The 57,671-nt window shown below is 59.1% G+C and carries 45 protein-coding genes and 1 pseudogene (1 of these 46 cut by a window edge); 24 read left to right on the top strand and 22 right to left on the bottom strand.

Translation table 11 applies throughout. The features are described 5' to 3' along the window. From ACVWZ4_RS03465 to ACVWZ4_RS03490, 6 genes are all read left to right on the top strand, one after another. Positions 1–77: the final stretch of a hypothetical protein gene (locus tag ACVWZ4_RS03465; protein WP_456789974.1), read on the top strand. The gene continues 241 nt to the left of window position 1, outside the view; the window shows 77 of its 318 coding nt (coding positions 242–318); the start codon falls outside the window, past its left edge; its stop codon occupies positions 75–77. A gap of 238 nt (positions 78–315) precedes the next feature. After that, positions 316–1,782 carry a site-specific DNA-methyltransferase gene (locus ACVWZ4_RS03470; RefSeq protein ID WP_456789975.1) on the top strand — a complete coding sequence of 489 codons (1,467 nt, stop codon included), beginning with the start codon at positions 316–318 and terminating at the stop codon, positions 1,780–1,782. Further along, positions 1,779–2,210 carry a DUF5681 domain-containing protein gene (locus tag ACVWZ4_RS03475; protein WP_456789976.1) on the top strand — a complete coding sequence of 144 codons (432 nt, stop codon included), beginning with the start codon at positions 1,779–1,781 and terminating at the stop codon, positions 2,208–2,210. The genes ACVWZ4_RS03470 and ACVWZ4_RS03475 overlap by 4 nt, the downstream gene beginning before the upstream one ends. Further along, on the top strand, positions 2,197–3,597 hold the full coding sequence (terL, locus tag ACVWZ4_RS03480) for a phage terminase large subunit (protein WP_456789977.1): 1,401 nt from the start codon (positions 2,197–2,199) through the stop codon (positions 3,595–3,597). The genes ACVWZ4_RS03475 and terL overlap by 14 nt, the downstream gene beginning before the upstream one ends. A gap of 878 nt (positions 3,598–4,475) precedes the next feature. Continuing rightward, positions 4,476–5,354: a 2OG-Fe(II) oxygenase gene (locus tag ACVWZ4_RS03485; protein WP_456789978.1), complete on the top strand. Its 879-nt coding sequence runs from the start codon at positions 4,476–4,478 to the stop codon at positions 5,352–5,354. Positions 5,355–5,635: 281 nt separating this feature from the next. After that, positions 5,636–5,803, top strand: coding sequence for a hypothetical protein (locus tag ACVWZ4_RS03490; protein WP_456789979.1), 168 nt, complete (start codon positions 5,636–5,638; stop codon positions 5,801–5,803). 86 nt (positions 5,804–5,889) lie between these two features. Here the strand turns inward: ACVWZ4_RS03490 and ACVWZ4_RS03495 are convergent, their stop codons facing one another. Then, positions 5,890–6,288, bottom strand: coding sequence for a hypothetical protein (locus ACVWZ4_RS03495; protein ID WP_456789980.1), 399 nt, complete (start codon positions 6,286–6,288; stop codon positions 5,890–5,892). A 238-nt stretch (positions 6,289–6,526) separates the two neighbouring features. Here ACVWZ4_RS03495 and ACVWZ4_RS03500 point away from each other — a divergent pair, with 238 nt between their 5' ends. The 6 genes from ACVWZ4_RS03500 to ACVWZ4_RS03525 all read left to right on the top strand — a co-directional run bounded on the left by ACVWZ4_RS03500 (position 6,527) and on the right by ACVWZ4_RS03525 (position 15,215). Next, complete coding sequence (locus ACVWZ4_RS03500; RefSeq protein ID WP_456789981.1) at positions 6,527–7,387, top strand: YqaJ viral recombinase family protein; 861 nt, start codon at positions 6,527–6,529, stop codon at positions 7,385–7,387. Next, on the top strand, positions 7,371–8,558 hold the full coding sequence (locus tag ACVWZ4_RS03505; protein ID WP_456789982.1) for an ERF family protein: 1,188 nt from the start codon (positions 7,371–7,373) through the stop codon (positions 8,556–8,558). The genes ACVWZ4_RS03500 and ACVWZ4_RS03505 overlap by 17 nt, the downstream gene beginning before the upstream one ends. Then, positions 8,558–9,127 (top strand): hypothetical protein, encoded by a 570-nt coding sequence (locus tag ACVWZ4_RS03510; RefSeq protein WP_456789983.1) that lies wholly within the window; start codon positions 8,558–8,560, stop codon positions 9,125–9,127. Before ACVWZ4_RS03505 ends, ACVWZ4_RS03510 begins: the two co-directional genes overlap by 1 nt. Positions 9,128–9,330: 203 nt before the next feature. Beyond that, on the top strand, positions 9,331–9,501 hold the full coding sequence (locus ACVWZ4_RS03515) for a hypothetical protein (protein ID WP_456789984.1): 171 nt from the start codon (positions 9,331–9,333) through the stop codon (positions 9,499–9,501). A 1,291-nt stretch (positions 9,502–10,792) separates the two neighbouring features. Continuing rightward, positions 10,793–11,404 carry a transglutaminase-like cysteine peptidase gene (locus ACVWZ4_RS03520; protein WP_456789985.1) on the top strand — a complete coding sequence of 204 codons (612 nt, stop codon included), beginning with the start codon at positions 10,793–10,795 and terminating at the stop codon, positions 11,402–11,404. A gap of 1,546 nt (positions 11,405–12,950) precedes the next feature. After that, positions 12,951–15,215 carry a hypothetical protein gene (locus tag ACVWZ4_RS03525; RefSeq protein WP_456789986.1) on the top strand — a complete coding sequence of 755 codons (2,265 nt, stop codon included), beginning with the start codon at positions 12,951–12,953 and terminating at the stop codon, positions 15,213–15,215. 1,209 nt (positions 15,216–16,424) lie between these two features. Here ACVWZ4_RS03525 and ACVWZ4_RS03530 read toward each other — a convergent pair. The 3 genes and pseudogenes from ACVWZ4_RS03530 to ACVWZ4_RS03540 all read right to left on the bottom strand — a co-directional run bounded on the left by ACVWZ4_RS03530 (position 16,425) and on the right by ACVWZ4_RS03540 (position 19,282). Beyond that, positions 16,425–16,727, bottom strand: a complete 303-nt coding sequence (locus ACVWZ4_RS03530; RefSeq protein WP_456789987.1) for a hypothetical protein — start codon at positions 16,725–16,727, stop codon at positions 16,425–16,427. Between the two features lie 540 nt (positions 16,728–17,267). Next, positions 17,268–18,575, bottom strand: a pseudogene (locus tag ACVWZ4_RS03535) (UDP-glucose dehydrogenase family protein). Positions 18,576–18,862: 287 nt separating this feature from the next. After that, positions 18,863–19,282, bottom strand: a complete 420-nt coding sequence (locus ACVWZ4_RS03540) for a hypothetical protein (protein WP_456789988.1) — start codon at positions 19,280–19,282, stop codon at positions 18,863–18,865. 461 nt (positions 19,283–19,743) lie between these two features. On the opposite strand from ACVWZ4_RS03540, the gene ACVWZ4_RS03545 reads away from it, so the two are divergent. Next, the gene (locus ACVWZ4_RS03545) at positions 19,744–22,929 is read left to right on the top strand and encodes a hypothetical protein (RefSeq protein WP_456789989.1); all 3,186 of its coding nucleotides are present in this window, start codon (positions 19,744–19,746) and stop codon (positions 22,927–22,929) included. A 143-nt stretch (positions 22,930–23,072) separates the two neighbouring features. Continuing rightward, positions 23,073–23,330 carry a hypothetical protein gene (locus ACVWZ4_RS03550; protein ID WP_456789990.1) on the top strand — a complete coding sequence of 86 codons (258 nt, stop codon included), beginning with the start codon at positions 23,073–23,075 and terminating at the stop codon, positions 23,328–23,330. A 34-nt stretch (positions 23,331–23,364) separates the two neighbouring features. Here ACVWZ4_RS03550 and ACVWZ4_RS03555 read toward each other — a convergent pair whose 3' ends face one another. Then, positions 23,365–23,619, bottom strand: coding sequence for a hypothetical protein (locus ACVWZ4_RS03555; protein ID WP_456789991.1), 255 nt, complete (start codon positions 23,617–23,619; stop codon positions 23,365–23,367). A 131-nt stretch (positions 23,620–23,750) separates the two neighbouring features. On the opposite strand from ACVWZ4_RS03555, the gene ACVWZ4_RS03560 reads away from it, so the two are divergent. Then, entirely contained in the window at positions 23,751–24,887 is a 1,137-nt protein-coding gene (locus tag ACVWZ4_RS03560; RefSeq protein WP_456789992.1) for a hypothetical protein, read from the top strand. A gap of 82 nt (positions 24,888–24,969) precedes the next feature. Beyond that, entirely contained in the window at positions 24,970–25,203 is a 234-nt protein-coding gene (locus tag ACVWZ4_RS03565) for a hypothetical protein (RefSeq protein ID WP_456789993.1), read from the top strand. 24 nt (positions 25,204–25,227) lie between these two features. Here ACVWZ4_RS03565 and ACVWZ4_RS03570 read toward each other — a convergent pair whose 3' ends face one another. Together ACVWZ4_RS03570 and ACVWZ4_RS03575 are read right to left on the bottom strand one after the other, a co-directional pair. Beyond that, on the bottom strand, positions 25,228–25,659 hold the full coding sequence (locus tag ACVWZ4_RS03570; RefSeq protein ID WP_456789994.1) for a hypothetical protein: 432 nt from the start codon (positions 25,657–25,659) through the stop codon (positions 25,228–25,230). A 15-nt stretch (positions 25,660–25,674) separates the two neighbouring features. Beyond that, positions 25,675–26,697 (bottom strand): NAD-dependent epimerase, encoded by a 1,023-nt coding sequence (locus tag ACVWZ4_RS03575; protein WP_456789995.1) that lies wholly within the window; start codon positions 26,695–26,697, stop codon positions 25,675–25,677. A gap of 423 nt (positions 26,698–27,120) precedes the next feature. Between ACVWZ4_RS03575 and ACVWZ4_RS03580 the strand changes: the two genes are divergently transcribed. Continuing rightward, positions 27,121–27,822: a class I SAM-dependent methyltransferase gene (locus ACVWZ4_RS03580; RefSeq protein WP_456789996.1), complete on the top strand. Its 702-nt coding sequence runs from the start codon at positions 27,121–27,123 to the stop codon at positions 27,820–27,822. A gap of 29 nt (positions 27,823–27,851) precedes the next feature. Here the strand turns inward: ACVWZ4_RS03580 and ACVWZ4_RS03585 are convergent, their stop codons facing one another. Further along, positions 27,852–28,916 carry an acyltransferase family protein gene (locus ACVWZ4_RS03585; RefSeq protein ID WP_456789997.1) on the bottom strand — a complete coding sequence of 355 codons (1,065 nt, stop codon included), beginning with the start codon at positions 28,914–28,916 and terminating at the stop codon, positions 27,852–27,854. A gap of 941 nt (positions 28,917–29,857) precedes the next feature. Between ACVWZ4_RS03585 and ACVWZ4_RS03590 the strand changes: the two genes are divergently transcribed. From ACVWZ4_RS03590 to ACVWZ4_RS03600, 3 genes are all read left to right on the top strand, one after another. After that, positions 29,858–31,189 carry a hypothetical protein gene (locus ACVWZ4_RS03590; RefSeq protein WP_456789998.1) on the top strand — a complete coding sequence of 444 codons (1,332 nt, stop codon included), beginning with the start codon at positions 29,858–29,860 and terminating at the stop codon, positions 31,187–31,189. 119 nt (positions 31,190–31,308) lie between these two features. Continuing rightward, on the top strand, positions 31,309–32,481 hold the full coding sequence (locus ACVWZ4_RS03595; RefSeq protein WP_456789999.1) for an acyltransferase family protein: 1,173 nt from the start codon (positions 31,309–31,311) through the stop codon (positions 32,479–32,481). Between the two features lie 25 nt (positions 32,482–32,506). Continuing rightward, positions 32,507–33,646 (top strand): acyltransferase family protein, encoded by a 1,140-nt coding sequence (locus tag ACVWZ4_RS03600; protein WP_456790000.1) that lies wholly within the window; start codon positions 32,507–32,509, stop codon positions 33,644–33,646. A gap of 9 nt (positions 33,647–33,655) precedes the next feature. On the opposite strand, the gene ACVWZ4_RS03605 is transcribed toward ACVWZ4_RS03600, so the two are convergent. From ACVWZ4_RS03605 to ACVWZ4_RS03615, 3 genes are all read right to left on the bottom strand, one after another. Beyond that, positions 33,656–34,840: an acyltransferase family protein gene (locus ACVWZ4_RS03605; RefSeq protein ID WP_456790001.1), complete on the bottom strand. Its 1,185-nt coding sequence runs from the start codon at positions 34,838–34,840 to the stop codon at positions 33,656–33,658. A gap of 104 nt (positions 34,841–34,944) precedes the next feature. Then, positions 34,945–36,096: a glycosyltransferase family 4 protein gene (locus ACVWZ4_RS03610; RefSeq protein ID WP_456790002.1), complete on the bottom strand. Its 1,152-nt coding sequence runs from the start codon at positions 36,094–36,096 to the stop codon at positions 34,945–34,947. An 11-nt stretch (positions 36,097–36,107) separates the two neighbouring features. Next, positions 36,108–37,250: a glycosyltransferase family 4 protein gene (locus ACVWZ4_RS03615; protein WP_456790003.1), complete on the bottom strand. Its 1,143-nt coding sequence runs from the start codon at positions 37,248–37,250 to the stop codon at positions 36,108–36,110. Between the two features lie 150 nt (positions 37,251–37,400). Here ACVWZ4_RS03615 and ACVWZ4_RS03620 point away from each other — a divergent pair, with 150 nt between their 5' ends. Both ACVWZ4_RS03620 and ACVWZ4_RS03625 read left to right on the top strand, forming a co-directional pair. Next, on the top strand, positions 37,401–38,588 hold the full coding sequence (locus tag ACVWZ4_RS03620; RefSeq protein ID WP_456790004.1) for a glycosyltransferase family 4 protein: 1,188 nt from the start codon (positions 37,401–37,403) through the stop codon (positions 38,586–38,588). Between the two features lie 28 nt (positions 38,589–38,616). Continuing rightward, entirely contained in the window at positions 38,617–39,843 is a 1,227-nt protein-coding gene (locus tag ACVWZ4_RS03625; RefSeq protein WP_456790005.1) for a glycosyltransferase family 4 protein, read from the top strand. 37 nt (positions 39,844–39,880) lie between these two features. Here the strand turns inward: ACVWZ4_RS03625 and glf are convergent, their stop codons facing one another. From glf to rfaE1, 5 genes are all read right to left on the bottom strand, one after another. Further along, on the bottom strand, positions 39,881–41,062 hold the full coding sequence (gene glf, locus ACVWZ4_RS03630) for a UDP-galactopyranose mutase (protein WP_456790006.1): 1,182 nt from the start codon (positions 41,060–41,062) through the stop codon (positions 39,881–39,883). Positions 41,063–41,084: 22 nt separating this feature from the next. Next, the gene (locus tag ACVWZ4_RS03635; protein WP_456790007.1) at positions 41,085–42,059 is read right to left on the bottom strand and encodes a glycosyltransferase; all 975 of its coding nucleotides are present in this window, start codon (positions 42,057–42,059) and stop codon (positions 41,085–41,087) included. Next, entirely contained in the window at positions 42,059–43,510 is a 1,452-nt protein-coding gene (locus ACVWZ4_RS03640; protein ID WP_456790008.1) for a lipopolysaccharide biosynthesis protein, read from the bottom strand. The genes ACVWZ4_RS03635 and ACVWZ4_RS03640 overlap by 1 nt, the downstream gene beginning before the upstream one ends. 34 nt (positions 43,511–43,544) lie before the next feature. After that, complete coding sequence (locus ACVWZ4_RS03645) at positions 43,545–44,843, bottom strand: hypothetical protein (RefSeq protein WP_456790009.1); 1,299 nt, start codon at positions 44,841–44,843, stop codon at positions 43,545–43,547. A gap of 92 nt (positions 44,844–44,935) precedes the next feature. Next, positions 44,936–46,408, bottom strand: coding sequence for a D-glycero-beta-D-manno-heptose-7-phosphate kinase (rfaE1, locus tag ACVWZ4_RS03650; RefSeq protein WP_456790010.1), 1,473 nt, complete (start codon positions 46,406–46,408; stop codon positions 44,936–44,938). Positions 46,409–47,014: 606 nt separating this feature from the next. Here rfaE1 and ACVWZ4_RS03655 point away from each other — a divergent pair. Beyond that, complete coding sequence (locus ACVWZ4_RS03655) at positions 47,015–47,596, top strand: D-sedoheptulose 7-phosphate isomerase (protein WP_456790495.1); 582 nt, start codon at positions 47,015–47,017, stop codon at positions 47,594–47,596. 123 nt (positions 47,597–47,719) lie between these two features. Here ACVWZ4_RS03655 and ACVWZ4_RS03660 read toward each other — a convergent pair whose 3' ends face one another. Continuing rightward, positions 47,720–48,844 (bottom strand): glycosyltransferase family 9 protein, encoded by a 1,125-nt coding sequence (locus tag ACVWZ4_RS03660; RefSeq protein WP_456790011.1) that lies wholly within the window; start codon positions 48,842–48,844, stop codon positions 47,720–47,722. A gap of 750 nt (positions 48,845–49,594) precedes the next feature. Between ACVWZ4_RS03660 and ACVWZ4_RS03665 the strand changes: the two genes are divergently transcribed. Further along, complete coding sequence (locus tag ACVWZ4_RS03665) at positions 49,595–50,509, top strand: ABC transporter substrate-binding protein (RefSeq protein ID WP_456790012.1); 915 nt, start codon at positions 49,595–49,597, stop codon at positions 50,507–50,509. A 392-nt stretch (positions 50,510–50,901) separates the two neighbouring features. On the opposite strand, the gene ACVWZ4_RS03670 is transcribed toward ACVWZ4_RS03665, so the two are convergent. The 5 genes from ACVWZ4_RS03670 to ACVWZ4_RS03690 all read right to left on the bottom strand — a co-directional run bounded on the left by ACVWZ4_RS03670 (position 50,902) and on the right by ACVWZ4_RS03690 (position 57,522). After that, positions 50,902–51,666 (bottom strand): hypothetical protein, encoded by a 765-nt coding sequence (locus ACVWZ4_RS03670; RefSeq protein ID WP_456790013.1) that lies wholly within the window; start codon positions 51,664–51,666, stop codon positions 50,902–50,904. A 6-nt stretch (positions 51,667–51,672) separates the two neighbouring features. Next, positions 51,673–54,081, bottom strand: coding sequence for a polysaccharide biosynthesis tyrosine autokinase (locus ACVWZ4_RS03675; RefSeq protein ID WP_456790014.1), 2,409 nt, complete (start codon positions 54,079–54,081; stop codon positions 51,673–51,675). Positions 54,082–54,167: 86 nt separating this feature from the next. After that, entirely contained in the window at positions 54,168–54,839 is a 672-nt protein-coding gene (locus ACVWZ4_RS03680) for a hypothetical protein (protein WP_456790015.1), read from the bottom strand. A 134-nt stretch (positions 54,840–54,973) separates the two neighbouring features. Continuing rightward, the gene (locus ACVWZ4_RS03685; protein ID WP_456790016.1) at positions 54,974–56,305 is read right to left on the bottom strand and encodes an O-antigen ligase family protein; all 1,332 of its coding nucleotides are present in this window, start codon (positions 56,303–56,305) and stop codon (positions 54,974–54,976) included. 80 nt (positions 56,306–56,385) lie between these two features. Beyond that, a complete protein-coding gene (locus tag ACVWZ4_RS03690; protein WP_456790017.1) occupies positions 56,386–57,522 on the bottom strand; it encodes a polysaccharide biosynthesis/export family protein in 1,137 nt (378 codons plus the stop codon). Positions 57,523–57,671 lie beyond the last annotated feature (149 nt).

Consider the following 57,671-nt stretch of genomic DNA (forward strand, 5'->3'; position numbering starts at 1 on the left):
TTTCGCTGGATACGCTTCGCAAAGGCCTCATTACTCTCGGCTTCCGGAAGCCCAAATGGCGGAAAGCTGCCAGATAGCGTCGTACGTATGAATTCATTCTTTTGGCGCGGCGGTCCTCCAGCATTCACCCGGAGCACGCCAATGATGGCCGACCGCGCAGCCAAAGCGACCATTCACAAACACCTGTGAATCAGTTCTTTCTGCAAGCGGACCATGTTTCTAACCAGTTGAATATTATGTGCTTTTTTAACTATTTACCCGAAGCCACTGCCATGGTGCATATGAGTTGCTCCTTCAACAAAAAGGAGCACCGACATGACGCTCGGTCGAACCGCCGCCAACAAGTCACGGCTTAAAAAACGTACCGCGTTTTCCCATCCTCGTAAGCCAACTAAGCACGTCGAATGTCCCATCGAAGACCATTTGAAGGTCGCCAAGACAAGCACTCGCTTGGCGCCAGCTGTTCAGCGCGACGTACTGCTTCTGCCGCTCGGAGAGCTCAAGCGAGCTACCAAGAACGCGCGAACGCACTCCAAGAAGCAGATCCAACAAGTCGCAAACTCGATCCTGCGCTATGGGTGGACCTATCCCATCCTGGCCGACGAGGATCGGCGCATCATCGCCGGGCACGCCCGCTGGGACGCGGCTAAGCAGCTTTCCCTCAAGGACGTCCCCGTCCTGGTGATGCGCGGCCTCAGCGAGGCCGAAAAGCGAGCGCTGGCGCTTGCCGACAACAAGATTCCGGCGAATGCAGGCTGGGATCGCAAGCTGCTCGCCGAAGAACTAGGTGAGCTCGCCTCTCTGCTCCCCGAGTGCAACCTCAGCCTCGAGATTACCGGTTTTGAGCCGGCCGAAATCGACGGGCTGATGGCCGATTTCGGCGAGACGGAGCAGGATTCAGCCGACGCATCCTGCACGCTCGGCGAGCAGCCCGTCAGCCGCAGGGGCGAGCTGTGGCAGGCTGGTTCGCATCGCCTGCTGTGTGGCGATGCCGGCGATCCAAGCGATTGGTTGACCCTCATGGGATCTGAGCGGGCCAGCATGCTGATCGCCGATCCCCCGTACAATCTGCAAATTTCCGCGACGCTAGGTCGCGGCAACATCAAGCATCGCGAGTTTGCGGTCGCGTCCGGTGAACTGTCGCCGGCCGCGTTCACCGCTTTTCTCACCGGTTGGATGCGGTGCGCCGTCCAATTCTCCAAGGACGCGTCATTGCACTACATCTTCATGGATTGGCGACACCTTGGCGAGATGCACGACGCCGGGCACGCCGTCTTTGGCCCGCTGCAGAATTTGGTGGTCTGGAACAAAACGAATGGCGGCCAGGGCAGCTTCTATCGCTCCCAGCATGAGCTGATCTTCGTCTATAAGAACGGCGATGCCCCCCATCGCAACAACATCGAGCTTGGCCGCCATGGCCGCAACCGCTCGAATGTCTGGACCTATGCCGGGGTCAACGCCTTCCGCCAAGGCCGCCTCGACGAACTCGCAATTCATCCCACCGTCAAACCGGTCGCCTTGATCGCCGACGCGATCAAGGACTGCACGCAGCGCGGCGATCTCGTCCTTGATCCGTTTTTGGGCTCGGGCACCACCCTGCTGGCGGCGGAGCGCGTCGGCCGCCGCGCCTATGGCATGGAGATCGATCCGCTCTATGTCGATGCCGCGCTACGCCGCTGGCAAAATATTACCAAGCGAGATGCCACCCTGGTCGCGACTGGTCAGACCTTCGATGAGGTCACCGCACAGCGCACGACGACGTCGTCGGAGCGCCGCGCGTGAGCCGCTCACAACACGGACCGGATCGCGCGCGCAGAAAACGAAGCGACGTCGGTTACGGCCGCCCGCCCCCCGAGCATCAGTTCAAGCCGGGTCAATCCGGCAACAAGCGCGGTCGGCCCAAAGGCTCGAAGAACGAGGCGACCGTCCTCGACGAACTTTTCAATCGGAAAGTCGATGTCCGCCAGGGCGGGAGACTGCGAAAACTCTCCTTGCTGGAAGCCATCTGCTTGCGATGTGCCGAAGATGCGCTGAAGGGGAATCTCAAAGCGACCGCCTTCCTGCTCAACCGCGCCAGCAACTCGGCTTATCATCCGAGCAGCCAGCCAGCGACGTCATCGATATGGATGATCGCAAAGTCCTGGAATCTTATGTCCAACAGCTGCACGAGGAATTCAACAAACGAGGAGAGTCGGAGTGACCAACCATGACAACGCAATCATCGATGCTATTCTACGCATTGACTTTGTCAGCTTTCTCTATCGCTGCTTTCTTCACCTCAATCCCGGCACGACGTTCTTGCCGAATTGGCATATTCGAGCGATCGCCTACCAACTTGAGCGGATTCGACGCGGCGAGATCACCCGCTTGATCATCAACATGCCGCCGCGTTATCTCAAATCCATCACCGCGTCGGTGGCGTTTCCCCTCTTCCTACTCGGCCATGAGCCCTGGCGACGCATCATCACAATCAGCTATGCCGACGACCTCTCTGCCAAGCATGCAAGTGACTTTCGATCTATTGCGCACGCCCGGTTTTACCAGCGCGCGTTTCCGCGCATGCGTATTGCGCGTAGCACGGAAGGAGAGGTTCTCACGACCAAGCGCGGCTTCCGCAAGGCGACCTCGGTGTCAGGAACGCTGACCGGATTGGGAGGTGACCTCATCATCATCGATGATCCGCAGAAGCCCATCGACGCCCAATCGGAGACGCGCAGGAACACCGTCAACCAATGGGTGACCAATACGTTGATGTCCCGGCTCGACAACAAGCAGACCGGTGCGGTGATCCTGGTGATGCAGCGCGTTCATCTCGACGATCTGTCCGGCTTTCTGGCCAGCTCATCCGACGAGTGGGAGGTGCTCAGTCTGCCCGCCATCGCCGAGACCGACGCCGCGGTCTCGATCGGTCCCAATCAATTCCATTTCAGAACCTCAGGCGAGGCGCTGCATCCGGCTCATGAATCGCTTGAGACCCTGCACAAGCTGCGGCAGACGCTCGGGCCCGATGTATTCTCGGCGCAATATCAACAAGCTCCGGTGCCGGTCGGCGGCGCAATGATCAAGCGCGATTGGTTACGTTATTATGACGCAGCGCCGCCTTTTGAATTTGGAAGCAGGATCATTCAGAGCTGGGATACTGCGGCCAAGAACGGCGCGCAAAATGACTGGTCGGTGTGTACGACGTGGCAGGTCGCGGACGGGAATTATTACCTGCTGGATCTGGTGCGCGGTCGGTTCGAGTATCCCATCCTCCGCGACACCGCACTCGAACTCGCGAAGCGCTTCAGGCCGCATGAGATCCTGATCGAAGACGCCTCAACCGGAATTGCTTTGGCACAGGAGCTCAGCAATGAGACTGATTGCTTCGTCAATCCCGTCAAGATCGAGCACGACAAGATCGGCCGCCTCTATGTCCAGCAGGGCAAATTTGCCGCCGGACGCGTCTGGTTTCCAAGGAAGGCCCCTTTCCTCGCCGAGCTCGAGATGGAGCTGTTGACCTTTCCGCAAGGCCGTCACGATGATCAGGTCGACAGCATCAGTCAGGCGCTTGGGTATGACGACAATGGTTACGATCACACCCTGAGTTGGCTCTGATGGGCAGCGATCGCATCGCTCGCTTCTGTTGCGTGAGAGCGGCCCGCTCGTAGCGCACCTTCGTCGACCCCCAGGCACCTGTTCCGCGACATCGCTGCACACGGCCGGGCCATATCAGCCGCGTTAGCATCGGCAGAAGACCCGCGCAAGCGAGTGCTCAGCGGCTGTCAGAGTCTACTCGGGTTGGGTCCCGAGGGCGCACTACTCCGAAAGATCTTGGAGCTCACCGAAAGGGCCAATTGTGAAGCTGCAGAAATTGTAGCGCATTGCCATCATGAAGCAACGGCCCGTCCATCTTCGGAGTGTAAAAAAGAGTACTAGCGAGCACTCCACGCCGTGGGAGCCATCTCTAACTCGCGGATGCTTGGTCGGAGTGCCGATCGGCCTCATGCTGTGGGCTCTCATTTTGTGGCCTTTCTTGCGATAAGCGACCACTCGTGACCCGCCACAAAGAGCTACGCATTCTCTCCTCAGGAGCTGCAAAGGCCTTGTAACGTCCCGGCGCGAGCCGCTGATTGCGCCTTTGTATAATCCGAAAAATATTGGCTCCCACGCCTGCAAATGCGATCGCTACAACGAAATCGTCAGCTGGCCGACGATCATCTTTCCGGCCGCTCGCTCGTCGGTCATATCAGGCATTTCGTCCCTACCTCGAGCACGGACACAGCCGGTCACGGTAGCCGGCGACAATCGTCTCTCTAACGGCCCGCGCAAGTCGCTGGTCGCGCCTTAAGGTTAAATCGAAATCTCACTTGATGGATGATTGGTTTTAGCTCGTTCTATCAAAGCTGAAATGCCCGTATACTTAGCCAGTTCGTGTGCAGCGCGGCTGGCCCAAGATCGATTTTTTTCAGATCTAGAAAGGCACAGGGCGTGTCATGAGCTGTTGCGCAAGCGATTTTCAAGCTGATAAAGCCACGGGCGATTATGTGGTTTGCCATGGCGTTCGGATAAATCTCAACGAGATTCTCAACGAAGACATGCTGTCGACGGCGGGTATCAAGGCGATGCGGCAGCAATTCCTGACCAATACGCCATTCCCCCACCTCGTGATCGAACGTTTGTTCTCGCTGAAATTGCTCAAGCTGATGTACGCCGAATTCGACCATATGAAGTGGAATGATTGGCGTGTCGCGACGACGGCGGCAGAAATCAAGCGCGGTTCGCTGCCCAACGCGACGTTTGGCCCGGCTGCGCAGATCTATTTCCAAACGATTGCTTCCGGGCGGTTCATCGACATCCTGGAGCAGATTACCCGGATCGACGGTCTGGTTTGCGATACTGAGCTGTACAATGGCGGCTTGCACGAAATCCCGGACGGAGGTCATTTTCACGTCCATACCGATTTTACCCACCATCCGGTCACCAATCTGGACAACCGGTTGGTCTTGATTACCTACCTTAACGAAGGCTGGATCGAGGATGACGGCGGGTTGCTGCAACTATGGGACAAGGAGGCAAATGCCTGCGCCAGGAAAATTGTGCCCCTGATAGGACGCACCATCCTGTTATACCAGTCGGCGCTCAGTCTGCATGGCGTTAGTCCGACCACGAAAGCGCGCGGCGCCAAGCCGCGGCGTTCGGCCGCCTGCTACTATTATTCCAACGGTCGCGAAGACGGAAGCGAACACGCCAGCAATACGGGATATTTCCAGTCGAAGAATGACAACTTCCGTCTTAAGCAAAATGTGAACATGTTTATTCCGCCGATTCTGCTCGAACTAGTTCGGAGCTTTCGGGGACGTTTCTTCTCCTGATGCGACGTATGCCTTCCCAGTTATTTGTACGCTGCGCTTGAGCCCGGTCTTGTGGATTACGGAAAACCTCCGGGCGATCGATGCTTCAAAACCCGGTCAGTCCGGCAGCCGCGCGGTAGGCCGAAAAAATGTCCTTCTTTGCTCGAGCTTTTTGCGCACGAATTGAAGCGGACGCGAACCATTGTCGAAGACGGACAACGATTGCGTATTCAGACGGATATCATGCTGATCAAGCGGATAATCGATCTCGCGCCCTCAAGGGCAATTTGAGAGCCTTGAGGATGACGGTGGCGCTGGTCGAGCAAGTTCGTGAAATCGAAGGTGCAAAACTCCAACGCGATTATGACGCGATGTCGAGTGAGGAATTGATGGCCTATTACGCGCGACTTCGCGAAATCAGGCCAGCAAACCGCAATCGCATCAAGCAGGTAGAGAGTTCTTTTCCGTAGCCCAGAGATGGAGATCGCGCTTCATAACTGTCGAAGCCGGCTCCTGCGCAACGGAAATTCCGGAACGAAGCCAATTGGCTCCCGCGTCAACCTCGCTCAGTACGCAGGAATCGAAGCGCGCGCTTCTGCCTGGCCAAAGCAACGCGCTCATAGCGCTCGAGGCCGGCGAGATCTGTCGCGCGAACCTGGGCCGGTCGTTGCAGAAGCGCGGCCAAGATTCGGTGACGGATCGTGCGAATGCGTAACAGATCCAGTTTACAACGCGCGACGTCGACCACCTTGTCCGATGCGCCGTGCTGCCGAAGACCAGAGCCGATCGCGCCGCTCAGGCGCGCGATCTCCGCGTCATCGCTATCGCTGCGGGCGCGCGCCAGCCCATGGCGCAAGGCGTTGCGACGGGACCTTGCTTTTCCGCGCACCGTTTTCGGACCAGTACTGTGCATGGCGTTCGCTCGATTGGCTTCGATTTGTCGGATTGATGCCATTCCCGCAGCTCCGAGCTTGCGGCCTTCTGTCCGCTCCCAAGCTGGCTCCAAAGTGCCGTTGGATCAAGGGTTTACGGCCAAAATAGCAAGAATCTTGCTGCAGAAAGCACTGGCATTCCGCTGCAAAAGGAGCGTTACTGAATGGACCGGGCGCGACCGATCGCCCCGGTATCTCCCCTCGCCGTCGCGAGGCTTTTGGTGGTGCGGCCTGAGGCCGCGTCAGACCAAGGAGATACTGATGGCTACGATATCAGTCGATGGTGCCGAGGCGCCACATCGCAACCTCAAATTCAACCCCATTGACCGGCGGGCCTTTGTCGGCGGCTCGGACGCGCGCATCATCATGGGCGATGACCAGGACGACCTCATTCGCCTGTGGCGTGAAAAGCGGGGCGAAATCGCGCCGCAAGATTTGTCGGAAAATCTGGTGGTGCAGCTCGGCACCGTCACCGAGGAGCTGAACCGGACCTGGTACCAGCGCTGCACCGGCCAGGCCGTCATCGACGTTCAGAAGCGAGTGCGGCATCCCGTGCACAGCTGGATGGCGGCAACGCTGGACGGCGTGGTCGCGCAGACCGGTGCGGTGTTCGAGGCCAAGTTCATGCTGCCCTGGGCCTTTAGCGAAGAAGCCGCGGCCGACAAGCACATGGCGCAGCTGCAACACAACATGTGGGTGGTCGCGTCACGTTCCGCCGCGCTTTCCATCATCACCGGCGGTGGCAAATGGGTCGAGATCACCGTGCATGCCGACCCGCTGTACCAGCACCTGCTGCTGACCGCCGAAAAGAAGTTCTGGCGCTGCGTGCAGAGCGGCGAGCCGCCGACCCTGTTTGGCATTGAGACGCCGCGACCACGATTGACCGCCGTCACGGTGGTCGACATGACCTGCTCCAATCTTTGGGCCGACTATGCCGCCACCTATTTGCGCACCCGCGCTGCCCATGGCGAGCACGAGCTCGTCAAGCTCGAGCTCAAAAAGCTGATGCCCGAAGACGCCAAGGAAGCGATCGGCCACGGCGTTCGCGCCAAGCGCGCCAAATCCGGCGCGATCAGCTTTGATCCGGTCGAGATGGAGCACGTCCATGCACCAGGCCAGTGAACACATCGGTGCGATCGCAGCCGCGCTGGCGCGCGCGCAGGCCGAATTGACCAACCCGGAAAAGACCCTCACCGCTCAGATCCGCTCGCCGTTCCTGCGCGACGACGACCGGACCTTCCACTACGCCTCGTTGGCCTCCGGCCTCGACATCGTGCGCAAAACGTTGAGCCGGCACGAGATCGCCATCATCCAGACCACCCGGACCGACGTGATGACGGGCACCATCCACCTCACCACCCTGCTCGCCCATGCCTCCGGCGAATGGATCTCCTCGGATTGGCCGGTCTGTGCCAGCAAGGATGTCGAGGCGCCGCACCGCATGGGCGCCGCGCTGACCTATGCCCGGCGCTATGCCCTGTTCGCGCTGGTCGGGATTGCCGGCGAGGATGACATCGACGCGCCGGACGCGCTGGCCGGCCCGCCGTCCGCGGAGTCGCAAGCGCCGCCGAGCGCGAAGCCCAAGCCGGCCAAAGGCGTCTTGCATCACCCGCCGGTGCTGGGGCCGCTGCAATCCGCGGAGCTTCGGGATCAGCTGCTGCGCCAGCTCGTAGCGCTGCCTAGCGGCAGCGAGCTGCTCGTTTGGGCCAAGGCCGCCATTCCGCGCAAGAATACGCTGCTGGAGCCGGACGCCCGGATCGTCGAGGCCGCCTATCAGAACAAGCTGGGAGACGCCGCTCGTGCCACAGCCCACCCCTCCGATTCAAAGGCCGGCTTGGAACGAGCGCAAAACAACACGCCTGAGCCGCTCGGGGCAGCTCCTGCAAGCACCGAGGCCGCACTGCAGGCATCCCAGCCGCCCGCACATCAGCCTGAGCTCGCTTATCCCAAGGATCCACCCCGCAAGCGCAGCAAGGCCCACCTGTTGTTCGTGCGGGAGCAGCGCTGCCTTGTTTGCCAGCGCACCCCCTGCGATCCGCACCACCTCAAATTCGCTCAACCCAGGACCCTCGGCCGCAAGGTCAGCGACGAGTTCACGGTTCCATTGTGCCGCGCTCATCATCACGAGTTGCACCGGAAAGGCAACGAGCGCGCGTGGTGGGCCAATCTGCAGATCTCTCCCCTAGCCATCGCCCAGGAGCTGTGGGCGGCAAGTCCCGTCCACAATCCAACCGACGCCGGAATCGCCAGCGCGGCTCTGCCCACACATGTTAGTTCGGAGGCCTCGCCGTGATGAACAGGCCATTCCCGACCTCGCACCAGTTCACCGCGCTGCCGGTTGAGTTCGAGGCCTTGGCACCGCCGCCTTTGCTACTGCCAGGTGAGAGCCTCGAACATTACGAGCTGCTGCGACATGCGATCTTTGCCGACCTCGCGCCGCGATCGGCGATCGAATGGCTGCTCGCCATCGACGTCGCCGAACTCTCCTGGGAGATTCAACGGTACCGCGTGTTGCGCCATAAACTGCTTGAAACCTATCGCCAAAAGGCAATTGAGGCGGCCTTACGACGGATCGACTTGGCTGGAATCGTCTCCGAATGCCAAGAGGAGGCCGAGTACTACACGCTTCAAAACGCTCTGAGCTGGCGGATTGATCCAATTGCGACAACCGAAATCGAGACGCGTCTTGCTACTTACGGCTTCGATCAACACGCCATCACCACGGAAGTTTACGTCCAGGCGCGCGAGATGTTCGTGCTGTTCGAAGGTCTGCTAAACGCCGCACAAACAAAACGCGTGCTGTTGCTTCGCGAAATTCGAAACACGCGCCTCGCAACTCGATCGATTGATTTACGGCGCTGAAAGATCAAACGGGCGTTCCTGGCCCGACTGGAACCCCGGAATGATGGCGTTTCCTCTATCTGGAGCGATATGCGTCAAACCCGGCTTGTCGGTATCGATCGGAACCAAAGAATTTTTCCGCCGATTAACCCATGTTAATTTAACGATCGTCAATCTGCTGCTTTTTCCCGGCAATACCATGGCCCCGTTGGGAGGGTAGAGTCATGTCGAAAATGACGCAGTTGCTTATATCCGATCACGACATCGAACATCGCCGAATTGCCGACCGTGTGTTCGAATGTGTGCTGATATTTGACTTGCTGAGTACGACCGGGCTGTGGATGTATTTTCTTGGACGGGAGCTCTGGACGCTCGCCAGTTGGTATGTCGGATAATTCTCGCGACCGACGGTGTGGCACCCGACCCTATTGCATGTTGATCTATCGTGTAGAACGCCCGGCACCATCGCCCTTGGGCTCGTCAAGGCGAGGGCGCTCGACCGCCTTGTCGGCAAGGTGACTGGCGGGTCGGCAAAAGACAAAGAGACTGAAGGCGGATCTTGCCGTTCTTGTCGTGGTGCCTAGCCGCGGAGCCTCTGCCGAGCGTCCAAGCGGTGCGGGATTCATGCTGATGTTAGTGGGCCCGCCCGCTACGGAGGCGCGCCTCAAATCCTAGAGGCGCTTTCCGCACCCGCACTCGAACATATGATTGATGCGTCCGGTCTCAGAGTGTGACCCGTCGTGGGCCATACGATCCTTTCTAATGCGCCTCTGGTTAGAAAGTAATACCGGATCGATCTCGGGGCTAATATAACTCTGTGCAAAATGGTGGGTTGTTGGGCATCATCGAACAGAACAGTGATGCGGTGCGAGGGCTTTCGGCGACGATCATACCGGCCTTGTCACCGTGTTTCGGGCAACGAATTCTTACCAGGGTCGCGGCCTGCGGCCTCGATCAGCACGCCACCAGCACCGAAGTATCTACGTCCAGGCGCGCAAGATGCTCATGCTGTTCGAATTGCCATGACTTTCTCAGGCAGGGCCCCGGTGCCATCCGTAGCTCAATATGCCAGCTGAACCGATGTTGTATGCGATCGAAAATGACGGCGTCGGTGCCGAACATGATTTGCGGCAGAGTAAGCAACTTGCCTAACGGGCTCGGATCCGGCTGCGAGCAGGAGCCCACCCAGCGCGTCGCTCTCTTCGGCCCGCCAGCCTGAAGCGGTCAGTCGAACGCGGCATGGCCGCCGATAGATCCCGGCACTGTCTCGTTGCCGGTGTTAGCGATTGTGGGCGAAAGATCGAGGCCGGTATCATTCGATCGTAAAGGAGCACCTGCGACTTGCGCCTTGATGGTCGCGGTGAGCCCGCCGAAACGGCTTGTGCGAGTGTCGTCAGTCATGACCGGCGCAGAAGGTGGCTTGCGGCACATAAATTGCGGCAGATTTGGTAGTTACCGCTGCGCCTTCTTCTCCCACCAGACCACCGAGGCCTGCAACGAGCGCATCGCGCGATCGCACGAACACTTGGCGAGCCAATCGGCTGAGTTGTCGCATGTCACCATGGATTACTCCATCTCGTTTTGGCCAGTACCCCATGATCGCCGTGTCGTCCGACGCCGATCAATCCACCAGGATTCAGGAACGCTCCTCCGAGTTTGCGCCGCGACCGAAATTTAGAGTGAAGTATGCGCAGTACGCCGGTTTCGGCCGCGATTGCAGCCACGGCGATCGTGACCGCCTCGCCGTCAGCCCACGCCGGATTGTTGGGCGCGCCGATCGGCCTGCTGTCGGCGATCCAGCGCATCAAGTTTGAGGCGCCGGCGCTTGCTCCGATGGCACACACCATGTTTTGCCTGCGTTACAAGGACGAATGCCGCCCTCGTCCGCTGTTCCGCGGCGGCCCGATCCTCCTCACCGAAGCGCGATGGGCCGATCTGAAAAACGTCAATCTGGCCGTGAACCGCGCCATCATTCCAGAACGGAATGAGCTTGGCATGGCGGGGGAGACCTGGCTCATTGATCCGGAGCGCGGCGACTGCAACGACTACGCGGTCACCAAGCGCCACAGGCTTCTGACGCGCGGCTGGCCCGCGCGGACGCTGCTGCTCGGCGAGGTCGAGATCCCTTCGGGCGAGCATCATCTGGTTCTGCTGGTACGGACCAAGAGCGGGGATTTAGTGCTAGATAATTTGAGCCCGCAGATCAGGCCATGGTCGCTCGCGCCCTATCGCTGGGTCCGAGTACAGTCGCCGGGCAATCCGCGATATTGGACCACCGTCGCACAGCGCGGGCTGTAGAGCTTGTCGCTTGTTACCCTCCCGGCCGATCATGACGCGGAGGTAACTGCTCCAGCACCATCTGCACGTTGACTAATCATAGCGCTCAGGCGATTTGGAAACTTGAATTCGCGGATCGCCGCGGCACCCCACTCATCAGGGATACTCGGCGGTCTGATGGCAAGGACTCCGTGAGCGTCTGGTATTCCAGGTGAGCGGCAGGACCGGACCCTTATGGCGGTTTTATGCCCACCTTGCTCGGCTGCCTTTGCGGAGCGCTCAGTCCTCCCAGAGGCGCTTTCCGCACCCGCACTCGAATATGTGAGTGATGCCTCCGCTCTCTGAATCCACCACTGCCCGTAGAAGCTTCATTTTCTTACCGCAGATCCGGCAGGTTCGGCTTGAGTTGTCCTCGACGATGCAAATCTTCTCCGCGCGAAATATCTCCATGGATCCGTCCCTGTCCAAAGTGACCGTCGTGAAAATTACAAAGCTTTTGAAGCAGGGAAGATGGAAGAACTGCGTACGAAGGTACGAAAAATTTGCGACCGTCCACAGAATAAATAATGGCACGTCAGGCAGCCTTACGACCCTTTTATTAATTAGGTACCTCGTTGGGGGTAATACCTTATCAGATCTAGGGGCTACTATAATCCCTGTGCAAAACAGTTGGTCGTTGGGCCCCCATCGAACATAACAGTGATGCCGCTTGTGCGAGCGCTTTCGGCGACGACGCCAGCCTTGTCAGCGAGGTCCGGGCAACGACTCCTTCCGAGTTCGCTGATCTTCGCGTCCCGACTGCAATCCTGTCTATCATAGAATCCATGGTTACGCCTCGCGCAAAGAGAGCAGATCATCATAGTGGTAGGTAGCAAGTAGCAATTTTACTTATATCTACCACTGATTGCGCAAGCCCGCACTGACTATTAAAGCCGCGCCGCTGCTCGTCAGCTGGAATAGGTTTTCGCAGGCGGGTTCGCCAAGCCTTGCACCCTAATCGAGCACCGAATAGCTGCTACGATCGATGTCCCCGGGGAATCCAAAGCTACCGAGTCTTGCGCCGAACCTTCCGGGTATCAGCAATAGGCGACTGAGGCGGCGTATCGACATGCTCATACCAACTACACTGGCGCGCATCATCAAACCTGAATTACCTGGATCCGTCTGCCCCCGTAGGACTACGGAGCCCCCTGCATTAGCAATATCCCATCGAATTTGAACGTCGCGATCGTTCCACAGCAACTGTGCGGCCGGAGCTCAGACGCGATGCTAAACGCACGTCACGTCACGTCACGTCACGTCACGTCACGTCAGATGAGCAGCATAACTTTGCCGCAATGCAAATCAAAATCCTTTTCTTTACAAGCCTTGCCGGCAACAAGCGATCGTCGCGGCGTCGGGTTGTCGACCTTTCCGCGATGCTGCGCGCAAGCATGCTGAAATGCCGGCACCCTGACTGCTCTTTTGATCGCTCGCACACGATGCCGTTCATGAAAAAGAACTCCGGTCGACGAACGATCGCCTGTAACAATACACTCCAGCAACCCAATTATTCATCCGAGGTGTCATGTCGTCTCAATCCACTCCGCAGTTCGTCACCAAGACTGCGACTTCCGCATCAGCGTTCATCGACTCGATCGGTGTCAACACACACCTCGCTTTCGACAGCTCACCTTATTCCAATATCAGCGAGGTCTCGGCCTCGCTGAATTATCTTGGTGTCCACAACGTCCGAGACAATCTTTACACTACGACGCTCGCCTCGAGCGGCTTCGCTACACTTGCCGCGCGAGGCTACAAATTCGATTTTGCCGCGGCTTTGTCGAGTAACCGGACGATCGATATGTCCAAGTTCATCTCGGCTCTCGACAGCTACGCGAGCCAGTATCCTGGCAGCGTTCGGGCGATCGAAGGTCTGAACGAAGTCAATAACTGGACGCCAACCTATAAGGGCGTGACCTCAATTGCCTCGGGCGCGGAGATCCAGAAGCAGATCTTCGCAGCCGTTAACGCCGACCCGCTGCTGAAGGACATTGCGGTCTACAACGTGTCGATCGGGTCCACCGATACCAACCAGTTCAACCAGCTCGGCAATCTCTCGAACTACACAGACTACGCGAACGAACATGCCTACGTCATGTCGACGACCAACATTTCCAGTGGCCTCGACTATCTGCTGTCGTTCGCGCAAATCAGCGCGCCGGGCAAGCCGACCGTCATCACGGAAGCCGGCTACACCACTCTGTCGAGCTCTTGGTACGACGGCGTCGATGAGGCAGTTCAGGCGAAATACACACTCAACACGCTGATGGACGCCTATCGGAAGGGCGTCTCCAAGACATACCTATACGAGCTTTTGGACGAGTCGAATCTGGGCGCCAGCAATCGGCAAAGCCATTTCGGTCTATTCCGCGCCAATGGCACGCCGAAGCCGGTTGCGACCGGAATTCACAATCTGACGCAGATCCTTCAGGACACGGGACGGTCCGCTAGCGCCGCCTCGAACAGCCTGACCTATGCGCTGGCCGGCGCCCCCACCACGTCACACGACATCGTGCTTGCCAAAACCAACGGCAGCGTGGACCTCGTGCTGTGGGCCGAGCCGGTGCTATGGAATCAGAACACTCACAGCGAGGTCCGGGCGACCATATCGCCGGTCACAGTAACATTCGACAAGGCCGAAGCTTTTGTGAAGGTCTATGATCCGATGCTGGGTACCGGCCCGATCGCGACCTATGCCAATGTCAGCAACATCCATGTCGGCATCTCCGACCATCCACTGGTGATCGAGGTGACGCCGGCCCTCAAGGCCGTATCAGCACCACCTTCGCCGCTCCTGTCCAGGACGACCAGCTCCTACGTCGGTGGAGTTCTTTCGACCGAAACCACAACGTATGCGGCTGGCCAGAGCGACGCGTCTGCCGCCCAGTCCACGAACGGATCTGGCACGATGACGCCGTCGACCCCATCAGCGACCAAGCCGATCCTCACCATCGCGGATAGCTCGCTCGCGGTGGCCGGAAGAGGCGGCAAGGTCGACCTTGGAACCAAGGTGACAACGACCGATTCCAACGATCATGTGACCGTCAACATTTCGGGGTTGCCGAGATATGCATCGATCACTGACAGGCTCGACGGTCAGGCGTTTCGCGGAAACAACATCACGCTGACGGCTGCGCAGGTCGACAGCGGACTGGAACTGACCTCGTACTATCGCGGCGGAGGCCATCCGGTTGGGACACTTACGTTGACGGCAAGTGCCAAGGATCCGTCAACGGGCGCGGTTTCGACCGCTTCGCCGCAAATCATCACCATGACGGATCCTCGACCCGCGGCCCTGGCGACCACCACATCCTACCACAACCACCATCACAACCACCACAGCCACAGCCACCACAGCCACGACAGCCACAGCCACCACAGCCACAGCCACCACAGCCACAGCCACCACAACACCGTGGCGGATCATCAGCCTGCTGCCAGCACGGCGGTCGTGACCCCGACGTCCCCACAGACGATCGACCTTGCGCATCATCCGGAGACGACCGCTGCAAACACGGGGTCCTTGGCCAGCCGGGGCTTTGCGCTACTCCAGCAGCATTTCGATCCGGCCGCCAGTCTGGAAACGACCGCGCCGCAGTCGATCACTGCGGCAAATCATCCGGTTGCGGCCGGTACGGCGATGGCAGCTCTGGCCAGCCAGAGTTTTGCGTTGTTGAACCAGTATCTGGCCGGTAATACCGAACGGGCGGATGCCGGACACATCGTCACGGCTGTGTCGCAAGCGATCGGTTTCGATCACGAACCATTGCTGGCTCAACCGCACCACTAATTCCTCGCCGTACCCTGGCTTAGCCGATGCGGCGGCCTATTTCGCCGAAGGCGAGCTCGACCATCACGCGCACAGGACGCGCGAAATACAAATCAAAAACATAACTCTGAGCAGAATTCGGCCCACTGTTGCACATTGGAACGTGGCTGAAGGCTGAAGCTGGATTTGGTAAACCTCGACGGTCAAAACCGGTGCAGCGGGCCTTCGGATACGTCGGTGTTGGAGCTGATCAGCATCAGGGAGGCGGACAGGCGGCAGGTGGAGCGGGCGGCCCGATCCAAAAATCAGTCTTCGGCGCTGGCGCCGGCCAAGCGGAAGATAGTATCGAGTGCCCAGGCAATGGCCGCGACAATGTTGACCAGATCGTCGGCATCGCCTGGCGGGTACGACGGCGTTGCGTGAGGGGGCCGTTACGTTGTTTTCGAGCATCTGCGCTCACTTTTCAGCGCAATTGGACCTGCTGCGTCCAAATGGCACGGTTAAGAAACACAAGTCACGCTCGCCGCCAGTGCAGCAAAAAAGAGACGGATGTTGAGTCCGACAGGCACTCTGTCGTGCCATTCGCGAGATTTTCCCGACCTAGAGCCCACATTGCCTCTCGCAATAGCGGCGACCAGAGTCCGGCTCCGCCATTCCAGCAAGGCTGACAAAATGGCCCTGTCGGAAGCGGGCTTAGGGATAATGCAGGATTTATCGACCTCCTGAATCGATCGGCTTTTCCGGAGAACCTGGCCCGGAACCAGTCGCGCCGATCGGCAGGCCGTTAGAGGCGTGTCCGACTCCGACGCCTGGACCGCCCACCGCGCCGGCGGCAGCCGAACTGTTCGGCCCTGCCGTGTTCGTACCTGTTGTGGCCGCTTTCTGCTCGGCGGAGACAGTGTTGGCCGTCGACGATTGTGTGGTCGTCCTAGCTGGGGCTTGCGAAGGCTGGGTCGAGCCCGAGGTCGCGCCAATGCTCTGGTTGCCGGAGGACGCTGCCGGCGCGGTGCCTTGTCCGATTGGATTGGAGAAAGGAGCACTGCTAGGATTGGTAGAAGTAGCGGCGGTTCCGTTCGTACCTAAGGAGGTGCTCGCGTTTGATGTGCCGGCTGCGCCGCTGCTGCCGCCGCCGGCACCTGCAGCGCCAGCACCGCCGCCACCTTGAGCAAGCGCCGCCGTCGAGAGGGCTGCACTTGTAATGGCTGTCAGGATTGTCCTACGGATCATGATTTACTCCCTTGTTCGAGAGGGACAACCACAGCCTTCGGACGTTAGTTCCTCATTCGCGCCACGGTGCTTTGCCATTAGCTCGCGCATCCGTATGGAGCAGCCATCTTGACACAGCAGCTCTTCGAACTCGAAAGTCTCTTCCGGGGATAATCCGGCGAGAACGACCATGCCTTTCTTGTTGATGCCGAACCGGAAATCTTCGCCCCTCGAGCGCAAACGGCAGTCGATGGTCAGAGCTCCTAGCTTTTGAATCACCGCGCCGCGCAACGGGAATTTCTGGCACATCAGGCGAATCAGCAGCACGATTACGATGGTGGAGGTGCCCGTCGAGCTCTTTCAGCACGGCGCAAGATTGCTCCATCCAGCAAGTGGAGCAGCTACGCGACCAAAGGCCCAGTCTAAGCGGGAGACGTCCTCTAATCTCGATCTCACCAAAGCTTGGTTGTACGCGGCTGCGCTCATGAGCTCGCGATGGCACCATGTGAATGAGTTGAGCCCGTCGAGAATTCCTAAGCCAAACTACTCATCAAGTGAGATCGCGTTGTGAGAAGCAGTACATTGCCGAAGCGGCCCGAACTTGGCCGGACCCTGGGAGTACTATCAAGAATATTTGTGGAGTTCGACTGCATCTACGATGTAGATCGGTTACACGACGCGGTCACCTGGCTTTGACGCCCCGCTGCGGCATAACGCTGCACACACACATACACCGATCCGTAATTCTCTGCATCCGAGCCTCTACTATGCGATCCGGAATGTAAGCCCCGTCCTGACCAAGGCTTTTTCCCGGGCTGCAATGGCGCGGATATCACATTTGCCTGGTCTACCCGGGGATTGCCGAGCCTACGACGCTCGCCCAACGCTCTCATAGACGAAACCGGCCGCAGCCATTTCTTCGGGACGGTAGATGTTGCGCAGATCGACAATGACGGGCCGCACCATGGTTGCCTTCAGCCGGTCCAGATCCAGCGCGCGGAACTGGGTCCACTCGGTGACGACCACCAGCGCGTCGGCGCCCTCGGCGCAGGAATAGGCATCCTCGCAATAGGTGATGCTGGGCAGCTCGCTTTTGGCCTGCTCCATGCCGACGGGATCGAACGCCTTCACCTTCGCGCCCATGTCGAGCAGGCCGGTGACCAGCGGGATCGACGGCGCATCGCGCATGTCGTCGGTGTCGGGCTTGAAGGTGAGGCCGAGCACCGCGATGGTCTTTCCGCGCAACGAGCCACCGAGCGCCTGGCTCACTTTTCGCGCCATCGCGCGCTTGCGGTTCTCGTTCACGGCCAGCACGGATTCGACGATGCGCAAGGACACATCGTAGTCCTGCGCGATCTTGATCAGCGCCTTGGTGTCCTTCGGGAAACATGAGCCGCCGAAGCCGGGACCGGCGTGCAGGAACTTGGTGCCGATCCGGTTGTCCAGCCCAATACCGCGCGCGACCTCCTGCACGTTGGCGCCGACTCTTTCGGAGAGATCGGCGATCTCGTTGATGAGGGTGATCTTGGTCGCGAGAAACGCATTCGCCGCGTATTTGATCATCTCGGCGGTGCGGCGCGCGGTGAACATCAGCGGCGCCTGGTTCAGCGACAGTGGGCGGTAGATGTCGCCCATCACCTTGCGGCCGCGCTCGTCGGAGGTGCCGACGACGACGCGGTCGGGGAACTTGAAGTCGCGGATCGCGGCGCCCTCGCGCAGGAATTCCGGATTCGAGGCAACGACCACGTCAGCCCCGGGATTGGCTTCGCGGATAATGCGCTCGACCTCGTCGCCGGTCCCGACAGGCACGGTCGACTTCGTCACAACGACGGTGAAGCCGGACAGCGACTGCGCGATCTCCTTGGCGGCGGCGTAGACATAGGAGAGATCGGCGTGACCGTCGCCGCGGCGCGAGGGCGTGCCGACCGCAATGAACACGGCATCGGCATCAGCGACCGGCTTCGACAAATCCGTCGGGAAGTCGAGGCGCTTGGCCTTCACATTGGCTGCGACCAGCTCGTCGAGGCCGGGCTCTTAGATCGGAATCTCGCCGCGATGGAGCGCCGCGATCTTCTTCTCGTCCTTGTCGACGCAGGTGACCTCGTGACCGAAATCCGCAAAGCAGGCGCCGGACACCAGTCCGACATAGCCCGTGCCGATCATCGCGATGCGCATGAAAAACTCTTTCCGTTGACGACGGATGTTCCGCTGAACACCCTAAATTAGACCATTTTACTACCAGACCGCGCGCCAAACATTAGGGCAAGTTACTGCTCGATCCGAGTAAACCTTAGCGGGCCTCGCGTGCGGGCGAGCGCGTCGAGACGGCCTGAAATGGATAACAGGCAATTGTGGCGAGCTAGGTATACGTGGTCGAGGCGGCGATGAGACGACTCAGCTCCGAGAGATGCCGTCGGCCCACAATGGGCGGCCAAGGTCCTGTCCTGCTCGTCGACACATACCTATTCGGCATGACTGATGGCGCCGACCACGAGTGGCGCGTCCGGCCGCGAGATCGTCACTACCTGAACGGTGGATGTGCCAACATCGTGACGATTCTTGCCCACGACCACGAGTGTGAACGTGTCTGTCCCATTGAAGTCCGGCTCGGCGTAATAGCGAAAGCCCGGGCCGACTAGGACCAGTTCGCCACTCCTTGGCTTGTCGGCAACCGAGATACTGTAGATCTGCATCGTCGACCATCGTAGGCCCTGGATACAGTCGGCGCCCGGTGCGATCGTCATCGACCATTCTATGGTGTCGCCGGCAAGCTTATATGGCTTGATGTCGTGCAGGCAGTTCGGCGTGGCATTGGCGACCGGCGCCGATGCAAGGCTACCCAACGCGGCGACAAGGAAAGCGTAAATCGAGAGATTTGACATGGCGCGGTCCTCAAGCCTTGTGTTCGGCTTGAAGATGAACGAGCGAGCCTGAAGCTTTGTTAAGACCACACTGGCGGAAGCGGCGCATGGTTAACGAGCCCGTTTACACTCTTTCCACGACCAGAAATCGGCTCGCCAAAGTTAAAATGGCAGACCAAGGGCCTCACGGCGGCGGCTGACGATTTCGGATCGCTACGCGCACGTCGCCGCATCGACCTGTAGATTCCATTGCTTCCTTCGAGCGTGGTGATCATTTCGTGAATAAAACTTCGTACCGCCAACTTCTGTAACGCAAGGCAGAAACTCGGCCGCGCGATTGCCAAGAGGTAAGCAACCACCGACCCACTGCCGCGATGTCAGCATCACGTAAGACTCTGCACGCAGAGAAGACAACACATCTCGTTCGACGTCATCTTCCATCCCCGCAATTCTACGGTCTTCACGACGAGAGTCGTAGAGAGGTGGCGAATTGCAATCCTCTCGCTAAGCGACGCGCAGATATCATTCCTGAACAAGAACTCACCATCTGCCAAAATCGCTGCTCGCAATTTTACTCAATCAAGAACCTGCCTTTAAAGCGGCGCGTGAATGCTTGTTTCCAACAACAAGCATTCCTTTGGGGCGTCATGTCTACTCAAACAACTCTTCAGTTCGTCACGAAGACCGCAACCTCGTCCATCGCGTTCATTGACTCGATTGGCGTCAACACACATCTTGCAACGCCAAACACGCCTTACGGTAACGTTTCGACGGTCGCGAGCGCTCTCGGCTATCTCGGCGTCGACTATATCCGCGACAACATCTCGACCACAGCTCTTGGCACAAGCAGCTATTCCGCGTTGGCTGCGGCGGGCTATAAGTTCGACTTCGTTGTGACGCCAGCGTCAAATGGCACGGTCAATATTTCGCAGACCATCAGCACGCTGATCAATGATGAGGCGCAGTACAAAGGAAGTATCGCCGCCATCGAAGGCCCGAACGAAGTGAACAACTGGATGGTGAGTCTCGACGGCACGACGAAGTCGATCGCCGCGGGCGCGGAACTTCAGGAATTGCTCTATACGGCGGTCAAGGGAACCGCTTCGCTCGCGAGCATCCCGGTTTACAACGTCTCGATCGGATCGACTGATTCGAGTCAGTATGCTCAGCTTGGAAATCTTTCTAACTACACTGACTATGCCAATGAGCATGCATACGTCATGTCGACGACCAACATCTCGGCAGGTCTCGATTATTTGCTCGGGTTTTCACAGATCAGCGCGCAGGGAAAGCCGACGGTCATCACGGAGACCGGCTACACCACGTTGTCGAATGTTTGGTACAACGGTGTCAGCGAGACAGTTCAGGCGAAGTACACTCTGGACACACTGATGGACGCCTATCAGAAAGGTGTTGTTCAAACCTACCTCTACGAACTCTTCGACGAGCCGAGCGCAGGCAACACCTCGTCCCAGGCGCATTACGGCCTATTTAATGCCGACGGAACGCCAAAGTTGGCAGCGACCGCCATTCATAACCTTACGCAAATTCTGCAGGACAATGGCACCTCCGCAAGTACGGCGACGGGTAGCCTAACCTACGCTCTGTCAGGAACTCCATCGACCTCGCACGACATGGTGTTGGCCAAGAGCAATGGCAGCGTCGATCTCGTACTCTGGGCCGAACCCGTTCTTTGGAATCAGACAACGCAGAGCGCAGTGCAGGCGACCTCGTCGCCGGTCACCGTGACGTTTGGCCAGACAGAGGGCTTCGTCAAGGTCTACGACCCACTTGTCAGCTCCAACCCGATTGCGACCTACGCCAATGTCAACAGCATTCAGGTCAGCATCTCCGACCACCCACTGGTGATCGAAGTCACACCGGTTATCAAGGCCGTTTCGGCGGGGCTCGCTTCGACAGGGTCAACGACAAGCAGTTCTTACGTCGGCGGCGTGCTGGCAAGCCAGACGATTACGTTCGCCTCCGGCTCCAGCGACGTGGCTGACGTCAAGACCTACACAAACGGCATGGTGACACGCGAGACCGTCACACACGCCGACAATTCCAAGGATGTCTATATCTATAACGTTCAGAATCAGGCCTACACGACGGAACACGATGCTTTTGACACCACCGGCGCGCTGACGGCCATGATACGCACTCATGCTGACGGGACATTTTCTTACTTCTACAATGTCGCCGCGGACGGAACGAAGACGACCGACCAGTATAATGCGGCCGGCCTCATCGTCTCCGAAACCATCCTGCATGTTGATGGTTCGTCGGACGTCAAGACCTACACGAACGGCGTCATCTCGAGCGAGACGGTGAAGAACGCCGCGGCGTCATCTGTCTCTTCCGTCATCAGCGGATTCACGAACGGAGTCCTTGCTACTCAAACGAAAAAGTATGCAGCCGGCACGGGACAGAGCTTCGAAGTTACGACGTACACGAACGGGGTCCTGACCAAGAATGACATCGTTCACGCGGACAATTCGGAAGATGTGTTCTATTACGGTGTTCAGGGAAAGGACTTCGTTGCGGGCCACGACAGCTACAACACGAGCAGGGTTCTGACCTCCTCCGTGCACACACACGCCGACGGCTCACTCGCCTACTCCTATACGCTCGCGGCCGACGGCACCAAGACGACCGACCTTTACGACGCCACAGGCAACCTGACCTCTGACAATGTCGTACGAACCAACGGCTATTCTGAGACGAAGACCTACGCGGGCAACGTCATCACCGCCGATGTAATCAAATATGCTCCAGGTGCGGCCGACATCAGCGATGCCAAGGTCTATGCCGCAGGCGTTCTTACGTCGGACACAATCGTGCATGCCGACAAATCCAAGGACGTCTACCTGTCTAACGTCCAGGGCAAGACCTTTATCACGGAGCACGACGTTTACAACACGACCGGCGTGATAACGTCGACAGTTCGTACTCACACAGACGGTTCTCTAGACTATTCCTACTCGCTCAAGTCCGATGGCACCAAGGTCACCGACCAATTCAGTGCGACCGGTAGCCTCACCTCCGACTCTGTGGTCCACACCGACGGTTCTTCCGAGGTCAAGACCTTTGCCAACGGCTCGCTGACGAGTGACGTGGTCAAATATGCCGCGTTAGCCGCCGACATTAGCGATAGCAAGACCTACACGGCAGGGGTGCTCACAAACGAGACTATCGTCCATGCGAGCAAAGCCAAGGACGTCTACGACTGGAACGTCACTGGGAAGAGCTACATCGCCGACCATTTCCAGTACGACACGAGCGGACGGCTGACAACGACGGATCTGACCGACGCAGGCGGGTCGCACGCCCAGACGGCCTCCCTGACCGGCGTCAGCCTCACCTCGACCACGGCTGTGGCGGATACGCTCACCGCCGCGAGCGCCGGCGGCGACAGTTTCATCTTCAAGCCAAACTCCGGCAACGACGCCATCGTTGGCTTCCACGCCGGCAATGCGGCGAACCACGACACGATCATGATCGACAACTCGGTGGTCAGCGACTTCAGCCACCTCACCATGCAGCAGGTCGGCAAGGACGCGCTGATCACGCTCGATGCCCATGATTCGATCCTGGTAAAGAACGTGGCGCTCACCACCCTGACCAGCGCGGACTTCCAGTTCTTCGCGCACCACGACCTGGCGGTATAAGCCGCCCTTCAGAACCGATTGGAGCCGCGGTCGGACACGACCGCGGATCCGGCCTTTTGGGCGGCGGGACCTGGTCTGGCCTCAAGGAATTCAGCCTGCTAAGATTACCAGATACGAGCGCAGTTTTTGCTTGAAATGATGGGATGACAGATTTGCGGAAGGTGACGTGCTGCGGCGCTCTGGCGCTGCTCCTCGTAGTGGATGTGGCTGCGCCAAAGGGCGCGCTGGCGGCCCCAAGCGCCGAGGTCGCCAGGAAGTGTATGCATTTCTCGTATATCGCTTATCCCTACCAGCGGCCCGGCGCAGTCAAGATGAGCGGGGATCGCCAGTCATATTTCAGGGATTGCATGGCTAAGGAGGGCAATGTGCCGGAGCCCGCCGCACCTCGCAAGGCGCAGTAGCCGCCGGGCGAAGCATGCCGACGGCGGGAGGTCGTTATTTGCCGCCGTCATCTACTTTGCCGTTATTGGCAACGCATTTGTTGAAATAAGCGGTCTGATCACGCCCCGATCCCTTGGCGCTCCCGGCCGCCGGATTGGTTGGCTCCCGGGGCGGGAATTGCTTGGTGGTGAGCGTCTTGCAGGTTCGCGCCAGCTCGGCCGTGATTGCCGATGATCGGTCGGGGATCGAGGCCCCGGCGAGGCAGATCAATCCAACCGCGAGGACGCCAGCCTTGTCTCTGAAAACCATTGTTCCTCCTCCGCGCCTGTGGCAGAGCCGACGGCGCCAGCCCTCCGATATCCTTGAAAGGATCCGGCAAGCTGCCATGCTATGATCTCCCGCCCGTCGTTGTAGATCAAGGAGATCGCAACGGACCGGCCATGACTTCGAGAGACCTGCAACCAAGCGACGAGAAGAAGGCGGAGTCAGCGTCCGAGGTTCAGTTCGCGCTTGTGATCGCCCGTATGCTAGAGACGGTGAAAACTCACCCCGAACACCTGCGCCAGGTGGTCTACGACCTTGCCCGCTACAAGCTCCAGGAGCAGTTCACCCACGTCGACGTCAAGGACATGAATCGCTCGCAGCAGGCGCTGGAGGCCGCCATACGCGGCGTCGAGGAGTTCTCGCAGAAAGAGAGCAGCCTGCCGCTAACGACGATGCCGGGCCCGCCCGCGCTCGCCGCCTCGAACCAGGCTGCTCCGTTGCGCGAGGTCACGGTACGGGAGCTTCCGCCGATGTCGCCTGGCCCGCGGATCGAAACCGATCGGGGTCCGGCCCAACGCCGCCATCCGCTCTGGCCGGTCATCAGCCGGACAGCCGCTCTGCTGATGGTTGTCGGCCTTGCGATGCTTGTCGTCCAGCAGAGGCAGCGGCTGGCGTCGCTGGCACATTACCTCCAGCACCAGGTCCAAGAGCGACAGATTGCCGCTACGCCCCCCTGGTCGGTGCCGGCGGCCGTCGTGCCGCCACCCGCGGCTCAGCCGAACCCGAACCCGCCGCGGCCGACCGATTACGGCGTCTACGCAATGGTCGATGACAAATCGCTGGCCGAGTTGCAATTGCTGCCCGGGCGGCCGCCCGATATCAGGGTCGCGGTCTCGGCTGCGTTCAAGGCCCCCGACCAGACCGCCCTGCCCAACGGTCATCCGAAATTCATCGTGTTTCGGCGGGACGCCGTCAACAACATCCTTGAGCGCGCCGAGGTGCGTGTCGTCGCGAAAATCGCCCGGGAGTTCTCCACCGAGGCCAGCGGCAGGAAGCCCGAGGCTGATGATGCCTGGGTGATCCGCAATGCATCCTATCCGTTCCGGGCCTCTCCGCTCCCGGACGATTCCGAGATGTACGAGCTGCACAGCGAGGACCCGGTGCTGGAGCTGCCTCCGGGCCGCTACGCGCTGATCCTGAAGTCGCAATCGTATTATTTCAGCGTGGCCGGCGACATCACCGACCCGCGCCAGTGTATCGAGCGGATCGTGGCCGTCAGCGGCACGTTTTACACTGATTGCAAGAAGCCCTAAGGCTCTTTCCAACGCCGGACTTCGAACCTAATTCATGTTAGAGCGTTGACCAATCGGGCGCGTTTATCGCGTGGAGGAACCTATGCGGATCAAATCCCTGGTGCTCGTTGCGGCGGTCCTGGTGTCTGCGGCGCCCGCGCTTTCGCAGGGCACCCAGAAAACTAACCGGTTCCCCAACTATAACACACAGTCGCGGGCGCCGGTGGCCACGCAACCGAGCAACAACCCGTTCAGCAACCCGATCGGACAGGGCGTGCCGCCGGCTGCTTCCGCCAATCCGAATCTGAACAGCAACCGGACCTACCCACCGCGATGACGGCGGTGGAGCCGCGTTCGTAATTCACTGGGACGTCACATCGACCTCGATCGACGACGTGCCGCTGATGCGCAGCGACCTTCCGGATATCGCGATCTTGAAGGAATCGGAGCCCTGCGCGTCCGCATTGGCAAAATAGCGGAATGCGGGCCCCTCGATCACCAGCCGCCCGGATTTCGGCGGCTCGACGATCGTAACGTTGTCGATCATGATCGTCGACCAGCGCAGCCCCTGGATACATTCGCTACCCGGCTTGATCCTGATCGACCAGCGCACGGTGTCGGATCTGAGTGTGAAAGGCTGCGCATGCAGGAGACAGATTCCACCGCCGGCGATGGATGGCGAAGGCAGGGACAGGCAAAGGGCTGCTAGAACGCCGACCGCAAGTGAGAAACCTGCCCACAGCGCGCGTCGGCGGGCCGTGACCACAGACAAAACGCCGAGGCCCCGCGCCATCACAGCCTCCGGTCGTTAGGTGTGATAGGACCGATACCAGGCCACGAAGCGCGCGATGCCCTCCTCGGTCGAGGTCGAGGGCCGGAAGTTGATCTCGCGTGCGAGATCGTCAACATCGGCGTAGGTGGCGTAGACGTCGCCGGGCTGCATCGGCAGCAACTCCTTGGTCGCAGTCCGGCCCAGCTCCTTCTCCACCAGCGCCACGATCTTGTTCAACTCCTCGGGATTGTTGTTGCCGATGTTGAAGATGCGCCACGGCGCGGCGCTCGAGCCCGGATCGGGCGCCGCATTGGCGGCCTTGGAGACGCCCTGCGGCGGATGGTCGAGCAACTTGACGACGGCCTTGGCCACGTCGTCAACATAGGTGAAGTCGCGCCGCATGTCGCCACCATTGAACAGCTTGATCGGCCGCCCCTCGGAGATCGCCTTGGTGAAGCCGAAGATCGCCATGTCCGGCCGGCCCCAGGGACCGTAGACCGTGAAGAAACGCAATCCGGTGGCCGGCAGGCGATAAAGGTGGCTGTAGGCATGGGCCATCAGCTCGTTGGACTTCTTGGTCGCGGCATACAGGCTGACGGGGTGATCGACATTGTCGTGAACCGAAAACGGCATCTTGGTATTGGCGCCGTAGACTGACGATGACGAGGCGAACAGCAGGTGCTTGCAGCCGCTGTGCCGGCAGCCCTCGAGCACGTTCATGAAACCTTCGAGATTGGAATCGACATAGGTGCGCGGATTGTCGATCGAATAGCGGACGCCGGCCTGTGCGGCGAGATGCACCACCTTCTCGAAGCGGTGGGTGTCGAACAGCGACGTCATGCCGGCACGATCGGCGAGATCGAGCTTCACGAAGGAAAATTTCGGATCGTTCTTGAGCAGGTCGAGGCGCGCGAGCTTCAGCGCGGGATCGTAATAGTCGTTAAGGTTGTCGAGCCCGACCACGGGCACGTCCGCCTGCAGCAGGATCTGCGCGACATGGAAGCCGATGAAGCCGGCGGCACCAGTGACCAAGATTGCGGGTGGTTCGGTCTTTTGCATTCAACTTGTCCACTTGAAAGCAGCGAAACGGTACGCGCCAGCCTAAGACAGCGACAGCACAAAGTTTGTCAATGTGGCAACTTTAGCGGCGGACAAAGAAAATCTTGAATTGCTGAATCGTGCGATCAGGAGCGCCGCCCGGCCGCCCCATCCTCCGGCGGCGACCTACCTGCCTTATTCGGAAGCCCTTGTTCCCGACGGCCAAATGGCCATAGAGTTCACGACTACTTTAAGTGAGGTTCGTGGCCGTGGTCGCCCTCGCGCCGCATTATTTATGTCTTCAATCAGCAATATTTTGCGATCGCAAGGTTCGATTTTTGAAAGTGTCGCGGTTCCTTGCCTTGCAAGCGCCTCAACTCCGGCAACTCTTGATCGCCTTCTTCCTTTCCAATGCGCCGACTGCAACACTCGGGGAGCTACGAAATGAAATCTCAAGTTCTGGCAATCACCGACAAGCTCATAAAGCGAACGGCAGAAAATCTACCCTTCTACAAGAAGAGAGGCGACAGTTTCGATGTGATCGAGATCGCCTTCCTGAAGGCGGCCCTTCAGAGCGCGGAATACTACGAGCAGCATCTCTTCACCGCGGCGACATTCGATTCCGACCTCGATCTCCTCACGGCGGCTCTCCGGCTGGTGAAGACCGACGGCCTCTTCCTCGAATTTGGCGTCGCCAGCGGCCGAACGATTACGCACGCTGCAAGACAGCGCCCCCAGCAATCGCTCTACGGTTTCGACTCATTCGAGGGCCTGCCGGAAGACTGGCGAAGCGGGTACCTGAAAGGACGCTTCGCGGGCAATCTGCCGCCGGTCCCGAGCAACGTCACACTGATCAAGGGGTGGTTCAACGAAACGCTGCCCGAATTCCTGAAGGACCACCCTGAAAGGGTTGCGTTTCTGCACGTGGACTGCGACCTCTATTCGTCGACCAAGTGCATCTTCGACCTTCTCGCCGACCGCATCGGCAGCGGCACGGTCATCGTGTTCGACGAGTTCTGGAACTACCCGGGCTGGCACGACCACGAGATCAAGGCGTTCGACGAATTCAAGGCGAGGACCGGCCTCAGCGCAAAGCCGATCGGCTTTGTTCGCAGCCACCAGCAGGTTGGATTTGTAATGGTGTGAGGCAGATCGCCTTGAGCGTTATGCCGCCTCTAGGGGACCGCCAATGAGTCTCTAGGCGGCCTAATTGCAAGCGCACGGCTGCGCAGGATGCGCCGCACCGGCTCATCAAAGTAGTAATACACGAAATGAGCGGCGTAAATCGAGGCAAGCGCAGTCACTATCAAGACGACTGGCTGCGAGACATGTAACCTGGGCGCGATCATGAACACGGCAACATGGCAAATTGGCCGATGAATACCGTAGAGAGGATATGAGACGGCCCCAAGCCACTCGAAAAATTTCGTCCCAAATGCTCCGTTTGTCCGGGCACCCAACAGCGTGAGTAGCGGAAACATGATCAAGGTACTCGCAATGTCGTACCAAACTCCCGCGACATTCGGGACCGAAAACAACGCCGCTAACCCCGCCAGCAAGAGAAAGGGATTCAAGCCGGATATCCACGGTAACATTCGCTCGCTGTAGATTTTATGAACGAGCAACCCAGCACTAAAACCAACAAACACTCGCAACAGACCAATCCAGAATTGGTCAATCAGATCTCCGCCATTCAACTTTTCAAACCCAGGGAAAAACCAGAGTCCAAGTAGAGCGGCCACACAAAAAAGCGCGATCGGAGACGATCGGACAAGAAAGCGCGCCCAAACCAGATTCGCGATCACCTCAAAGAAGATGGACCAAAACGGTGTATTGACGGGGTAGATTGATCCGCCCAGTGCGCTGGGAACAAAATAGAAAGGGAGAAGAAAAAGGTTCACCCCCAATGCAAGCGCGACGTCCGACGCGGAGAACGAGGGGTTCTTGGTAAGTGTGGCGAGGATGAGATAATAGATCGCGCCCAAGATCATTCCGAGAAAAATAACTGGATAGAGCCTAATCACGCGCTGAACGACGAAGTCACGAAACGTCATGTTTGCGCTAAGGCGTTTTCCATAAGCGTGCGCCATCACAAAGCCGCTAAGACAAAAGAAAAAATCGACGGCGAGATAGCCATGGGACAAGAAACTACGTTGCTCAGTCCAAGCGCCGAGATGGAAGAGAAGGACGGAAATGGCGGCCACGCCGCGCATGCCATCAAGGGTGTGAAGCTTTTCCAACACCGAACCTAACTGCGTACAAAATTGAGCAACAATACGTAGCAAAAGAGTCGATGTTTCGAAAGATCGGCGCGACTCCGGGTTGCTTTAAACCTCCGAACGATAATGCTGCATCGCTTAGTGGCGCAATGTTTTGCGACGACAGCTTTTTTTCAAGGCAGATTGAGACGGCTATCGAGTTGTCGGCTAACGACGCTGGAGCCCAGAACGTTGAAAGCTCCTGCCCGGCGCACCACAATACGACCAGTACGTGTATTGGAATTAAGGAAAATAAGGCTTTTCGAGGTCAGAGATGTCTAATTTTCGCCTTCTTCCTTGTGAAGACAACCGAAATACCCCATACAAGTCACAAAATCGGGGGATTCCAATTGATGTCTGGGGTGATCGCGGCGCTATTGTGGGCCTTCATACTCTCAGTGGTTGTGGCGCTGCTTATTCATAATCGGTCCCGCCGAGCGGCCCTCACCACGGAGCAACGGAAAGACGAAGATCATAATGATGACGACGCGATGCGCATCTGGTGACACGTTGCGCATCAATCACATACCTGATGACTGGCGTAATAAGCCGCTTGCAGGCGCCCACGCAGCGATCCTGAACGCTGAAGCCGATCTCCGCGCGTTCAGTTCCCCCGTCAAAATTGCAAACCTCGTTTCTCGCGTAGTCTGCTTCATACATAGCGCGTCATTGCGCGGAATCCCGCGAACCGGGAACCAACGGTTCGCAAGCAGATTGATCGCTGAAGACGCAGCGGATGCACATTAACGACGCTTTCATTGGTTTGATTTCGCTGGGAAAATGAATTAGCCCTAGGGCCGCTCCGGCGCTAATATCGGTGGCTATCGGTATGCGCTCCAGCTTTGATCCGTCGGCGGCTTACACGTCCATGACATGGGTCGTTTGTCGTGACGTGGTCCGCGGATCCTGGTGAGAGACACAAAATGCAGCCGCGCCTGAGATTGTCATCCTTCGAAAGTCGCCCCTCTACGACCCAGACGATCGATATCTTTGCGGTCGTAGCTCCCTGCGTTGCACTGGCGTTTGGCTTTTTCGTCCAGTTCAACATCATGACGGCAACCTTCGGCCTGCCGTTTCTACGCCTGACCGACGCCTTGATGTTCCTCTTCCTGCCGCTGTTGTTCATCGTCGTGGGGATCGGCAGAACCGTTCGCGACGGCCTGCTCTACTTTGTTGTGCTTTGCCTGGTGGTCGCAGCGTCGCTGCTGGGAAAAACTGGTGTCGAGCAGGGTGACGTCTACATGACGCTCATCTTCTTTCTCACGTCGGTCTTCGCATTCTTCCTGGTCGAAGTTGCGCAGGACGAGCACGTCCTAATGTGGCTCGCCGCCGGCATCCTCCTTGGATTGATACCGTCAATCGCAGTGCTGTTTCTACAGGCTGGCGGCGCGGCCGGCCTCGCAAACATCGGTCTCGGCGTCCCGATCGACGAAACCACATCGCCAATGGTTGCAGCATTCGCCAAAACAAAATTCGGCGGCATGTGGATTCATGGCAACGAGGCCGGCCATGTCTACGCGGTGGCGACAGCCTCCGCATTCTACCTTGCATTCCGGTTCCGGCAGCCACTGATCTATGTCGGCTATTACGGCCTCCTGGTCGCAACCTTCGCCGTGACCCTCAACCGATCGGGACTGATCGCGCCGACTATCGCTCTCATCTATCTCTACAAGAAAATGGGAACTTTCCGTCTCTATGTCGGGAGCGCCATCGCGGCCATCATCGCTGTGGTGATCCTTTTTTCGCTTCCCAATGCACCTGCGCTCGACACACTCTCCGATTCAATCGAGACGAGGTTCGTAGACGACAGCCACGCCGAATCGAACGTCTTTGAGCGCGCGATGTCCAATATCCAGGGCGTTCAAGTCGCCGTGGAGAATCCCTTCGGTATTGGTTACAACGAACGCATCGCCGCGATGGGTCAGAAAACAACGACAGGCATCGTCTCCGTTCACAACGGTTTTCTTTCCCTCGCCAATCAAAGCGGGCTCGCGGTGATTTTACTTTACCTCACCGCTTGCACCTATCTCTTTGTCAACCGACGAACCATTTCGTTGTTCTACCTGGCTACCACGGCGTTTACAGTTACCTCGATGTGTTTCGAAGAGCTCAGCATCAATCCGTTCTTTATTTTCTCCGTGGCTATAACAATAGCCGCCGCGTGGCTGCACTATTCGAAGTCAGCTCAAATGAAAATTGCGAGACAGCCCAAGCTCGTGTTGCGCCCGTTTGCCTTGCGCAGACCTCCGCATTAGCCATTGCACCGATGGTCCCCTCATGTCCATGACCTCCCAGGCCTGTTCGTTCCGAATAGGAGGGCCCGGGTCAGCTACTGACTCAAAGCGCATTCATTTTAGAGAGCTATATTCCGAGCATGTCTGAGACCGGGCAAGGGGAAAGCGAGCGACTGCTCGCGCTGCAGGCACTGCGAGCAGTGGCTGCAGCGCTGATCGTTTTCCTGCACGCGGAGGAGATGGTCCGGGTGCACGCCGAAGCGCACGGCCACACGTTCGTTCCCTTCAAGGCCCTGCCGCTCGGGGCCGGCGTCGATCTATTCTTCGTCATCTCCGGCTTCGTGATCGTCTTCGCCTCCCGAAAGCTGTTTGCGGCCGCCGGCGGATGGGGCGAGTTCATGCGCCGCCGCCTGATCCGCATCGTGCCGTTGTATTGGACCGCGCTGACGCTGCGCCTGATCGTGCTGGCCGCGGGCGCCGCCCTGGGCGCCAAGGCCCTGCCCGACGCGACCGCCGTCGTGACGTCGTATTTCTTCATCCCCCACGACTCGCTGGGCTTCGGGACGGAATACCCGTTCCCGATCCTCGACCTCGGCTGGACTCTCAATTTCGAGATGTTCTTCTACGTGCTGTTCGCCTGCTTCATCGCGCTGCCGCGCGAGCGCGCCGTCGCGATGGTGGTCGCCTGCCTATTCGCCGGCGTCGTGCTCGCCAGTGTGTTCCCACCGGACATCGTCGCGCTTCGGTTTTGGCTGCGGCCGATCACCTGGGAGTTCGCTTTCGGCGCACTGATCGCCACCGCGTTCATGCGGGGCGTGGTCCTGACGAACCCGCTGCGCGTAACGATGATTGTGCTCGCGCTGCTGGTCTGGCTCGTGCCGGTCTCCTGGCTCGGCGAGACGTCGGGCCCCGGCTTCTACGGCTGGCCGCGCTTCTTTATCTGGGGCGCCGCCGCCATCCTGATCGTCGCCGCGTCCGTGCTGGGGCCGACCAGCCTCCGCTCAATGTTGTCGCGGGCACTGGCCCGGCTCGGCGATTCTTCATACGCACTGTATTTGCTCCATCCTTTCGTCTTCATTCTGATCAAAGTCGTGCTTGCGAGAGTCACGGTGCCCCAGATCTTCTACTGGCCGACGGTGGTGGTTGCGGCCGCAATCGCTATCGCGGCGGCGGCCGGGTTCCACGCTTATGTTGAAAGCCCCGTCGTTCTATGGTTGAGACAGATGACCGGCAAACGAAAGCTTGCACCGCGAACCGACCCGATGAGCGATGGAAAAAGTGTTCACCTCGACAGCGCCGGCACGTCCGCATGACTTATTTTTGACTGAAAATCCGCGCTTGAGCCCGCCCAGGACGATCTTCTCGATCCAGATTCTGCGCGGTATTGCCGCGCTGTTCATCGTCATCGGGCACGGCCAGAGCATGGCGCGGGAGCTCGCCGCTTTGACGAACCGGACATTCTTGGCCTGGTCCCCGGTCCCCTGGGGCGTCGGCGTGGACCTGTTCTTCGTCATCTCCGGCTTCATCATCTTCTATTCCAGCGCGAAATATGAAAACGACGCGCAACCGCGCCGCGCCTTCTATGCGCACCGGATCGCGCGGCTGGTTCCGTTGTACTGGACCGCCACCGCGCTTTTCATTGCGCTAATCGCGACCAAGAAATCGCTCGGCTTCGCCCAGGACGACGCGTTCCCGACGATGCAGGCAATCGCAGCCTCGCTCCTGTTCTTGCCGATCGACGGCCCGGGCACCAGCGGCCTCGCCTTCCCCGTCTACGATCTGGGCTGGACGCTGAACTACGAAATGTATTTCTACACATTGTTTGCGCTCTGCCTGATGCGCTCCTATGTGCAATCGGCTACCCGCGTGCTCGCATGCCTGTGCGCGGTGCTGCTGCTCGGCGCTGTGCTCAAAATCGAGCTGTTGCCGTTCGCGTTCTGGTGCCAGCCGATCGTGCTGGAGTTCGGCTGCGGCATCCTGATTGCGGTCGCTATGCGACGGAGCGTGTCGCTACCGGCACCGATCCGGCTTGCCCTCGTTGTCCTCGGTGCGACGCTTATCGTCGCGCTGCCGTTCGGTCAGCCCGAGGCCATCAACGGCACCTATCTCAACGGATGGAACCGGTTTTATACGCTCGGCCTTCCCGCCGCGCTGGTCGTCGCCGGCGCCGCGTTGGGACCCGATGTCAGGAAGACCTTCTGGTCGGCGATCCCGCTGCAGCTCGGCGACGCCTCCTACTCACTGTACCTGTTGCACCCCTTCGTGCTGTTTGCACTCTCGATGGCCTATCGCCGCGTCGGGCTGTTGCAGGCATTGCCGCTGCCACTGGTCGTCATCATGCTGATCGTCGCAGCGTCCGTCGTGGCGATCCTGTCGTACCGGCTTTTCGAGCGGCCCTCGGCGCGGCTTGTGTCGCAATGGCTGATGCCGGGACCCGCGAAGGCCAAACCACAGCTTGGTGAACGCGGCGTCCGCTAGCTAGATAATTCAGCTTTCGATCTCGGACGGCAGCGACGCGCGGTTGAACGGACGCAGCGCTTCCTGCGCGGTCAAATTCACCGATGCCAGCACCTCGGCCCCGGCGGCGCTCGCCGCTCCGCGCGCGATACGCCGGCGCATCACCTTGCCCAGCGCGATGAACGGCTCCTCGACGAGATTGAAGGTGATGGCCGAGGTGACGAATGCCAAGCCCATCACCAATGCCAGCAGCAGGATCGAATGGGCCAGATCGGCCGGCTTTCCGATCAGTTCGACCGCCACCCACAGCGCGATGCCGTGGAAGAGATAGAGGCCGTAGCTGATCTGCCCCGCATAAGCGAAAGGGCGCGAGCCGAACAAGCCGTAGCGCAGCGCGAGCAGAAACAGCGCCAGCGCGGCGATAGTGGACAGGAACACCGAAGCCGGCGAAAGCCCGGGCGCATAGCCACCGAGCATGTGCCGGGCCACGCACATGAACGCGGTGACGGCGACGAATAGCAAGGGAACCGAGGCCGGGATGTGAAAGCTATCCCGGGTCTGGGCCAGCCGAACGTTATGCCCCGCGATCATCGCGAACAGGAACGATGCGGTGTACATCAGTTCGCCAAGCGGCTTGGCAAACCTCATTCCCGGTGCCACCGCGAGAGCGATCGCGAGCACGATGATCGCGGCTGCAGATGCGAACATGATCCGCCGCATCCGGCTCGCCGATTGCAACGCGCCGACCAGGAAAAACATCACGCACAGAATGTAGAAGAAGTGCTCGATGAGCAGAGTCCAGTAGGGATAGAGGATGTTCTCGAATCCCAGCACCATCTGGAACATCGTGAGGTTCGCGGCAGTCTGCGCGACGGTCGGCATCTTGTTTCCGAGCACGGCCGTGGCAAGCAGCGCGAGCGCGATCGAGACCCAGTAGAGCGGATAGAGGCGGAAGAAGCGCCCCACGACGAAGCTCGCGATCGGACGCGACTGATGCCCGATGCTGCTGGGAATCAGGAAACCGCTGATGAAGAAGAAGACGATCACACCGAAACGCCCGAAATTGACGTCGTTGGCGAAAATATAAGCAAGCGGCTCAGCCATCGAGGCGCCCGGCTTGTTGAGCGGCGTGAACTCGAGGCAGTGCTGAAGAATCACCGTGGCTGCTGCAATCCCGCGCAAGCCGTCGATGGTTTGAGATCGTTCTACAGCCATGAGTTGTCTTCCGAGGCGCGGGTCGCAACAGCTGGAACTTGCACGTCATTCCAACGACCAAGTTCTGTACCGAGAGCCGCGAGCCCGAACACAATTGAACCGCGCTACCGTATCTCCGCCAGCACGGCCATCATGTCGGCGCAGGTCTTGCTGATGTGGAAGCGCTCTGCGGCAGATGTGCGGCCGGCCGCCGACAGGCGTGTGGCAAGATCGCGATCCCCGAGCAGACAGGAGATCGCGGCCGCCAACGCGTCCGGATCGTCCGGAGGAACCAGCAGCCCATCGACGCCGTCGGTCACGATTTCGTTGACGCCCCCGCCGCGCGTGGCGATCACGGGGCGGCCGGCGAGCATGCCTTCAACCACCACGCGGCCGAACGGCTCGGCGTGGGTCGATGAATGCGCCACGATATCGACGCCCGCCATCAACGCCGCTATGTCCTTCTGGAAGCCGGCAAAGCAGACGCGATCGCCAAGACGCTCCGCCTGGACGATCTGCCGCAGTTCCGCCTCGTAGGCCTCCTGGCCGAACAGGGCGCTGCCGACGATTAGCGCCTGCACGTCCGGCAGGCTGCGCAGCGCCTTCAAAAGCACGTGCTGCCCCTTCCAAGGTGTCAGCCGGCCGAACAGCCCCACTACTGGTCCGTCGGTCAACGCGAAGCGGCGACGCAATGCCGCCGCCGCCTCCGGGCTCGCCTGCGGGTGATCGGCCGGATCGAACCCGCAATAGACCATCCTGACACGCTCCGCCTTGCCGCCAGCCGCGATGAACGCGTCGGCACTCGCCCGCGAATTGGCAACCACGCGCGCTGCAAATAGATTGGCGAAGAGCACCGCCGCGCGGCGCGTGTTGCGGCTGAAGGCGGGGTCTGTGATGATGTCGTGGAGCACCCAGACTAGCGGCCGACGCATCATTCGCGTCGCCAGCGCCGAGACGAATAGCGCCTTCTGAGAATTGGCGCAGACGACATCGTAGCCTTTTGCCGCGCGCGCCAGCGAACGCGCGAGCGCGACCACGCCGCGGGTGACGCTGATCAACTTCAGTGCGGACGCCTCGCGTCGCACCGTCGAAACGCTTTCACCACCCGCCAGCACGACAGGCTTGCGATCAGCCGCGGCGAGATCCTGCACCATCGGCCCATCGGCAAAGAAGCCGCCGCTCCACCCCGCCGGGCCATGCGTGATGAGGTCCAGCATGAAGAGTTCGGCGCCACCCTTCTCAGCGGTCTGGCTCACGAACAGCGCAGTGCCTGTCATCTCAGAGCCTATCATGTTGGACGCGTGGCCGGAGCCCCGCCTTTTGGTTGCTCGCGCCGTGTCAGCGCACGCCGAAACACGTCCTCATATTGACGTGCGGCCTTGTCCCAGGAGAACCGCGCCATATTGTCGAGCCCGGCCTGCACGAGCCGGTCGCGCAGGCCGGGCGTTGACAGCAGGCTGCGCAGGCTGTCGGCGAGAGCAAGCGGATCATCCGGGTCAAAAGTCAGCGCGCCGCTGCCCGCGACTTCCGGCGTCGCTGAACGGTTGGAGCAGATCACCGGGCAATGCAGACCCTGGGCCTCCAGCACCGGGAGGCAGAATCCTTCGTAGAGGGAAGGAACGCAGAGACACAGCGCTTCGCGATAAAGACGCGACAGCGCCGCGTCGTCGATACCCTTCAGCCGCTCGAGGCGCATCCTCGAGCCAAGCGCGGCCAGCGTGCCCGCGATCGTCTCGTCCGGGTCGCTGCCGACATGGACCAGCGCCACGTCCGGAAAATCCTCGTGCAGCATCGCCATCGCTTGCGCGAGCACCTTGAAATTCTTGTTCAGCGTCGCGTTGCCGACTGCCAGAACGTAGCGTCCGGAAACCTGCGGCGGCCCCGCGTTGGCCGGCATCGGCGAGAGCGTCGCCGCCGAGTGGACCGTCGTGATTCGGTCCGCGGTTCTCGGATAGTACCGTGCGAGATCGTGCCTGGTCGCATCCGATACCGTGATGATTTCGTCGTGTCCCGCAGCCATCAGGCGGTAGATTATATCGGTCGTGAAGGCTTCACGGCGGCTGACCTGCTGGGGCAGTGTGCGGAAATAGAGATCGTGCACCACCATCACCCGCGCCTTTGCACCGGTCGGCGCCCCGAACGGATCGATGTTGACGAGAAGATCTATCCCCATACGCTGGCACAGAAGGTGCATCATGAGCGTTTGCGCGATAACGTCGAAGACCATGATGCGGGGACGCTTGACCTTGAGGATCTCCAGGCCGGATACGATCAGGGATGACGGCAACTCGGAACGATCCCACGGAGATCGGAGGACGTAGTCGAACTCAGGGTTTTGCAACAACGCCTCGATCAGGCAGAACGCCATCCGCGCGACGCCGGACGGCTTGCCTCCGAATTGACTCGGCATATTGAGCAGCACGCGAGTCATCGAGGCTCTGGACAACATTCTCAATTCAGGCAAGGCCGTATGGCTTTAATGATACTGCCAGCAAACGCCTATAAGGTCTACATTTATTCACAAAGTCCGCCTACAGAGTGTCATATCAAGGCCAGTAGGATTTCCTATAGATTATCGTTGATGCGGGTCCTTCATATCAGCTCCCTTTACCATCCGGATCAGATCGGTGGCGCCGAAGTCATGGTCGAGCTCCTTGCGGAATCGCAGGCCGCGGCCGGCCATGCTGTGGCCGTCGCCTGCATCTCGCGGCAGGAGGAACCGCCGACCCAGCGCAATGGCGTGACGGTTTACCGCACCGGTTTCGGTACTCCCTACTTCATCATGGACCGCGACAAGCAGTCGCGACTGAACCGCCTGCACTATCGCTTGGCCGCCAAGATCAACGACTATGCGATGCGCAAGTTCGATGCGGCAATTCTCGACTTCAAGCCGGACGTGGTGAACACGCATTCATTGTCCGAACTGCCGCCGCAAATCTGGACGGTGGCGAAACGGCGCGGCGTGAAAGTCGTGCACACCATCCACGACTACAAGAGCATCTGCAGTAGGGGCTCGATGTTTCGCGACGGCAAAGCCTGCCGCGCGCAGCATCTCAAATGTCGGCTGATCTCCCATCCGCATTATCAGCACCAGCGTTCGGTCGACGCCATTACGGGCGTCGGAACGGAGATCCTGCAGAGGCATCTCGATGCTGGCCTGTTTCAGCACGTAGCGGCGGCTCTTCGCCGCGTGATCTTCAACCCGATCGAGCCCCCCCCCCATAAGCGCACCCGCAAGCGCGACGCGGGCGGCGAGATCGTGTTTGGCTGCCTCGGCCGCATCGAACCGTCCAAGGGCGTCGAGGTGTTATTGGACGCATGTCAACGGCTCCCCGCGACGGGTTGGAAGCTGATCGTTGGCGGTCGCGCCACCGACGGGATTGCGCCCTATCGAGCGCGCGCAGCGAATCTTCCGGTGGATTTCGCCGGTTTTGTTCAACGCGACGCGTTCTTCGACCAGATCGATTGCCTGGTGGTCCCCGCCGTGTGGCCCGAAGCCTTCGGCCGAACGGTGGCCGAGGCCCTGCTTCGCGGGCTTCCGGTAATCGGCTCCGACATTGCCGGCATTGCCGAACAGATCGGCGACCAGCCGCAATGGCTGTTTCCACCCGGAAATTTGGCCGCGCTCGCGGAGCGCATGAACACTGTCCTCAACGAGCCCGCCCGGCTCGTACAGCGGACCGATGCGATGGATCAAATCGCCGCGCGCGTCTCGCCCGCTGACATCACTCGACGCTATCTCGACCTGTATCGGTCGACGCTCCAATAATCCGAGACATCGAAGGAATAACGTTTCAATGCGCATCCTGCATGTGAGCTCACTCTATCCCCCGCATATTGTGGGTGGCGCAGAGAAATCCGTAGCTCTGCTCTCCGAGCAATTGGTCTCGATGGGCCACGACGTCGGGGCAGCCTGTATCGAACGTGAGGGCGTGCCGAAGACGATGCAGAACGGTGTGGCCGTCTATCGCGTGCCGCACCACAACACTTTCTGGCTCGAGGACTGGCCGGGCCATTCGCGCGGCCGGCGTCTGTGGCAGAAGCTCCGCCAGCAATGGAACACCGCAATCGAGGCCGAGTTCGACCGCATCCTTGACGACTTTAAGCCAGACATCATGAACTCGCATTCCATGGTCGACATCTCGACCTTGATCTGGCGCGCCGCGCGCAGGCGCGGCATTCCAATCGTGCATACTTGCCGCGACTACGATATGTTGTGCGGCAACGCCGCAATGTTCCGGCGCGGCGAGAATTGCAGTCACTGGCATGTCGGTTGCCGGGTTGTGAACTTCTCGAAAGTATGGACCAGCAAATGGGTCGATGCCGCGGTCGCCGTCGGCGCCGCGACGCTTCAGGTTCATGTCGATCACGGCTTCTTCGCGCATCTGCCGCCGGAGCGACGGCGCGTGATCTGGAACGGCGCGATCGTGCCCGAACAGGCCGCACGGGCCAGGGATGCGTTCGACCGTAGCCAGCAACCGATGACGTTCGGCTATCTCGGCCGCATCAACATCGAAAAGGGCGTCGGTACTCTGATCGATGCTTTTCGCCGGATCGGCACCGGCCACTGGCGCGTCAAGATCGCGGGGCAGGCACCCGATACGCTCGACGAATTCAGAAAGCGCGCGGACGGATTACCGATCGAGTTCGTCGGTTGGGTCGATCCGTTCGATTTCTTCCGGGAGCTTGATGTGCTCATCGTGCCCTCGATCTGGGCCGAACCCCTCCCACGGACTATTCTGGAATCCTACGCCATCGGCGTCCCCGTGATCGGCGCACGCTCCGGCGGCATCCCGGACTTGATTGGGGCCGGTGACGACGCCTGGCTGTTCGAACCCGGCAACGATGCCGATCTGGCGCAGAAGGTCCAGCAGGTGATCCGCAATGGTCGAGCCGCCCTGCCCGGCCGCGATGCGTTCGAGAGCGTGTTCCGGGAAACGCGCCCACCGCGCGTGGCGGAGAAGTATCTCGATCTTTATCGCGAAGTCCTGGCCTCGCGAGGAACGCAAGCCAAGACGGCCTGATGCGCGCAATGCATGATCATCGCGCGACGATCCTGCTCTAGGCGCCGCCCGGCCGAACGCCCGGCGCGATCGTCTTTTCGAACAGCGTCAGGGCGCGAGCGCACGCCTGGTCCATGTTGTAGTAAGCGTAGTCACCCAGTCGTCCGGCAAACCACACCTTGCCCTCGAGCTTGCGAGCTTCCTCCTGATAGGGACGAAGGGCTTCGGCGGTCTGCGGCATGGGGATCGGATAGTACGGCTCATTCTTGCCGCGCTCATGTGCCTGCGGGTATTCGGTAATCGTGATGGTGTCGCGCGCCTTTTGACCGGTCAGGTGCTTCTGTTCGGTGGTCCGGGTGAAGTCAAATTCGTTCGGATAGTTCAGCGTTCCTGTCGTCTGCACGAACTCAGAGTCGTGAGTCCGCTGCTCGAAGCGAATACTGCGATAGGGTAGCGTCCCGAACGCGTAATCGAAATACTCGTCGATCGGACCGGTAAAGATGATGCGATCAGCACGCACGCTGTCCTTGACATCAGTCCATTCCGTCCCGGTTGCAACCTCGATGAGGGGATGCTTGAGCATCCGCTTGAACATCTCGGTGTAACCGCGCAGCGGCATCGCCTGATACGTGTCCTGGAAGTAGCGGTCGTCACGGCTGACGGCGACGGGGACACGAGCAGTGACGCCGGAATCGAGCGCCTCCGGACCGATGCCCCATTGCTTGCGCGTATAGGAGTCAAAGACGTTGTTGTAGATGTAGTCGCCAAGGAATTTCAGATCGCCCGCCGCGGCCTCGCGCAGCTTAAGGATCGGAACCTTCTTGCCGTAGCCGAAATTGTCGATGAGAGCCTGCGACAGCGAGTCGGCCATCCGCGGTGGAAACAGAGCAGCGATCGAGTTCAGGTTGAACGGGATCGGTACCTGCTTGCCTTCGATCATACCAAGAACATGATGATAATAGGGCCGCCACTCCGTGAAGCGGCTGAGATAGGTCCAAACTTTCGCGCTGTTGGTGTGGAAGATGTGCGGCCCATATTGATGGATTAGGATGCCGTTCTTCGCTGGCACGTCGTAGGCATTACCGGCAATGTGACCGCGGCGGTCAATCAAGAGCACGCGCTGCCCGAGTTCGGCTGCGATACGCTCGGCGAGCGTCACCCCGGAGAAACCGGCACCAACAATCAGCCAGTCATAGCCGCGTTTGTGACGATTAGCCGCCCGGCCTGCGCGGGAGCTCAACGTTTGGGATTTTCCAGGCATTTTAGGACTCAACCGATGTCTTGCAATGAACGAGGGCAGATTGAAATTCGGCCTGCCAGGCAGCGTCCAGCGTGCTGCGCGAAGGCTTCATAACGTAAAGATCGAACATGCCGTCGAGGCCCCACACGATCGTCATGCCCCCTTCGATAAGGGCTCCGCGGGCCACGTTGCGAAGTGCAGTCTTGATCATGTCCTTGAGGCCATAGCTTAAGCCCAGATGACGGCAGGCATTGAAGGTGCGGTTGCGATAGAAATACACCTCACGCCCCTTGCTGGGCACGCGGGTCGGTCCGAATCGCGTCTCCACAACAGTCGTCTTAGGTTGCGGATGACGGTGCCGCGCTGCAATCACGGTCGCCACACGATGGCCCCTACGAATTAAGCGTCGCATGAACTCAACTTCGTCGCCCCACAGAAACATTTCGTTACGCATGGGACCAATGGCGCGCGCGGCTGAACAACGCACGAGCGTACCGTTAAATGGATTGGCCATGTCGAGCAGCAGGCCATCGCGCGCGGCGGCCTCCGCATCGGCCACCGTGAAAATCGACGCGCCTCGATAGCCCGGGGTCTCCTTGATGAGGCCGAACGCGAGTTGGGCAGAATCCGTATGGGACACCACCAGCGAATTCGCGAGCGCCAGATCGGAATTATCGAGCGCGGCCTCAAGAACCTCGAGCGCGCGAGTATCGGGCATACCGTCGTCGTCGAACAGCCAGACGGCGTCGAAGCCGTTGGCGGCAGCAAGATCCACCGCCAAACGAAATCCGCCCGCACCGCCGAGATTGGTCGAGGTATGAATCGGGGTGACTCGGGGATCCGAGAGCGCGTCCAGATAGTCGCGGGTAGCGTCGGTAGAGGCATTGTTGATGATAAAAATTCTCTCGGGCGTACGGCTCTGGCCTGAAGCCGCCGCCAGCGCTCCCTTGAGCAATTCGAGACGATTGAAGGTTACAAGCGCGCAAGCAATGCGCATCACGCTACTCCCTGCTCAGCCACAACGACCGCCGACGCACCACGCTCCCGGATCAGCTCCTGCCAATGCGACACTAGCTGATTGCGCATCAGAGCAAACGTCGCCAGCACCACCGCTCCATAAAGAAGCGATAGCCCGACCCACGACCACAGCGCGTCGCCGTGGAATTGCCCGGCGACTGTTACGGTCACAAGACCTGCGAGCATTGCGAACATACCCGGGCATACCGCAATCAGAATCCTCCGGAGGCTCAGCCCGGCCCGGCGCGCAGCGACGACGAGAAACCCCGCCGCGATGAAGACGCCAGTCAGGACATAGGCTTTTACCATCATCATGAGGCCATACGGGAGAGATACCACAAAAACGATTAACGTCAGGCCACTGCCAATCACACCGGCCCAGAACTGGAGCTTGGCCTCCCCTCTAGCAAGCAAGATTACGCCATTATAGGCGGCGATCGCTTGCACTGCCCCGAGCGGTGCCAGCCAGGACACAATCGAGGGAATTGAATGCCACTTTGGTGACATGAAAGTGGTTAACGGGTATTGCAACCCAAACACGAAGTAACCCATTGCAGGGAAGCTGAGCGCAGCCGTAACGGCGCATGTCGCGCATACCGTGCGCTCGAAATGGCTCGGTTCGTTGCGGTGACGACTCAGGGTTGCCAGCAGCACTGAGCTGGCGGGCCATGCAATAATCATGAGGGGAACGAGCATGAACTGATAGGCTAGGCCGAATAGGCCGACCTCGGCGGCGCCAAGCCAAATCCCGATCAGGATGTTCTGGCCGTTCCTGGCCGCGAAGGTAAGAATGTTGCCCAGCATCACCCAGCCGCCGAACGACAGCATGGGAATCAGCGTCCTCCATCTCATGTTCAAGGCAAAACCATCACGCGCGAAATACAGGAACAAGACCATCCGCAACGTCTGCATCAGGCCATTGTAGAGAACGAGCGCCCAGATACCCGCTCCTTGGAAAACCGTAATCACGCTCAACAGCGCCGAAAACACCACGGCCCCACCCTCGACGCGAGCGATCAGCGGATATCTGAGCTGACGCTCGAGCAGAGCGCGCGGCGGAGTCGCGACGATCGAGAGCACCACGATCCCGGACATTGCCATCATAATCGGCTGCAGTCCCGCAAGCCCCGTGGCCGATTGGATACCAAACGACGCCATGGCGAGTATGCCCGCGCAAACGGCGCCCGCGATCAGCACCAAAGTCACGACGCCGCCGGCCTGCTGCTTAGTGAGATCAGGATGCCGTACGATCGAACTCGACAAGCCGAGATCGGTAAGCATGGAGATGAAGGTGATGAACGGTAAGGTAAAGACGACCAAGCCGTATTCGCTCGGCGAGACGAAACCCGCGAGTACGATGTTCATCAGAAACTGGATGGCCGAGCGGAACAGGTTGAGGCCGCCCATCGAGGCAATGTTCTTCAGCAGCATTGGCCAATCCGCGTTCGGAGTACAAAATGGTGGCTCAAACGCCGATCTCCACCGCGGTCAGCTGGTCGCTGGCAGTGACCGCGAATCCCCCAGCAGATTTGTCGAGCGGCCGCCTGACAATCGATCCGTCGTCCTGGAATTGATGGGCGATCGCGGAACGGGATGCGGGCGACACAGCGAGCGTAAGGCTTCGCGTGACCGGCGGCCGCAACGCTCGAGGGCCCTGATCCCAACCGGAGACGCCGAGCCAAACAAAGACAACATGGGTTCCGTCATCACGCGCGAAGGCTGCAGTCCAGACGTCCTGGCCGCCTCCATTGATACTGTATTGCATCTTTGCAGCGGGGACACCGGGTCTAGCGGGCCTGTTAAACAGAGCGAGAAGCTGCTTCACCGCGGCGAAGGATGATTTCGGCGTGCCGTCGAAGCTGACCAGTCCGAAGTTCGACTCCTTATCCGCGGGCCCATTGTTATTGCTGTCAATCAATTCATAAATATATGTGCGCTTCACTCCACTGATGAAATTAAAGAGCAGCAGCCGCGGCAAATACCGCGTCTTGATCGCCTCCGACACGGGGAGATGCCCAGTCGTCGTTTGAAGCGCAGTATGATATCCGGTTTCGGAGACCAAGATCGGCTTGTTACCGCCGAACCGCTGCGACGCGGCGATAAATCCTGCGAGTGCGCCTGGCCCCTTGGTTTCAGGATGCTCCATGCCCGGATATGGATGGATATTGAGCCAGTCGATCACATCGGAGATGTCTTCGGCAAGTGGCACGCTTTTCTGGATGTAGCTCGGCGATGCCACGATGATATTGCGGAGTTTAGGATTGCCCTTGATCGCCGCGTACAAGGCACGCTGGTGTTCTGCGGAGATGGCAGGATTCATCGTAGACTTGCGGAAGAGATCGGACTCGTTGGCGCCCTCGAAAATCTCAACGCCTTGATCAGACCAATCGTAGATATCCTGTACGCGCCGAGGTGGAACGAACAAAAATCCGTTCACGGGATCGGCGCAGACCAAGCTAAAGCGGCATCCCGCAGCAACCACAGTCCGGATATGCTTGTAGAAATCGTGATCGCGAGTGAAGTAGCCCGCGAAGATCGCATCGTCACGTACATGCGTGACGCCGAGCTCCTTAAGCAGCGCGATGACCGCGTCCACGTTAATGTAAAGAGTCTGCTTGCGACCCAGGTGGATGTCCAAACCGACGCTGTTAATGAAATCGTCTGCTGAAAACATCCGTGGGGTTGGATCCTGCCCAAACGCCGGGGTCGCCGCTGCTGCAAGCAGCGCGGAACCGACCGACACGAGAAATGACCTTCGTTGCATCGTTGTGTCCTGCACCAATCGTCCACCCATTCGCGACACTTAGCGGCCCGGTCGAGAACCGGAGACCTGCAAATAAATGGCTCGACGCGCCTCTAGGCCCGCTTCTCGCGTGCACGCTTGACCAAGGATGTCGTACTGTGACCTTCCAGGATGTCAACGAGGACCACTTCGCCGCCATATGCAACGACCACGTCGTGACCGACCACCTGCTCGCGCGTGTAGTCGCCGCCCTTCACTAACACGTTCGGCTTGATCGTGGAGATGAGATTGAGTGGGGTATCCTCCTCGAACAGAACCACGAGATCGACAGCCTCGAGTGCCGCCAGAACTTCGGCACGTGACCGTTCGTCCTGCACTGGCCGCTCCGGTCCCTTCAGACGCCGCACCGATGCATCGCTATTGAGGCCCACGATCAGCCGGTCACAAGTGGCGCGAGCTTGCGTCAGCACGCGAACGTGTCCCGGGTGAAGAATGTCGAAGCAGCCATTGGTGAAGCCTACGCGTTGTCCCTCCTTTCGCCATTCCGCGACCTGGATTTCGAGCATGTTGGCGTTCGCAGCAATCTTTTCTTCTGCGGTCAGCGAGGCAGATGGCAGAATCTTCCGTCTAAGCTCATCCAGCGAGACGGTCGCGGTGCCAGACTTGCTCACCGCGACCGCCGCAGCCGCCGATGCGCAACGTAGTGCCTCTTCCCAATCCGCTTTAGCGGCGAGCGAAACTGCCAGCATCGCAACGACGGTGTCGCCGGCGCCCGAGACGTCCCGCACCTTGGTCGGCTGCGCCGGAACGTGAATCAAATCACCGCTGCGGTGTGCAAGGGTCATCCCGTGCTCGCTGCGCGTGACCAGGATCGCCTCGGCGTCGCTAGCACGCAGAACCTCAAGTGAGGCCTCAGCGATATCGGTATCAGATTGCACGCGCCGGCGGGTCGCCTCGCTAAACTCCTTCTGGTTTGGTGTCAGCAGCGTGGCTCCGCGATAGAATGCCCAATTGGCATTCTTGGGATCCACGATGACGCGCTTGCCGAGCCTGCGGGCCTCATCGATGATGTGACGCACAACACGAGCGGTGAGCACACCCTTAGCGTAGTCCGAGAGCAACACGATGTCCGCGCGCGGCAATGCCGAGACCGCGGCATCAATCAACTTGGTCTCAACCTCCTCGGAGACTGGAGCGGCGAGCTCCCAGTCTGCGCGCAGCATATGCGTCGAAAAGTGCTCGGATACGTATCGTGCTTTGCGCGTCGTGGGTCGATCCGGATCAACAACGAGCAATTGCTCGATCTGCTTTTCGCGCGCGAACTCGGTTTTGAGAATCTTCCCGGTGACATCTTCGCCGATGAGACTGACGAAGATGCATCGTGCACCAAGCGAAGTGATATTGCGCGCGACATTGCCAGCGCCGCCGACGTTCATCTGGCTACGCCTCACTGCAATCACCGGCGTCGGCGCCTCGGGAGATATTCGCGAAACCTCGCCGTAGACGAATTCGTCGAGCATCAGATCGCCGACACACAGGATGGTCTGGCGAACGATGGCACTGGACAGCGAGTCGAAATCGAACATTTGGGCGCCTCTATCCTGCTATGCGACTGACGACTTGAGAACGAAACAGATTGACGGAATCATGACCCAGGTCACGCTGGAACGGTTGCTGATCGCCCCATCCTTCTTCGAGAGAATTGACGTGACCGTTGTAGTTAAAAGCACGACATTCGTGTGAACCATCGATAACGGGCGTAATGACCACGCGCGGGAGAAGAACATCTCAATCATATTGCGGTGACCGCGAGACAGAGCAAGCTCGTGACTGCTCGCTTTTATAGCAAATCCGCAGTAAAAACGCCGAATAATTCGGCTTTTATGAACGAGCCAAGAGATAGCACCAAGAGCTGGGCCCGCGCTCCGCAAGGAAGACCGCTACGTAGTTCCATTCACCTTTCCAACACGCGCCAAACACAACACGCCCTTATTCTCCCACAGACTGCGGCAAATCTCAGCAATGACCCGGATCCTTGCTTAATTCGGGAGAAGCTTTGACCAATTCCGAATATTTAAGCTATAGACCCGGCGGAACGGGTCTGCCCCTTGCAGCAACTGCTTGTTGATTTCGGGCAGATTGCCCATTCAGGCAAGATCAAGCCAGGCATTCATCAACGACGGACAGATTCCTTGTTGCAAGACCGAATCTCGCTTCATTTCGAAAGCTCGCTCAGCGGCATGACCAGAGCGATCCAAAGTGTAGAGCTACGCGATACTTTGCATGCCATCTCCAGCGCGATTGCGATCGCACTCAAGAACGGCAACAAGCTGTTGCTCGCTGGCAACGGTGGAAGTGCGGCCGATGCCCAGCACATCGCCGCAGAGATCGTCGGCCGTTACAAGTTAGAGCGCGCGGCGTGGGCGGCGCTCGCGCTGACGACGGATACATCGGCCCTCACCGCAATTGCAAACGATTACGGTTACGAGGACGTGTTTGCGCGGCAACTCCAAGGACTGGGCCGGCGCGGCGACGTGTTTGTCGGAATCACGACATCCGGGCGATCACCAAACATTCTCGCAGCATTGAAAATGGCGCGCGAGAAGGGGCTTGTGACGGTGGGCTTCACGGGCGCCAAGGGCGAAAGCATGCGCGCCCTATGCGACCACATTCTGATGGCGCCGACAGAGGACACTCCCGTTATCCAGCAGATTCACCTGATGTCGGCACACGGGGTTTGCGATCAGGTTGAACAGATGCTGGTGAATGCGTAGCCTACCATCATGAAGCCATTTCGGCTTGTCACCAAGGCATGGCCTGGCCTTTCGAGAGGCTTCACCGAGCGCGGCTTGCGCACGATTTTCCCCTAAGCTGCAGTTGACTCCTCCGTTCTTGCTTCAAGCAGTCTGCCGGAGATCCAGCTGCTCGCGCAAGCAGCCCAAAACTTCCTCGGAGCTCAGCATGTGCATGCACGACGTAAAGTCCTCGGGGTATTCGAAGCCGAGATTGAGAAAAGCGTTCTTGCCGCCCTTTGGGCTGATTGAGCGCGCGCTCTTAGAAAGCGGGCCCCACCGCACCGGGTTCGTTGGTCCATGCAGCGCGACAATCGGCAAATCGAGAGCCGCCGCAAGGTGCATGATGCCTGTGTTGACGCTGACGACGCCGGAGCTCATCTCCAGCAAAGCGGCCGTCTCGTCGATCGAGTATCTTCCGGCAGCATCAATGATGCGACCGGATGGCGCATTGATGCCAGTACACAGAATAGCCGATTTCTCTGCATCCGAAGGCCCCCCGGTGAAGACGACATCGTAGTCCAGCCGCACCAGAGCCTCCGCCAGGAGTCGCCAGTGACCGATCGGCCACTCCCGCATCTCCTTCTTGAAGCCCGACGCCCAAGGGTGACAAACGATGTATCGCCGGGAATGTTCCCTGCGCAGCTTGGATCGCGCCGCCTCCGACGGCTTGACGCGCGGCCAGGACGGACGCTCCACGTCCAATACTCCGAGCAAGTTCACATAGTTCTCGAATTCGTGAATTTGATCGGAGTGCTTGACGGTTGCATCGAATGCAAAATGGCGATGTTGTCCGCGGGTCTCGAAGCCTAGCGTATACTTGGCTCCTGACAACCTTGCCAGCAGTGCGCCGACCCGAGGCCATGCGGTAAAGTCGATCAGGATATCCTGCTTTTGACGACGCAGGAGCCGCACCGATCGCAAGGGATCAGAGATGGGAAGAATGGTGAGGTAGTCACAGGAGGGCAGGAGCGGCGCTATGCCGCTGTTGGCGCGCGACGTGAACAGGGTTATCGATGCACCAGGAAACGCCTGCCTCAGAACCGGCACCGCCGGTCCGACGCAAAGGATCGTATCGCCAATCGCACCCAGCGCAATCAAACCAATGTTCGAGACTCGCGCGGGAATTTTCTTTTTCGATTTGACGATGGACAGCGCAGCGACGGCTGGGATTCCGATGTAACGATCCCATTTTCGCAGATCGGTTCTGCCTCGCTCTTGATGTTTCATTTCTTTAGTTCACTTTGGCCGTAGAAATTGCGCCCACGAGATTATCTCCGACAACAATCGCAACCACAATGCAATGCAGCATTTAGGCTTAAAATTGACAGAGTGCACGCATTTGCTGAGTGCAAGGAAGGTGTAAATTGCTCAATAGCAGGTCGACCCAAATTTCGCCCATCGGCGTGAGGTTCGTTCTCTTCGTCGGCTGGCTCGCGGTCGCCTTTCAAGGTAGCGCCGCGTGGGGGCAGACAGGCCAGCGCGCACTTTTGGGGGCTCCTCCGGTTGTTGGGGGCACCGGCGGACTCGCCTTTCCCGATGCGGGCGACAAGTCCCGCTTTAGCTCCTTGCCGAACCAACATAAGACTGTCACTGGACAACCCTGCGTTGACGTTCATGGAACAACTCGACCACAGATCGTAAATCCCGATATAACGGAGCACGTGCTTATCATCGAGAATAGTTGCAGTTATCCGATTGGTCTCAAGGCTTGCTATTACCAGTCCACTAACTGCATCAAGACGACAATTGCCGGCTACGGACGGCGACAGCAGACGCTCGGCTTCGCTGCCGATAAGGACTTTCGGTTCTCATACACTGAGGACTTCAACTAGGCCGATCCCGTTCCATGGTGCAAAACTGATTATTCGTCGCGACATCCCGAGCCTGACCAAATTAGGGAGCGCCTGCGTAGGGGCGGCACTCGTTGCTATCTCGTGTTCTGCCGCTTCCGGCGCCGAAGCTGTGACGACGCCTATCGTGCTCCAATATACCGGGCCGCAAGCCATCGCGCTTGCCGGCGCCATGGTGGCTTCAAAAGAAGGCTTCTTCGCTCAGCAAGGCATTTCGGTAAAGTTTCAAAGGCGCCCATCGGGTGACGCGCGTCCAGACGACGGCGCGGCCATCACCGTTTATCTCGAAAATGCGCGTGACTTCCTGATAGCCCGCGCTTCAGGAGCTTCCTCGGTTGCTATCGCCGGCAACTATGCCGACAGCTCCGTGGCGTTCTTCTTTCTCCGTAACAGCAATATTCGCTCCGAGGAGGATCTCGCGGGCAAGTCGATCGGGTACGACCCGGCTTCAGACACCGGACTGATATTCGAATGGTTCATGCAGAAAAGCTCGGTCGCGCGATCAAGCATCATCGAGATCCCGTCCAATCCGGGTCTCAAGGGTCTGGTGGACGGCAAGGTCGACGTGATCGTCGGCCATTCCGGGATCGAGAACCTCGCACTGGAAAAAGCCGGTCTCGACTACGGCACGCTCGATCCACGCGCCTATGGCGTTCATGCATTGGGTACCGTCTATGTGACGAGCGAAAGTAGCATCCGTCAAAGCCCCGATGCGCTCATTCGCTTCCTGCGCGCCCTGATCGCAGGCTGGGACTTCACTTACGACAAGCCCGACCACGCCGTCTCGGAGATCGCTGCGCTCAACGACGGCGACGTCGATCGAAACCTGCTCAGGCGTACGCTGGAACAGCAACGGGAATTCCTCCGTCCCGGCGGCGCGCGTTTTGGAGACGCGCTCCGCAGCAGATGGAACGATCTCTACGCCTTTATGTCGCAGCGCCGCCTTATCAGAACGCCGATTGACTTGTCCAAGGCCACGGATACAAAGCTATTAGCAGAAGCCTATCGAGTTCGGCTTGGGCCGAGCAATACGGCAGACTAAAGCTTCGCAAGCCGAGGGTTTCGAATGAAGATTCGGATCATTCTAGCCGTTGCCACCTTCGTGATCCTCCACACACCAGAAGCGATCGCAGGTTGCTATTGCAGCTGCATCGATGGACAGATGCAGCCCGTCTGCAGCAACTCCTATGACGTGGCTCCAGTCTGCCCAGCCACGACATGCGCGCGATCCACTACTCCCCGGCTCACACCCCCGCCACTGGCGGGGAGCCGATCCACCTGCCGAGACCAGCAAGTCTGCGACGCGTTCCAACGGTGCGAATGGAAAGTCATTTGCAAGAACGACCGGTAGTCTAGGCCCGCAAGCCCAGGACGCCGAGATTATCAGCTCCTATGAAGCGTCGTCCATAAACGTGCAGTTTGGATCCATCGCGATCAGTCGACCTGCCATGGCCGAAGCTCCGGCATTGTGACTCCGGGAACAACGACCTCCACACCCGCCCTGCGTAGATCAGTCGCGAGTTGTCTTTTGTATTTGAGGTCCACGTCTGAGAGCGCCGCGAGCAGCGTCTCATGGACGGGCCATCCTGCGCCCATCAGATTGGCGGCTGCATCTCGGATGAAGCCCGAATTGACCATCGCGGCAAACTCCTTAACGACGCGATCCTGAAGCCGCATCGGCAACAGCGGATAGACGATCAACGCATACTTATTGCGACGAAGCGCGATCCATCCCTCGTATGGGCCAAGTTCATACGATTTAGATAAGTATCCAATCAAGTCATCGTTGAAGCCATTTTGCGCGCCCTCGACCCAGAACAGCGCGAACCAAAGAAATGGATCCTCCGGCGTGCAGCTCAGCGATTTCCTGATCATTGCATCGGCCGCAACAGATGCTTGCTTGACCTCATCAGGGTCGGAATTATCGATCGCAATCTGGACAAGCCTGCCTCTGATAATCGCGGCATTGTGCATCGCTCTCGGGAGGCAACGCTCAGATCGTTCAAGCATATCGATTGCTGGAACGGTCCTCTCCAGTACATCCAGCGACAAATTTTCGAAACGAATGACCCGCGAGGCGACTCCGTCGAGGGGGGCGTAGGCCCAGAATTGAGGACCACAGACGACCGCCCAGATCAGCCCGACTACGCCGATTCCAAGTAGCGGAACCAACGCCAATCTGCTGAAGAGGACCTTCATTGCGTCTCAGTCAACGTATCCATATCTATGATAATAATTCTTGTAGTAGTAGTTTCCCCGATAGGAATCATACCTGTTCAGCACATCGACGTTGGCCTTGTTCAGAACCGAGCCGATGATCTGATCGTGCAACATGGGAGCGTCCTTCAACACCTGCGCAATCACATCGCGATCCGTTCGGCCCCACTCGATGACGAGCACGTAAGCGTCGATCAATCGCGACGTTGAACGGACATCGATGACCGGCGTCAGAGGGGAAAGATCGACGACGATCCAGTCAAACCTTTCGCGAAGATCCTCGATCGTCTTGGCCATCGCTGGAGACGAGAGGAACTCTGACGATTGGGCGACGCGCGACGGAACGACCGTTGGCAAAAAGGCGAGTTGTGTTTCAGCGTCCCGCAGAATCGCTGAATCAAGATCGACCTTTCCGAGCACAACATCCAGTAGCCCCTGCGTCGCAGTCGGCGCAAGAGCGCGGGTCACCGACGGATTTCTGATATCGGCGTCCACGAGTATGACCTTGTTACCTGCGAGAGCAAGAATTTGCGCGAACGAAGCACTAATCGTGGTCTTGCCCTCGTTCGGCAAAGCCGACGTAAACCCGATCACCTTCGTCTTATGATCCATGAACGCTATATCGGCGGCAACTTTGATGGAGCGGACAGCCTCCGTGAAGCGCGAGAATGGCGCATCCTGAACGTAGCGCATCACGCCGTCCAAAATCGTCAGAGTTCTTGGTTGGACGACAGACTGCTGGGTAGCTCCCGAGGGGCTTCCGGCAATGTCTTTCGCGACTTGAGGCGGTCTTGTCAGACCGAGCAGCTTTGCTGACGCTCGCAAAATTCTCCCAGGAAGGAGCTTGCGTCGCGAGGCATCACCGCTGCCGTCACCTCCGCCGATCCTCGGCGTCACCGCCAGGCAACTTACGCCGAGCAACGCCTCTGCGTCATTGCGCGTACGGATGACCTGATCCAGCGCATCCCTGGTCCATCCGACGGCGAAGCCCAACATCGAACCACCAACAATGGCGGCCAAGATGATTAGTAATGTCTTGGGATCGCTGGGCTTCAGCGCCGGCGACGCATCCGTGATGAGGCGCGCGTCTGTCATCGGGAACGATTGCTGCTGCACCGACAGCATATAAAGTTGCAGGAAGTTGTCTGCGAGCGCGCGAGCGCTTTGTGCATTGCTGTCGAGATCGCGTAGAACGATCTGAGCTTGGTTTGTGTCGTTGGACTGGTCGATAGTCGATTTAAGGCTGGCTTGGACGGAAGCTTCACGCGCCCGAGCGATCTCAAGATCGCTCTTGTAGGACTCACCAATTCTGCGCAGTTCGTCCGTGATCGACTTGCGGATCTCGCGCATCTGGTTGCGAATATTGATCACTGCCAGATGCTGCGGACCGTAACGCTTGGACCAGTCAGCCTCACGCGCGGCGAGATCGAGATACTGTTGCCGCAGTCGCGTAATGACGTCGTTTCGCAACGAGTCCGTGACCGTGGCAATGTCCTTGAAGAGATCGTTCACGTCCCGATCCTCATCGTTGAGGATCGCCGACAACCGATTGTAGCGCGCTTGGGCTTCCGCGGTCTGCGCACGTGCGATCGTCAGCGCGCTGTTGGTCTCGGCAAGCTGTTGTTCAGTGAGCAGCCGGCCGCCGGTATCGACGATGTTGTTCTTGGCCTTGTAGTCCGCGACGGCACGATCAGCAGCAGACGCTTGAGCGCGCAATTCCTTCAGGCGGTCCTGCAACCAGCTAGCAGCACGCTTCGATGCCTGATACTTAGCCTCGAGCGCATCAACAAAATAGGCCTCCGCAATCGCATTGGCGATGTGCGCCGACAGTTCAGGGTCGCGAGATTTGTAAGAAATCTCGATCACATAGCTCAGAGCCTTGCGCTTGACAGCGAGATTCCTCTGAAGTTGCATCAAGACAATCCGCGTCAGGGATTGCTCGGAGGGCGGCGTGCTTTCAAAAAACAAGCCCAGGACCGATGACAACCAACTCGTATCCTTGCTGACGAATTCTGGATTGTGGATTAGGTCGAGATCCTTAACGACCGCCAACCCAACCTTATCGGATTTCAGGATTTCGACTTGGCTATCGACGGTCGCAGAATCCAGCGGAGTGTCGACGCCCATCGGCGACGACGATGACTGCTGGTTCAGCATCTGAGTCTTGCGACTGTCGATGATCAGCGCCGCGGTGCTCGTGTATTTCTTCTCCGCCGTCATGCAATAAGCAGCAGCCAGGACGACGCAGACGATCACGGTCAGCACGATATACGGGAGCTGCCGCCTCAACAGGGCCCGGAGCGCCAGCAAAGAATCCTGCGACGTTGCCTGATCACGCGGAGGCTGCTCCGGCGATGTAGGAGCAGTTCGAAGAGCTTTTGGATCAACCTGAAGCATGAATCGTCCTGTTCAACGGTCCAACACCGGCGGCCCGGCGTTCCGCCGACCTGTCTTTTCGAAGTACCTAAAGGTGCGGTCGGCAGCTACCTGCTAACGCTGTTCGAGGATGTCGTTGTCGTTGTTGATGTCGACGCAGCGCTGATCCCAGAAACGCCGCCAGTAAAATAGTTGGTGCCGGTCGTCGGCGTAAAGCTGGAGGTGAAAGGCGTAACAGCACCGCTACTAAAGCCAGTAGTCGTCGGGTTAGTCGATCCGCCGACCCCGCCGGATGAAACACCGCCACCAGCACCACCTGCCGCGACCGCGCCGATCGGCTTGCCCGTGGCGAGCGCGAAATTGGTCTGTGCGGGTGTCGAGGTCGCCTTGGCCAGGGCTTCGCCGATGTCGGCTGCGAACTTTGGATCGGGCACGTTGCAATCGTTTGCTGCACTGCCAAGACCGGTGCCGATCGCCCCTTGCTGCGCCACGTTTGCCGTCTTGAGCATCTCGACGACGGCAGGGAGCGTGCGCGGATCCGACGCTACCAGATTCTCGATGGTCTTGGTGAAGCCGTCACCCGCCGATTTCGGGTTCGGATTGGCGTTTGCCGGATCGCTCAGAAGCGCCGACGGATTATTCAAGAAGTCCGAAATCGCCTGGGGCGACATCTGCTTGTCGGGTGCTAAACAAGCTGCCCACGCAGCTTGGCTGAGGACCACCGTCGCAACGGTCGCGAGAAAAGCCCGTCCGATCAATTGCGCTGCCACTTTGGCCATTGCCGCACTCCTTCAATTTCTTAATTATACCATGCTTCTTAGGGCCCTATAGCACATTTTGCAGTGCAAGATGGCATCCCTGGGGCGATTTATTGCCAATTGCTTAATTGGGCCGAATTCTCCCTTTTTTGAAATCACGCATTCGTCACCGCTTGCGTGTCCGACGACGTCCGCGCCACGGTAGATCGTGACCGGAACGACTGCGACAATCCGACACCGACTATTGCAAAAACGACGATCGAAAACGCCGGAATCTGGAACGGGAAATCGACCGCTGTATGCAGAGTGGCAGCGACGAGGACGCCAAGCGCGGCCGCCGGGCAGCCGCCCCCGCGTCGGCGTGTCAGAACGCCACGGATCAACAATACGATCATCTCTATCCAGCCGAGCGCGAGCAACGATCCTAGCGGAATTCCAAGTTCCGAGGTCAGTTCCAGAAATGTGTTGTGGGCGCGGTCCCAGACGCCCCAGCTTGAGATCAGCGGGCTCCGGTAGGCCGGGAACACCCACGCAAACGACCCGAGACCAGTGCCAAGCCAAGGATAGTCCTGGATGATCCGCCACGTCGAAAGATAGGCCTGCCACCGCCCCTGGTCGGAGACCCCTTCAACACTGACTCGCTCGGCGACCGCCCCACCGAGGAACTGGATCAATACGCCCGCGGCAATAACGGCCAGAACACCTGCAACCAGGAACATACGACGAGAGGCAAAGGACCGATAAATGAATCCGAGAAGCGCGACGATCAACCCCGCTACAGACGCCAGCGACCCGGCCCGCGAGCGGGTCATGAACATGGCGACCACGCAGATCAACACAGCCGCAGCCGGCGGCAGCAGTTCGCTGTACAGCGCGGCACGCCAATCTCGCAGGTTCGTGCGGCTAGGCCTTCTCCGCCGGATCCTTTCCGCCAGAAACACCAGCCAGATCACTGCACAGCATCCGAAATAGATCGCAGCCGTATTGCGGTTATAGAAGGTTGCAGTCAGCTCCGCGAGGTACGCATCCTTGTCGTAACCAAGGATCTTGGAGGGATCGATCAGGTAAGAAACGATCCCGAAGATCGCGTAAAGCAGACCGCTACAGGCAAAGGCTGCGACGATCACGCGCGCGTATCTCTCGTTCGCGCCGAGCACGAATGCGCAGCTAAGCGTCAGAACCGCGAGCAGAAAGGGCCCCTGAGACAAAACAGGTTGGAAACGCAACGCAGACGGGATGGGATCCAGCTTCGTCGCGAGCAACCGGGCAGTCGCTTTCCAGATCGGATTGTCCAGCGCGACGGTAGCGGGCGACGACCAGATCTGAAGAAGCAGGACGGCAAGCCAGCAGGCGCAGAAGGACCACAGGGCGAAGAGAACAATAGCGCGCCTTGCGTCCAACCTCTGAAAGGAGGCAAGAATCCCGGCAGTTCCCAGCACAGCAGCCCAAACCACAATAGAAGGTAGCCCCACCGAGCCAAACGGCATCGGCGAGACTACCATCGTGAGACAAAGCAAGGCTAGAGAGACACGACCAGACCAGCGGCGAAGGGTTCTTGCAATCCCGGTCACTGCCGCGAATTGATTCTCAATATCTGCACGTTGTTTGCCGCGACGGTCGTATCATTGGCAGTCGCGATGACCAGGCGCACATACTGGAGCCACTTTGCCGAATCCACCGTCGCCGCGTTCGCCGCGAACAAGACGTCCTTGTCACGCATGTCGAACTTCGTCGCCAGGAAAAATCCAGCCGGATCTCTAAGATCCACATTGTAGATAATCGGCACCAGCGGCCCGACATATTTCGAGCAATCGACACCTAACCGCTCGGCCAACTCGCGCGGCTCACGACGATAGACGTAAACGCCCGCTGGCTCAGCCTGAGCGTCAAGCAGGCCGCCCGCCTTGCCCAACGCCTGCGCCATGTTGATCTTCCACATATCGAACGTGAACTGACCCTGCTGCCCTTGGGCACCAAATGCCAGGAAGACCTGCGGCTCGCGATACACATAGATCGTATCGTTGGGGTGGACCCAGACGTTGTTCGCGGGCTGATAGACCAGAGCACCGAAGGGCACGGTGGCACGCTTGCCGTGGCGCTCCAGAGTAACCCACGTCTCGTAGCCCTGGCCCTTGATACCGCCGGCGCGTGAGATCACGTCGAGGATGTGCTCACCTGCCGCGTTGGCCTGCAAACGCTGCGGCGTGTTTACTTCGCCTAGGACGCTTATTAGCGACGTATTCTGCGTGATCAGGGCAACCACGACCTGCGGCTCGATGGCGCGATTACCAATGGAGCGGACGATATCTTGCTGGATTTCTCCAGGGGTACGGCCAGCGGCCTTCACGGCTCCTGCATAGGGAACGGTGATGTTACCGGCTGAATCGACGTTCTGATTGGGCAACTGAACGAAGTTGCCGGGGCGTACGCCCGCCTCCGCAGGAATAAAAAGGCCGCCTGCCGCAGCTTCAAAAATCGTCACCGAGACCACATCGCCGATGCCGAATTTGATCGACGCTGGCGGACGATTGTCGGGGAATGATCCTGCGATCGCACCAGGACCGTACTCCTTGAGAATATCAACGACGGGCGCAGTAAGCTTCACCAGCCCATAGTCGGGCCCGGCCCTCGTGATCTCGCTCTTGATGACGTGATCTTCCGGCCCAGAACTCGGCATCAGCGAGCACCCCGCCGTACCCAGCATGGCTACAATTGCCAGAGCCCCTCGGAAAACGCCCCTGCTCAAAACCAAATCCCCATTACAATTCACGCGTGGGAGGATTGGTTGAAATGCCCAATAGAGTCAACGCGATTTGGATGACAACCCGTAAGAAACCGGGACTTGTTGCGCCG

It is taken from the genome of Bradyrhizobium sp. USDA 4472, assembly GCF_054058595.1.

Bases quoted from the DNA above. Each gene is read 5' to 3' on its own strand.
- ACVWZ4_RS03555 (WP_456789991.1), bottom strand. From the start codon at position 23,619: ATGGTTTTCAGAGACAAGGCTGGCGTCCTCGCGGTTGGATTGATCTGC.
- ACVWZ4_RS03505 (WP_456789982.1), top strand. From the start codon at position 7,371: ATGCACCAGGCCAGTGAACACATCGGTGCGATCGCAGCCGCGCTGGCG.
- ACVWZ4_RS03590 (WP_456789998.1), top strand. From the start codon at position 29,858: ATGCAGCCGCGCCTGAGATTGTCATCCTTCGAAAGTCGCCCCTCTACG.
- ACVWZ4_RS03490 (WP_456789979.1), top strand. From the start codon at position 5,636: ATGACGGTGGCGCTGGTCGAGCAAGTTCGTGAAATCGAAGGTGCAAAA.
- ACVWZ4_RS03635 (WP_456790007.1), bottom strand. From the start codon at position 42,059: ATGCGCATTGCTTGCGCGCTTGTAACCTTCAATCGTCTCGAATTGCTC.
- rfaE1 (WP_456790010.1), bottom strand. From the start codon at position 46,408: ATGTTCGATTTCGACTCGCTGTCCAGTGCCATCGTTCGCCAGACCATC.
- ACVWZ4_RS03615 (WP_456790003.1), bottom strand. From the start codon at position 37,250: ATGACTCGCGTGCTGCTCAATATGCCGAGTCAATTCGGAGGCAAGCCG.
- ACVWZ4_RS03500 (WP_456789981.1), top strand. From the start codon at position 6,527: ATGGCTACGATATCAGTCGATGGTGCCGAGGCGCCACATCGCAACCTC.
- ACVWZ4_RS03685 (WP_456790016.1), bottom strand. From the start codon at position 56,305: ATGCCGTTTGGCTCGGTGGGGCTACCTTCTATTGTGGTTTGGGCTGCT.
- ACVWZ4_RS03485 (WP_456789978.1), top strand. From the start codon at position 4,476: ATGAGCTGTTGCGCAAGCGATTTTCAAGCTGATAAAGCCACGGGCGAT.
- ACVWZ4_RS03470 (WP_456789975.1), top strand. From the start codon at position 316: ATGACGCTCGGTCGAACCGCCGCCAACAAGTCACGGCTTAAAAAACGT.
- ACVWZ4_RS03575 (WP_456789995.1), bottom strand. From the start codon at position 26,697: ATGCAAAAGACCGAACCACCCGCAATCTTGGTCACTGGTGCCGCCGGC.
- ACVWZ4_RS03520 (WP_456789985.1), top strand. From the start codon at position 10,793: ATGCGCAGTACGCCGGTTTCGGCCGCGATTGCAGCCACGGCGATCGTG.
- ACVWZ4_RS03560 (WP_456789992.1), top strand. From the start codon at position 23,751: ATGACTTCGAGAGACCTGCAACCAAGCGACGAGAAGAAGGCGGAGTCA.
- ACVWZ4_RS03570 (WP_456789994.1), bottom strand. From the start codon at position 25,659: ATGGCGCGGGGCCTCGGCGTTTTGTCTGTGGTCACGGCCCGCCGACGC.
- ACVWZ4_RS03670 (WP_456790013.1), bottom strand. From the start codon at position 51,666: ATGAAGGTCCTCTTCAGCAGATTGGCGTTGGTTCCGCTACTTGGAATC.
- ACVWZ4_RS03550 (WP_456789990.1), top strand. From the start codon at position 23,073: ATGACAGATTTGCGGAAGGTGACGTGCTGCGGCGCTCTGGCGCTGCTC.
- ACVWZ4_RS03525 (WP_456789986.1), top strand. From the start codon at position 12,951: ATGTCGTCTCAATCCACTCCGCAGTTCGTCACCAAGACTGCGACTTCC.
- ACVWZ4_RS03680 (WP_456790015.1), bottom strand. From the start codon at position 54,839: ATGGCCAAAGTGGCAGCGCAATTGATCGGACGGGCTTTTCTCGCGACC.
- ACVWZ4_RS03495 (WP_456789980.1), bottom strand. From the start codon at position 6,288: ATGGCATCAATCCGACAAATCGAAGCCAATCGAGCGAACGCCATGCAC.
- ACVWZ4_RS03540 (WP_456789988.1), bottom strand. From the start codon at position 19,282: ATGTCAAATCTCTCGATTTACGCTTTCCTTGTCGCCGCGTTGGGTAGC.
- ACVWZ4_RS03690 (WP_456790017.1), bottom strand. From the start codon at position 57,522: ATGCTGGGTACGGCGGGGTGCTCGCTGATGCCGAGTTCTGGGCCGGAA.
- ACVWZ4_RS03605 (WP_456790001.1), bottom strand. From the start codon at position 34,840: ATGGCTGTAGAACGATCTCAAACCATCGACGGCTTGCGCGGGATTGCA.
- ACVWZ4_RS03660 (WP_456790011.1), bottom strand. From the start codon at position 48,844: ATGAAACATCAAGAGCGAGGCAGAACCGATCTGCGAAAATGGGATCGT.
- ACVWZ4_RS03625 (WP_456790005.1), top strand. From the start codon at position 38,617: ATGCGCATCCTGCATGTGAGCTCACTCTATCCCCCGCATATTGTGGGT.
- ACVWZ4_RS03675 (WP_456790014.1), bottom strand. From the start codon at position 54,081: ATGCTTCAGGTTGATCCAAAAGCTCTTCGAACTGCTCCTACATCGCCG.
- ACVWZ4_RS03580 (WP_456789996.1), top strand. From the start codon at position 27,121: ATGAAATCTCAAGTTCTGGCAATCACCGACAAGCTCATAAAGCGAACG.
- ACVWZ4_RS03610 (WP_456790002.1), bottom strand. From the start codon at position 36,096: ATGACAGGCACTGCGCTGTTCGTGAGCCAGACCGCTGAGAAGGGTGGC.
- ACVWZ4_RS03515 (WP_456789984.1), top strand. From the start codon at position 9,331: ATGTCGAAAATGACGCAGTTGCTTATATCCGATCACGACATCGAACAT.
- ACVWZ4_RS03595 (WP_456789999.1), top strand. From the start codon at position 31,309: ATGTCTGAGACCGGGCAAGGGGAAAGCGAGCGACTGCTCGCGCTGCAG.
- ACVWZ4_RS03640 (WP_456790008.1), bottom strand. From the start codon at position 43,510: ATGCTGCTGAAGAACATTGCCTCGATGGGCGGCCTCAACCTGTTCCGC.
- ACVWZ4_RS03565 (WP_456789993.1), top strand. From the start codon at position 24,970: ATGCGGATCAAATCCCTGGTGCTCGTTGCGGCGGTCCTGGTGTCTGCG.
- ACVWZ4_RS03510 (WP_456789983.1), top strand. From the start codon at position 8,558: ATGAACAGGCCATTCCCGACCTCGCACCAGTTCACCGCGCTGCCGGTT.
- ACVWZ4_RS03645 (WP_456790009.1), bottom strand. From the start codon at position 44,843: ATGCAACGAAGGTCATTTCTCGTGTCGGTCGGTTCCGCGCTGCTTGCA.
- ACVWZ4_RS03620 (WP_456790004.1), top strand. From the start codon at position 37,401: ATGCGGGTCCTTCATATCAGCTCCCTTTACCATCCGGATCAGATCGGT.